General features: G+C 43.7%; 55 protein-coding genes and 1 tRNA gene (2 of these 56 cut by a window edge). 24 read left to right on the top strand and 32 right to left on the bottom strand.

The window, feature by feature from the left end:
• From allE to ACHZCY_RS03115, 4 genes are all read left to right on the top strand, one after another.
• A protein-coding gene (gene allE, locus ACHZCY_RS03130; RefSeq protein ID WP_319547786.1) for a (S)-ureidoglycine aminohydrolase crosses the window boundary here: on the top strand, positions 1 to 377 show its end. It extends 394 nt beyond the left edge of the window; 377 of the gene's 771 nt are visible here — the last part of the coding sequence; its start codon lies beyond the left edge, outside the window; its stop codon occupies positions 375 to 377.
• A 57-nt stretch (positions 378 to 434) separates the two neighbouring features.
• Positions 435 to 1,694, top strand: coding sequence for a Zn-dependent hydrolase (locus ACHZCY_RS03125; protein ID WP_319547785.1), 1,260 nt, complete (start codon positions 435 to 437; stop codon positions 1,692 to 1,694).
• A 64-nt stretch (positions 1,695 to 1,758) separates the two neighbouring features.
• The gene (locus ACHZCY_RS03120; RefSeq protein ID WP_319547784.1) at positions 1,759 to 2,415 is read left to right on the top strand and encodes a GntR family transcriptional regulator; all 657 of its coding nucleotides are present in this window, start codon (positions 1,759 to 1,761) and stop codon (positions 2,413 to 2,415) included.
• A 96-nt stretch (positions 2,416 to 2,511) separates the two neighbouring features.
• Complete coding sequence (locus ACHZCY_RS03115) at positions 2,512 to 2,691, top strand: thermonuclease family protein (protein WP_394713362.1); 180 nt, start codon at positions 2,512 to 2,514, stop codon at positions 2,689 to 2,691.
• Positions 2,692 to 3,066: 375 nt separating this feature from the next.
• Here ACHZCY_RS03115 and ACHZCY_RS03110 read toward each other — a convergent pair.
• The 4 genes from ACHZCY_RS03110 to ACHZCY_RS03095 all read right to left on the bottom strand — a co-directional run bounded on the left by ACHZCY_RS03110 (position 3,067) and on the right by ACHZCY_RS03095 (position 7,371).
• Positions 3,067 to 3,143, bottom strand: a tRNA-Arg gene (locus ACHZCY_RS03110).
• Between the two features lie 188 nt (positions 3,144 to 3,331).
• Positions 3,332 to 3,631 (bottom strand): HNH endonuclease, encoded by a 300-nt coding sequence (locus ACHZCY_RS03105; protein WP_205221405.1) that lies wholly within the window; start codon positions 3,629 to 3,631, stop codon positions 3,332 to 3,334.
• Positions 3,632 to 3,644: 13 nt separating this feature from the next.
• On the bottom strand, positions 3,645 to 4,937 hold the full coding sequence (locus ACHZCY_RS03100) for a bifunctional folylpolyglutamate synthase/dihydrofolate synthase (protein WP_319547783.1): 1,293 nt from the start codon (positions 4,935 to 4,937) through the stop codon (positions 3,645 to 3,647).
• A gap of 226 nt (positions 4,938 to 5,163) precedes the next feature.
• Positions 5,164 to 7,371, bottom strand: a complete 2,208-nt coding sequence (locus tag ACHZCY_RS03095) for an ATP-dependent helicase (RefSeq protein ID WP_319547782.1) — start codon at positions 7,369 to 7,371, stop codon at positions 5,164 to 5,166.
• Positions 7,372 to 7,519: 148 nt separating this feature from the next.
• On the opposite strand from ACHZCY_RS03095, the gene ACHZCY_RS03090 reads away from it, so the two are divergent.
• Positions 7,520 to 7,921, top strand: coding sequence for a pancreas/duodenum homeobox protein 1 (locus ACHZCY_RS03090; protein ID WP_205221403.1), 402 nt, complete (start codon positions 7,520 to 7,522; stop codon positions 7,919 to 7,921).
• 84 nt (positions 7,922 to 8,005) lie between these two features.
• Here ACHZCY_RS03090 and ACHZCY_RS03085 read toward each other — a convergent pair whose 3' ends face one another.
• A complete protein-coding gene (locus ACHZCY_RS03085) occupies positions 8,006 to 9,007 on the bottom strand; it encodes a GGDEF domain-containing protein (RefSeq protein WP_319547781.1) in 1,002 nt (333 codons plus the stop codon).
• Positions 9,008 to 9,269: 262 nt separating this feature from the next.
• On the opposite strand from ACHZCY_RS03085, the gene nagZ reads away from it, so the two are divergent.
• Positions 9,270 to 10,322, top strand: a complete 1,053-nt coding sequence (gene nagZ, locus ACHZCY_RS03080; RefSeq protein WP_205221401.1) for a beta-N-acetylhexosaminidase — start codon at positions 9,270 to 9,272, stop codon at positions 10,320 to 10,322.
• A complete protein-coding gene (locus ACHZCY_RS03075; protein WP_205221400.1) occupies positions 10,292 to 10,723 on the top strand; it encodes an NINE protein in 432 nt (143 codons plus the stop codon). The genes nagZ and ACHZCY_RS03075 overlap by 31 nt, the downstream gene beginning before the upstream one ends.
• Positions 10,724 to 10,866: 143 nt before the next feature.
• Here the strand turns inward: ACHZCY_RS03075 and yaaA are convergent, their stop codons facing one another.
• Positions 10,867 to 11,637 carry a peroxide stress protein YaaA gene (yaaA, locus tag ACHZCY_RS03070; RefSeq protein ID WP_205221399.1) on the bottom strand — a complete coding sequence of 257 codons (771 nt, stop codon included), beginning with the start codon at positions 11,635 to 11,637 and terminating at the stop codon, positions 10,867 to 10,869.
• 201 nt (positions 11,638 to 11,838) lie between these two features.
• Between yaaA and ACHZCY_RS03065 the strand changes: the two genes are divergently transcribed.
• Both ACHZCY_RS03065 and ACHZCY_RS03060 read left to right on the top strand, forming a co-directional pair.
• The gene (locus tag ACHZCY_RS03065) at positions 11,839 to 12,120 is read left to right on the top strand and encodes an HP0495 family protein (protein WP_319547780.1); all 282 of its coding nucleotides are present in this window, start codon (positions 11,839 to 11,841) and stop codon (positions 12,118 to 12,120) included.
• Positions 12,117 to 12,629, top strand: coding sequence for a hypothetical protein (locus ACHZCY_RS03060; RefSeq protein WP_319547779.1), 513 nt, complete (start codon positions 12,117 to 12,119; stop codon positions 12,627 to 12,629). The genes ACHZCY_RS03065 and ACHZCY_RS03060 overlap by 4 nt, the downstream gene beginning before the upstream one ends.
• Here the strand turns inward: ACHZCY_RS03060 and ACHZCY_RS03055 are convergent.
• From ACHZCY_RS03055 to ACHZCY_RS03020, 8 genes are all read right to left on the bottom strand, one after another.
• The gene (locus ACHZCY_RS03055; RefSeq protein WP_205221396.1) at positions 12,595 to 12,915 is read right to left on the bottom strand and encodes a Smr/MutS family protein; all 321 of its coding nucleotides are present in this window, start codon (positions 12,913 to 12,915) and stop codon (positions 12,595 to 12,597) included. The genes ACHZCY_RS03060 and ACHZCY_RS03055 overlap by 35 nt on opposite strands.
• On the bottom strand, positions 12,902 to 14,080 hold the full coding sequence (gene lpxB, locus ACHZCY_RS03050) for a lipid-A-disaccharide synthase (RefSeq protein WP_205221395.1): 1,179 nt from the start codon (positions 14,078 to 14,080) through the stop codon (positions 12,902 to 12,904). Before lpxB ends, ACHZCY_RS03055 begins: the two co-directional genes overlap by 14 nt.
• A 45-nt stretch (positions 14,081 to 14,125) precedes the next feature.
• On the bottom strand, positions 14,126 to 15,109 hold the full coding sequence (locus tag ACHZCY_RS03045) for a Gfo/Idh/MocA family oxidoreductase (protein WP_319547778.1): 984 nt from the start codon (positions 15,107 to 15,109) through the stop codon (positions 14,126 to 14,128).
• 48 nt (positions 15,110 to 15,157) lie between these two features.
• Positions 15,158 to 15,865: an ABC transporter ATP-binding protein gene (locus tag ACHZCY_RS03040; protein WP_205221393.1), complete on the bottom strand. Its 708-nt coding sequence runs from the start codon at positions 15,863 to 15,865 to the stop codon at positions 15,158 to 15,160.
• 1 nt (position 15,866) lies between these two features.
• The gene (locus ACHZCY_RS03035) at positions 15,867 to 16,646 is read right to left on the bottom strand and encodes an ABC transporter ATP-binding protein (RefSeq protein WP_205221392.1); all 780 of its coding nucleotides are present in this window, start codon (positions 16,644 to 16,646) and stop codon (positions 15,867 to 15,869) included.
• Between the two features lie 21 nt (positions 16,647 to 16,667).
• Positions 16,668 to 17,873, bottom strand: coding sequence for an ABC transporter permease subunit (locus tag ACHZCY_RS03030; RefSeq protein WP_319547777.1), 1,206 nt, complete (start codon positions 17,871 to 17,873; stop codon positions 16,668 to 16,670).
• 42 nt (positions 17,874 to 17,915) lie between these two features.
• Positions 17,916 to 18,818 (bottom strand): branched-chain amino acid ABC transporter permease, encoded by a 903-nt coding sequence (locus tag ACHZCY_RS03025; protein ID WP_205221390.1) that lies wholly within the window; start codon positions 18,816 to 18,818, stop codon positions 17,916 to 17,918.
• Positions 18,819 to 18,945: 127 nt separating this feature from the next.
• Entirely contained in the window at positions 18,946 to 20,049 is a 1,104-nt protein-coding gene (locus tag ACHZCY_RS03020) for a branched-chain amino acid ABC transporter substrate-binding protein (protein ID WP_205221417.1), read from the bottom strand.
• 321 nt (positions 20,050 to 20,370) lie between these two features.
• Between ACHZCY_RS03020 and lpxK the strand changes: the two genes are divergently transcribed.
• The 4 genes from lpxK (at position 20,371) to ACHZCY_RS03000 (ending at position 24,624) form a co-directional block, all read left to right on the top strand.
• A complete protein-coding gene (gene lpxK / locus ACHZCY_RS03015; protein ID WP_319547775.1) occupies positions 20,371 to 21,423 on the top strand; it encodes a tetraacyldisaccharide 4'-kinase in 1,053 nt (350 codons plus the stop codon).
• Positions 21,424 to 21,691: 268 nt separating this feature from the next.
• On the top strand, positions 21,692 to 22,690 hold the full coding sequence (gene lpxC, locus ACHZCY_RS03010; protein ID WP_205221388.1) for a UDP-3-O-acyl-N-acetylglucosamine deacetylase: 999 nt from the start codon (positions 21,692 to 21,694) through the stop codon (positions 22,688 to 22,690).
• A gap of 258 nt (positions 22,691 to 22,948) precedes the next feature.
• A complete protein-coding gene (gene proC / locus ACHZCY_RS03005) occupies positions 22,949 to 23,764 on the top strand; it encodes a pyrroline-5-carboxylate reductase (protein ID WP_205221387.1) in 816 nt (271 codons plus the stop codon).
• Positions 23,765 to 23,766: 2 nt separating this feature from the next.
• Positions 23,767 to 24,624 (top strand): NAD(+)/NADH kinase, encoded by an 858-nt coding sequence (locus ACHZCY_RS03000; RefSeq protein ID WP_232370901.1) that lies wholly within the window; start codon positions 23,767 to 23,769, stop codon positions 24,622 to 24,624.
• Between the two features lie 160 nt (positions 24,625 to 24,784).
• Here ACHZCY_RS03000 and ACHZCY_RS02995 read toward each other — a convergent pair whose 3' ends face one another.
• On the bottom strand, positions 24,785 to 26,173 hold the full coding sequence (locus ACHZCY_RS02995; RefSeq protein ID WP_205221385.1) for a sigma-54-dependent transcriptional regulator: 1,389 nt from the start codon (positions 26,171 to 26,173) through the stop codon (positions 24,785 to 24,787).
• Between the two features lie 28 nt (positions 26,174 to 26,201).
• Positions 26,202 to 27,050, bottom strand: a complete 849-nt coding sequence (locus tag ACHZCY_RS02990; protein WP_319547774.1) for a PHP domain-containing protein — start codon at positions 27,048 to 27,050, stop codon at positions 26,202 to 26,204.
• Positions 27,051 to 27,226: 176 nt separating this feature from the next.
• On the opposite strand from ACHZCY_RS02990, the gene ACHZCY_RS02985 reads away from it, so the two are divergent.
• Genes ACHZCY_RS02985 through ACHZCY_RS02975 form a run of 3 tightly spaced genes read left to right on the top strand, consistent with a single transcriptional unit; the run spans position 27,227 to position 31,179 of the window.
• Positions 27,227 to 28,039, top strand: a complete 813-nt coding sequence (locus ACHZCY_RS02985; protein WP_205221383.1) for a CbbQ/NirQ/NorQ/GpvN family protein — start codon at positions 27,227 to 27,229, stop codon at positions 28,037 to 28,039.
• 3 nt (positions 28,040 to 28,042) lie between these two features.
• Entirely contained in the window at positions 28,043 to 30,316 is a 2,274-nt protein-coding gene (locus ACHZCY_RS02980) for a nitric oxide reductase activation protein NorD (RefSeq protein WP_319547773.1), read from the top strand.
• On the top strand, positions 30,313 to 31,179 hold the full coding sequence (locus ACHZCY_RS02975) for a tetratricopeptide repeat protein (protein WP_319547772.1): 867 nt from the start codon (positions 30,313 to 30,315) through the stop codon (positions 31,177 to 31,179). The genes ACHZCY_RS02980 and ACHZCY_RS02975 overlap by 4 nt, the downstream gene beginning before the upstream one ends.
• Positions 31,180 to 31,271: 92 nt before the next feature.
• On the opposite strand, the gene dusB is transcribed toward ACHZCY_RS02975, so the two are convergent.
• The 14 genes from dusB to ACHZCY_RS02905 form a co-directional block, all read right to left on the bottom strand.
• Positions 31,272 to 32,246 carry a tRNA dihydrouridine synthase DusB gene (gene dusB / locus ACHZCY_RS02970; RefSeq protein ID WP_319547771.1) on the bottom strand — a complete coding sequence of 325 codons (975 nt, stop codon included), beginning with the start codon at positions 32,244 to 32,246 and terminating at the stop codon, positions 31,272 to 31,274.
• An 81-nt stretch (positions 32,247 to 32,327) separates the two neighbouring features.
• The gene (lptE, locus tag ACHZCY_RS02965; protein ID WP_205221379.1) at positions 32,328 to 32,876 is read right to left on the bottom strand and encodes an LPS assembly lipoprotein LptE; all 549 of its coding nucleotides are present in this window, start codon (positions 32,874 to 32,876) and stop codon (positions 32,328 to 32,330) included.
• A gap of 54 nt (positions 32,877 to 32,930) precedes the next feature.
• Entirely contained in the window at positions 32,931 to 35,411 is a 2,481-nt protein-coding gene (gene leuS, locus ACHZCY_RS02960) for a leucine--tRNA ligase (RefSeq protein WP_319547770.1), read from the bottom strand.
• Positions 35,412 to 35,493: 82 nt separating this feature from the next.
• A complete protein-coding gene (gene dnaB, locus ACHZCY_RS02955; protein WP_319547769.1) occupies positions 35,494 to 36,873 on the bottom strand; it encodes a replicative DNA helicase in 1,380 nt (459 codons plus the stop codon).
• A 253-nt stretch (positions 36,874 to 37,126) separates the two neighbouring features.
• Positions 37,127 to 37,582, bottom strand: coding sequence for a 50S ribosomal protein L9 (gene rplI / locus ACHZCY_RS02950; protein WP_319547768.1), 456 nt, complete (start codon positions 37,580 to 37,582; stop codon positions 37,127 to 37,129).
• Between the two features lie 74 nt (positions 37,583 to 37,656).
• Entirely contained in the window at positions 37,657 to 38,583 is a 927-nt protein-coding gene (locus tag ACHZCY_RS02945) for a DUF2232 domain-containing protein (protein WP_232370898.1), read from the bottom strand.
• A 69-nt stretch (positions 38,584 to 38,652) separates the two neighbouring features.
• A complete protein-coding gene (gene rpsR / locus ACHZCY_RS02940; protein ID WP_205221375.1) occupies positions 38,653 to 38,892 on the bottom strand; it encodes a 30S ribosomal protein S18 in 240 nt (79 codons plus the stop codon).
• Positions 38,893 to 38,941: 49 nt separating this feature from the next.
• Complete coding sequence (rpsF, locus tag ACHZCY_RS02935) at positions 38,942 to 39,406, bottom strand: 30S ribosomal protein S6 (protein WP_205221374.1); 465 nt, start codon at positions 39,404 to 39,406, stop codon at positions 38,942 to 38,944.
• Between the two features lie 138 nt (positions 39,407 to 39,544).
• Positions 39,545 to 39,943 (bottom strand): MazG nucleotide pyrophosphohydrolase domain-containing protein, encoded by a 399-nt coding sequence (locus ACHZCY_RS02930; RefSeq protein ID WP_232370893.1) that lies wholly within the window; start codon positions 39,941 to 39,943, stop codon positions 39,545 to 39,547.
• Positions 39,944 to 40,014: 71 nt separating this feature from the next.
• The gene (locus tag ACHZCY_RS02925; RefSeq protein WP_205221373.1) at positions 40,015 to 40,851 is read right to left on the bottom strand and encodes a CheR family methyltransferase; all 837 of its coding nucleotides are present in this window, start codon (positions 40,849 to 40,851) and stop codon (positions 40,015 to 40,017) included.
• A gap of 417 nt (positions 40,852 to 41,268) precedes the next feature.
• A complete protein-coding gene (locus tag ACHZCY_RS02920) occupies positions 41,269 to 42,384 on the bottom strand; it encodes a protein-glutamate methylesterase/protein-glutamine glutaminase (protein WP_319547767.1) in 1,116 nt (371 codons plus the stop codon).
• 20 nt (positions 42,385 to 42,404) lie between these two features.
• Positions 42,405 to 42,875, bottom strand: a complete 471-nt coding sequence (locus tag ACHZCY_RS02915) for a chemotaxis protein CheW (RefSeq protein ID WP_205221371.1) — start codon at positions 42,873 to 42,875, stop codon at positions 42,405 to 42,407.
• A gap of 143 nt (positions 42,876 to 43,018) precedes the next feature.
• Complete coding sequence (locus ACHZCY_RS02910; RefSeq protein WP_319547766.1) at positions 43,019 to 45,895, bottom strand: hybrid sensor histidine kinase/response regulator; 2,877 nt, start codon at positions 45,893 to 45,895, stop codon at positions 43,019 to 43,021.
• Between the two features lie 739 nt (positions 45,896 to 46,634).
• Positions 46,635 to 47,075 (bottom strand): FKBP-type peptidyl-prolyl cis-trans isomerase, encoded by a 441-nt coding sequence (locus ACHZCY_RS02905; protein ID WP_205221368.1) that lies wholly within the window; start codon positions 47,073 to 47,075, stop codon positions 46,635 to 46,637.
• 642 nt (positions 47,076 to 47,717) lie between these two features.
• Between ACHZCY_RS02905 and hisI the strand changes: the two genes are divergently transcribed.
• From hisI to yihA, 3 genes are all read left to right on the top strand, one after another.
• On the top strand, positions 47,718 to 48,104 hold the full coding sequence (hisI, locus tag ACHZCY_RS02900) for a phosphoribosyl-AMP cyclohydrolase (protein WP_369125041.1): 387 nt from the start codon (positions 47,718 to 47,720) through the stop codon (positions 48,102 to 48,104).
• Positions 48,105 to 48,253: 149 nt separating this feature from the next.
• Complete coding sequence (hisG, locus tag ACHZCY_RS02895; protein ID WP_205221366.1) at positions 48,254 to 49,126, top strand: ATP phosphoribosyltransferase; 873 nt, start codon at positions 48,254 to 48,256, stop codon at positions 49,124 to 49,126.
• Between the two features lie 12 nt (positions 49,127 to 49,138).
• Positions 49,139 to 49,756, top strand: a complete 618-nt coding sequence (gene yihA / locus ACHZCY_RS02890) for a ribosome biogenesis GTP-binding protein YihA/YsxC (RefSeq protein ID WP_232370892.1) — start codon at positions 49,139 to 49,141, stop codon at positions 49,754 to 49,756.
• 5 nt (positions 49,757 to 49,761) lie between these two features.
• Here yihA and lepA read toward each other — a convergent pair whose 3' ends face one another.
• Positions 49,762 to 51,555, bottom strand: a complete 1,794-nt coding sequence (gene lepA / locus ACHZCY_RS02885) for a translation elongation factor 4 (RefSeq protein ID WP_319547765.1) — start codon at positions 51,553 to 51,555, stop codon at positions 49,762 to 49,764.
• Between the two features lie 291 nt (positions 51,556 to 51,846).
• Here lepA and ACHZCY_RS02880 point away from each other — a divergent pair, with 291 nt between their 5' ends.
• From ACHZCY_RS02880 to greA, 4 genes are all read left to right on the top strand, one after another.
• Complete coding sequence (locus tag ACHZCY_RS02880) at positions 51,847 to 52,833, top strand: sigma-70 family RNA polymerase sigma factor (RefSeq protein ID WP_205221364.1); 987 nt, start codon at positions 51,847 to 51,849, stop codon at positions 52,831 to 52,833.
• A gap of 50 nt (positions 52,834 to 52,883) precedes the next feature.
• On the top strand, positions 52,884 to 54,068 hold the full coding sequence (locus ACHZCY_RS02875; protein ID WP_205221363.1) for a DegT/DnrJ/EryC1/StrS family aminotransferase: 1,185 nt from the start codon (positions 52,884 to 52,886) through the stop codon (positions 54,066 to 54,068).
• A gap of 27 nt (positions 54,069 to 54,095) precedes the next feature.
• Positions 54,096 to 55,418 carry a tetratricopeptide repeat protein gene (locus ACHZCY_RS02870; RefSeq protein WP_205221362.1) on the top strand — a complete coding sequence of 441 codons (1,323 nt, stop codon included), beginning with the start codon at positions 54,096 to 54,098 and terminating at the stop codon, positions 55,416 to 55,418.
• Between the two features lie 661 nt (positions 55,419 to 56,079).
• Positions 56,080 to 56,565, top strand: a complete 486-nt coding sequence (gene greA, locus ACHZCY_RS02865; protein ID WP_205221361.1) for a transcription elongation factor GreA — start codon at positions 56,080 to 56,082, stop codon at positions 56,563 to 56,565.
• A 197-nt stretch (positions 56,566 to 56,762) separates the two neighbouring features.
• Here the strand turns inward: greA and ACHZCY_RS02860 are convergent, their stop codons facing one another.
• Complete coding sequence (locus ACHZCY_RS02860; protein WP_319547764.1) at positions 56,763 to 57,365, bottom strand: TetR/AcrR family transcriptional regulator; 603 nt, start codon at positions 57,363 to 57,365, stop codon at positions 56,763 to 56,765.
• Positions 57,366 to 57,609: 244 nt separating this feature from the next.
• Between ACHZCY_RS02860 and purD the strand changes: the two genes are divergently transcribed.
• Positions 57,610 to 57,671: the 5' portion of a phosphoribosylamine--glycine ligase gene (gene purD / locus ACHZCY_RS02855; protein ID WP_205221358.1), read on the top strand. Its footprint extends 1,711 nt past the window's final position; only the first 62 of its 1,773 coding nucleotides appear in the window; the start codon lies at positions 57,610 to 57,612; its stop codon lies beyond the right edge, outside the window.

The following is a 57,671-nucleotide window of genomic DNA, read 5'->3' as shown; positions in this document are numbered from 1 at the left end:
ATATCCCGTTTGAAGAAAAACGTCCCCATGATGTTGTCGGAAATATTAACGAGATAGATGAACAGATCTATGATGACATGGAAAATGTTTTTGTGCGCGATCTCTTGCCAACAGATCTAAGCTTTGACATGAACATGCATACACTAAGCTTTCTGCCATCGGGCTGTCATCCTTTTGTTGAGACACACGTTCAGGAGCATGGCGCCTATATCTATGAAGGTGAGGGTATTTATCTGCTTGGGGAAGAATGGATACAGGTGGAAAAAGAAGATTTTATTTTTTTCGGGCCGTTTGTTCAGCAGGCTGTTTATGCGACAGGTAGAGGCCGTTTGACCTATATTTACTCTAAAGATTGCAACCGTGACCCTGAAATATAATATGAATTTCATTTAGTTAGGTGCACTTTGAACGTAAACTATATATAATAAAATGTGATGCTGCAGAATATAAGAGTCAATAAAAAACGCTTGCAGGAGCGTCTTGAAATAATGGCAGGCTTTGGAAAAATTGTCGGTCAAGGCATTACCCGCATTGCTTTGAGTCATGAAGATAAGTTGGGACGTGAGCAGTTGATTCGCTGGTTTGGAGAAGAGCAGTGCGAGGTAAAGATTGATGCCATTGGTAATATCTTTGCAATCAGGCCGGGGAAGAGGAGGGAGCTGGCTCCAGTTCTCACAGGGTCACATAATGATACCCAGCCTAACGGGGGCAGGTTTGATGGCACTTTGGGGGTCCTTGCCGGCTTGGAGATACTGAGTGTGTTGAACGAAAATAATATTGAGCTGGAGCGCGATTTTATCGTGGTTAATTGGACCAACGAGGAAGGTACCCGTTTTACTCCCGGTTGCACTGGTTCAGGAGTGTGGTGTGGAAAACTCGAACGGGAAGATATGTATGCATTGCAGGATCAAACTGGCACCAGCCTGAAGCAGGCACTCCAAGAGATCGGGTTTGCAGGTGATGCTGTTGGTCCCTCTTTGCCCCTTCATGCTGCATTTGAGCTACACGTTGAACAGGGGCCGGTGCTTGACAAGGAAAAGATCAGCATTGGCATCCCTGAAGGTATAGTATCGCCCCACTGGTATGATATTGAGATAAAAGGCGAGGCAAATCATGCCGGTTCTACACCGATGAGCGAGCGCAGAGACCCCTTGCAGGCTTTTTGTCGGATGGCAGCAGAAATACGTAGGCTGGCTGTTGAGACAGAGCATCTTGTGGCAACGATTGGCGAGTTGCATGTGAACCCAAATTCAAGAAACGTCATACCTGGCCAAGTCCGCTTTACGGTTGATATAAGAGGGTGGAACCAGGATGCTACCAGCAGGGTTTGCAGAGAGGTGGAGCAGGTCATTACAGAGATTAGCGAAGAGGAAAATTGTCGTGTCAATATTCAACAGATCTGGCAGGAACAGCGGGCTGATTTTAATCCCCGCCTGACCAAAATGGTGGAAGAAAGTGCGGATAAAGTCGGCCTTAGTTCCAAAAGAATGTACAGCGGTGCCTCCCATGACATGCTCTACATTAACCAAGTTGCTCCGGGGGCAATGATTTTTGTGCCCAGTATTGGCGGTAAAAGCCACTCGCCGAGTGAAGATACCTCCTATGACGATTGTGCGGCAGGAGCGGATGTATTACTACATTGTATCGTCAGGACCGCTAACGAGGTTGATGGGCGCCGGGGGACAATTGTCTGAAGAATAAAAAGCAATTTTTGGGGACCCGTTGTCAATTCATTAATTTTACCCTGAGTGAAGCTGAATGAGCGCTGATAAGAAAAGCAGAAGGCCACGTCCCAATTTGGGGGAGATTGCCTATGATGAGATTAAAACCATGATTCTCACTGGTGAGCTCGGGCCGGGAGAAAGAATAGTTCTAGATGACCTGTCCAGCCGACTAAATTTAAGCGTTACCCCCATTCGGGATGCTTTACATAAATTGGCGCAGGATGATTTAATTATCATCACTCCGCGTACCAGTCATTCGGTGGTTCAAATCTCAGCAGAAGATGCTGCAGATATTCTAGATTTACGTTTGCTGCTGGAGACTTATGCCCTACAAACATCGGGCAGCAGACTTGCCACCTTCCCGGTAGCTGAGTTCAGACAAAATTTCGCAGAGATTTCTTCAAGTACTGACTCCAAGGTCTTTATTGCAACCGACAGTAAATTTCATAATGCAATCCTTGCCCTGAGTCCCAACCAACGACTACCTAAACTCTATTCATACCTACAAAATCTTATTCAGGTTATTTCAATCCAGGCCATCCAAAGCGCAGGGAGAATCAACGACGCCAACCAGGAGCATTTGGCGTTGCTAGATGCGATAGAAGAGGAGAATGTTGAACTGGCTATAACATGTATCAGAGCTCATTTTGAAAAAATGAAATCGGTCGCTGTTCATTCCACTGAATATTAAGCTTATCATTGAGCATCTCAATGCGGTGAAGCTAGGCTAATGCAAAAAAGGCGACCAATACGCTTGTACGTACGCGGCAGGTAGAGGTAACAACCAATAACCACAGACAGGTACGGGTGTACTGTTGCGCTGGTTGACGTAAACGGGCAAAGCCTGAATAATTATTTAGTTCAGGAAGGTTATGCTTGGGTGTATAGCAAGTATTGCAAAAAGAGTTTCTGCAGAGATTGGAAAAAAACCGAAGCCCTTGCCAGGTATCAGGAAAAGTGTATGTAGCAAGATCCGGATATTATCCCACCTTGGGGATGGAGTAAGCAGAAACGCACCGCGAAAAATTCTAAAGCTTATAGTGTAGCCGGACCCTCTCGTGGAAATGTTAAGAGCAAGACCTTCCACCGGACATCATGTAAGCATTACAACTGCAAGAACTGCATAGAAGGGTTTAAGATCAAAGAGGCGGCTATTGCTGCCGGGTAACATCCCCCACGCGTAGATTTTTTAGGTTTGTGGGTGGTAACCACCGTTACAGTGTAATGGTATGAGCAGGTGAAGGTAGCGCGTCTTTTGTGGAGTAGGCGGGACAGGAGCGGGACAAGCATGCTTGAATTGAAAAAGCACTTAGCAAGAATATCGCTAAGTGCTTGAAGTTACTGGTGGGCGAGGTGGGATTCGAACCCACGGCCTTCGGCTTCGGAGGCCGACACTCTATCCAGCTGAGCTACCCGCCCAAAGATGATGCAACAGTGTGCTACAGAAGAAAATGTTAGTTGAACTGCACACAATTCAAAGTGAAGTTTATATACACTGGTTGCAATCGCATGTAAACGAAAGAATGTGCAAGTGCCGGTACTTCTTTACAGGCGTTGCTTACTACTGGTGTATGGAAAACAGTATTACATTTTTACCTTGGTGATGATTATTTGTGCAGGTGAGTCATGTACTCGTCCCACTCGACCGGGAGAAGAGATTTTTTCTTATTATTACACTCCTTGCAACATGGAACCAGGTTGTCTTTGGTGCTTCTTCCACCTCTGCCAAGCGGAATTACATGGTCCATGGTCAGGTTTTTAAAGCCGACTTTTTCTCCACAATAGTAGCAGGTTTCAGTGGATGTTTTTTGCTGCCACCAACGGGTACTGCGCAACTGTTTGGCTTTTTTTCGTTCTGCTTTGATAATGGAATCGTCGATCCCACCTAAGCTGTAATAATCTACCATTATATATTTTTGTTTATAAAGTATTCTTTCCCAGAAGCAATTCTCTTGTCTTGCCGACCAGGTACAAGGAACCGGCGATTAAAATAAGATCTTCCGGGGTAGTGTGCGCTGCAGCATATCCGAGTGCGCTGTCTACTTCGGTTTTGCAGCGTACTTTTGAATGATAATGCTTAGGGACCCGTTCTTCAAGCTGTTCTGCGGTTGCAGACCGGGTTGTTTCTGCCTGGGTTAAGACAATAACAGAAACCTTTTCAAGCAGAGCAAGCCAAGCTGGGCCGAGGTCCTTGTCGGCCATGCTGCCCCAGATAAGTATGATTTTTTTGCCGTTAAACGAATCTTGAAGGGTGTAGTTAAGCGCTTGTATGCCGGCTTCGTTATGGGCGCCATCAAGGAGGAAATGACGTTTATCCTGCCCATCACCACTGACAACAGTTTCCATGCGGCCAGGCCAGCTGGTCTTTTGCAGGGCTTCGGCAATTTTTTCCTCGGCCAGATGAAAACCGTTTTGCTGGAGTAGCTCTGCGGTTGCAAGTGCCAGGCAGGTATTAGTCTGTTGATGTTTACCTTGTAGTGCGCTGTGCAGTTCCTTGAACTGGACACCATTAATACCGGTGTAGGTAAAAACAGTTGGTGTTATTGATTGGCAGGTAAAGTCAACACCCAGGGTATAGAGCGGGCTTTGTTTTTGTAGGCAAGTGGCTTTGATGACTTGTTGGGCAGTATGGTCCTGCACGCCAGATAACACCGGAACAGTATTTTTTATAATCCCTGCCTTTTCTCCAGCAATTTGGGTAAGGGTGTTGCCGAGGTACTCCTGATGATCAAGATCTATGGTGGTGATCACCGAAACCAGCGGAGTTATAACATTGGTTGCATCGAGCCTGCCGCCCAGGCCGGTTTCAATAATCGCTATATCCACCCCTTGCTGCTGAAACCAGAGAAAGGCCAAGGCTGTGGTAAATTCGAAGTAGGTTATGTGTTGCGTGCCCAGTGTATCTCTAATGGTGGTAGCAAGTTCGGCAAAGCTATGGCGATCAATAGGCTCTCCATTGATGCAAAAACGTTCCCGGACACTGGACAAATGAGGGGAGGAATAAAAGCCTACCTTATACCCATTATGGCTGAGGAGACTGAGCAGCGTAGCACCAACGGACCCTTTGCCATTGGTCCCGGCAAGGTGAACAGTAGGAAAGGTAGTATGAGGGCTGCCAAGCTTTCGGAGGAGGTTGCTTACAGCCTCCAGGCCGAGTTTGATTTTAAAAAATTGCAGCTCGTTGAGATAGGTGCAGGCTTCAGAATAGTGCATGGATAGCGGCGGGTAAAATAAGCAATCGGCTTTTAGCTGGAAATGAAAGTAAGGTAGAAAATATCGTAACTTTAGTACTGCTCCAGGCGCGTGTGCAATGATCGCGAGCTAATACTGATTAAGTGACTAGGATTACTTTGCTTTTTTTAATATTTTTATCATCCGATTATGCAAGTTTCTTTTCAAATAGTGGCCGGGACCACAGTTGTATTGCTGAAGAGTTCCCCTAATCTATAATTTCTAGTTTTGCGTAATCAAGATGTAAAATTTTGGTTCCGTGGCGGTCAAACATGACTTCCACCCTGCGAGGACCAGGTATGTTGACAACCTTGCCATTTCCAAAATAGGAGTGATTGACAACCATGCCTGTGGTAAACGTTTGCCGGGCAGATTGAGTTTTTTTGAGAGGTCGAGGCACATCCCCGGGATCTGGGAGTGCACTGTTTCCGTAGGCTGGGGTGCCTTGGTCTTTTATATACAGGCCTTGAGGTATTTCGCGAATATACGGAGACATGCCTGTGCGACGGAATTGTCTGTCTGGAGTGACAAGCTCACATGGGTAGGTAAGGAAGAGTTGTTTTTTGGCCCTGGTGGCAGCCACATACAACAGTCGTCTTTCTTCCTCGTACTGGCTGCCAGGGGTCGCATTTTGATGGGGAAACCTGCCTTCGGCAAGTCCCATAACAAAAACCACATCCCATTCCAAGCCTTTGGATGAATGGATGGTGGAAATGATCAGCTGGCTTGTATCTTCCTTGTCTGCTGTGTTGGCAACGTTTTCTGGTGGATCAAGCGCAGTATCATCAACAAACGATTGGAGATCGCCATATCCGCCGATAAGAGCACTTATCTGATCCAGTTCTTTCCGCCGTTTCGGGTAGTCATCGTAATAAATTTTTTCAAAAACAGGCAGATAGTACTCTATAACCCGGTCATAGATGGTAGAAGGAGGGAGATCCGGCTGGTCTATCTCTTGTAAGGTTGCCAGCAATGCTTCAAACCCGTTTTTCCAGGTTTTGCCTGGTTTATACTGCGAGAGCGCAGCTGTCGGCGTGTCGGATGTTTTGATAAAATTAATGATTTTTTGAGCAGTCTTGGGACCTACCTTATCAAGCTGGAGCAATATCCGGTTCCAGGACAGACTGTCCCACGGATTAACCAGAATCCTGAAAAATGAAAGGATGTCTTTTATGTGCGCGGATTCGGTCAATCGCATACCGCCGCGTTTTTCAAAGGGCAGGTAGTGACTGGTCAGCTCCATCTCGAGCTTGTAGGAGTGGAATCCGGAACGAAAAAGGACAGCGATTTCATTGACAGGTGTCCCTTCTTCCCGCAATTTGCGTATTGTCTTGACAATATAGCGTGCTTCTGCTGCTTCATTTTTTGCAGAATACACTGTGGGTCTCACACCGCCTTCGATACTGGAGAACAGGGACTTGGTAAATTTTTCTTCGGCGTTGCGGATAACAGCATTGGTCAGTTCAAGAATAGGCTGGGTGGAGCGATAGTTTTCTTCCAGCTTTATGACATCAGTGCCTGGAAATTGTTCCGAAAAACGCATTATGTTATAAAAATCAGCACCGCGAAAGCTATAAATGGACTGAGCATCGTCGCCAACCACCATCACATTGTCATGGCTGGAGGCAAGCAGACGAATAATACGAGCCTGTATAAGGTTTGTATCCTGGTATTCATCAACCAGCACATATTGGAAGCGATTACAGATGGCTTGTTTTGCCTCCGTGGATTCACTGAGCAATCTTTGCCAGTTAACCAGCAGGTCATCATAGTCCATGAGTCCATGATCCTGCTTAAACTGATTATAATGCTGATGGATTGCGTGAAAATCTTCTAGAAATTCTGATAGGTGGACATGACCTTCATAGACCAGATCTTCTATGCTGCGCGATTTATTAATCGAACCGGAAATAAGGTTGATAATCACCCGTTTACTGGGAAATCGTTTTCCGGCTCCGGAAAGTCCCAGGGAAGACTTGAGAAGATTAACGATCCCTTCGGCATCGCCACGGTCAATGATGGTAAAACGCGGCCCAAAGCCAAGGTAGTGCCCATATTGACGGAGCAGGATATTGGCAGTGGCATGGAAGGTGCCGCCTACAATCCGTTGGGAGGCATGATCGGTTAGTTGACCCGCCCTCCATAGCATTTCCTGCGCCGCCTTTCTGGTAAAGGTGAGCAGCAGGATTGACTCGGGTGGTACCCCCTGGCTGAGCAGATACGCCATTCGGTGGACCAGGGTTCGCGTCTTGCCGCTGCCTGCACCGGCAATCACAAGTACCGGACCATCATCATGGGTGGCGGCAGCATGCTGGGCAGGATTGAGATCTGTGGTAGCAGTCATTCCGGATGCAGAATCTTGGGTTTGCTCTGTATGTTCAAATAAGTGTTGTTGCATGGGGGCAATACGTACCATAGCAAATCACGAGAAGCAATGGCTGTTGACACTATAATAAAGACAGATTAGATATAATTCGCTTTACACTTCTATCATTTTTTAGATCAGGATGGCTTTTTATTAGCTGTTTTATAGGGTTCGCACATAAGGGATATTTATACGAATTATGGATTTATTTACCGAATATTTTACCGCAGAAAAATTAGCCGAATTATTTCCTCCACAGCGAAGTAATGACTTCTTTGAAGCTCTTTTTGGCGACGCGGAAGAGGGTGCTTTTGATATTCGTCTTGCGTATAATCGTTATGATAGCGCAGACGAGACCTTACACTTTACCCTGGATTTACATGAACGTCCAGGCAAGTGTCTGGCATGCAACCTAACCTATGGTTTACCTGATGTTTTTACCCGGCACCCGATTATTAATCTTACCCGGTTGATAAAGGATATCGATGCCCTAATGGGTGACGATTATATGTGCGAGGAGTGGAAACTTGGCGCCACCCAACAGCAACAGAGTGCTTTGCACTCAATACCGTTGGTGATAGCGGTGAAAAAGGTGGAGTAGGGGAGCTTACTGTAGTGCTCCCCTGGCTGCAGGAGGTGACAGGTTTTTTTTAACCTGAGTCACTTCCCGGTGGGTGGAAAAGGATCAGTTGACGGCTATTTTTGCTTTACCTTTTGCTTTGGCTTGGTAAAGGATATCGTCTGCGGCTTCAAACCATTGCTCTTTGCTCATCTCACCATCCCACGTAGAAAGCCCGATGCTGACACCCAGCATACCGGCACTGGTTGAGATATTCAATGCTTTGACAGCAGAACAGAGGCGTGTGGCCAGGTATTCGGCTTCACGCAAGTTCGTATCCGGCAGCACAACCAAAAATTCATCGCCACCCATCCTGACTAATAAATCAGAACCACGAATCTCCTGATTCAGCGCTGCAGCAACCTGTTGCAACACTTTATCACCCTCCAGGTGGCCCATTGTATCATTAACAGCCTTGAAATGGTCAAGATCGAGAGCAGCTAATGTCAGTGGGTGCTTATATCGTTTTGCCTGCTCAATAATAGCATCAATCCTTTCTTCAAAGACAAACCTGTTGGGCAGATTGGTAAGTGTATCTCTGCGGGCTTGATAAAATACTTCTTCAAATTCCAGTGCTCTTTTTATAGGTGCATCAACAATGGCAAACGTTTGTTCAAGAAAGGCTGTTTCAGATTGGGTGAATGCAACACCTTTGCGGATCATCACAAAAGTTCCGCTGGTTGCTTCCAGTTGCGAATGCCAGGTGAATGTGAACAGGTCCTCGACGTGTTGCATTTTAGGAGCATGGGCACTCTGCCTGAGAAGATGCTCTGTTATTTTTACGGCGTGGCGTCTTTCAGGACCATGACTTGAACAATACATATGCATTTTTTCATGACTTGGGTTGTAATACCCTATCAGGTCATGATGAATATGCTCCATCATCCATATGGAGTATGTTTCCAGCATTGTCGGTAAGTCCAGTACGCCGGACAAACGTTGATGGAGAATATTTACCTTTTGCAATGATTCAGACTGTTTCCGATAATGCTCAAGTTCGGAAAGGAGCGTGTCAACGGTTTTAGTCAGCGTTGGGTCTTGCCGGCTTGTTACAACAGCTGCGTTCATGGCCAATGTCCTATTTGGTAAAATTGTATCCGGTTTTCAATGCTTTCACGGTTGCTCTTGCTAAATTGATGCCTATGTTGCATGTAAATTTTACTGTTAAATAACAAGAGGTTATATAAAACAGGGCAACGTTAGAAAATCAAGCCATCGGCAAAGTCATAAATATGACAAAGAAAAGAGCGTTTTTATATATATTAATGACTTATTTTTGACACGCTGAATCAGCAGAAAGAGATATTTTTCAACATATACAGGTGATTCAATGAACATAGGACAAATGTTTCTGGTGGGTTTTCGCGGTAGCGAACTTAAGCCAACAGATTGGATTGTAAAAAGTATACAAGATCGTGATCTTGGCGGTGTTATCCTTTTTGATCGCAATATTTCCGGTGCAATACAAAACTTCGATTCTCCATCAGGATTAACCCGCCTTGTTGACAGCTTGCATTCTTTGGCTGCAACACCACTCTTTATTGCGGTGGACCAGGAAGGCGGAAAAGTGTGCCGGCTAAAGGAAAATAACAATTTCCCACCCATATGCAGTGCCGCGTGTATGGCAAAAGAGGGGCTTGATGCAACCAGACAGCAGGCCGACTTGTTGGCACAGACGCTTCATGCCCATGGGATTAATTTGAACTTTGCACCTGTGGTTGATCTTAACCTGAATCCTAACAATCCTATAATCGGTAAATTTGAGCGCAGTTTTGGCACCAATGTCAGTGAGGTTGTTGCCCATGCCCGGCTTTTTATCGAACAGCACCATAAATACGGAATAGGGTGTTGTATAAAACATTTTCCAGGTCATGGAAGTTCTAAAAATGATTCACATCTCGGTTTTGTAGATATCACAGAAGATTGGCAGGAAATTGAACTGGAGCCATACAGAGAGTTAATCAGCAACGGATACAGTGACGGCGTAATGACCGGACACCTTGTCCATCGTGGTCTTGACCGGCAAGGTAAACCAGCTACCCTCTCGCCATTGATGATCAATAATCTTTTGCGCGAAAATCTGCGTTTTTCAGGCGTCGTATTTAGTGATGACCTGCAGATGACAGCTATCAGTAAACGGTGGTCCTATCGCCAGGCAGTGCAGGAAGCTGTGATGGCAGGTGTTGACATGCTGGTTATCGGCAATAATCTATGTAACCAGGAAAATGCTGTAGAACAAGGGATTGATGCGGTCACTGAATTGTTGAAACAGGGCAGGGTGAGTAAAGAGCGAATAGAGCAATCAATACGAAATATCTGGTATTTAAAACAAAAAATAGGAGGAAAACGTCCGTGGAAGAACAACAACCGACCCACAGTATAGTTATTGGGTACATTATCTGGGTATTTGGTTTTCTTGGTGCGCACCGTTTCTATTATGGTAAGCCAATTTCCGGCACCATTTATTTTTTTACACTGGGCCTTTTTTTCATAGGCTGGTTGGTTGATTTATTCCTGATCCCGAAAATGGAAAGAGAAGCAGATATTCGTTTTCAAGCAGGCCCCATTGACTATACAGTCGCCTGGTTGTTGCTGGTGTTTCTCGGGTTATTCGGCATCCATAGGATGTATATGGGAAAATGGTTTACAGGTATTATCTACCTGCTGACTTTCGGCATCTTCGGACTTGGCTACATTTATGACATGTGGACAATAAATGACCAGATAACCGTGCTTAACCATGAAAAAAGCCAGGGGTCGGGAACAATAGTTTCCCCCAACTGATTATGGGGTATCTTGAATAAGTGAATTTTTGTACAAATTTGAGACATATTTAAAAAATTACCAAAGGCATATAACTACTATTCCGAGGTTAATTTTATAAGTATAATAAAAGGTTGGGCAAAAAGGCAATTATGCAAGATGGCCTATGGTTGTGGACGTGTAAAAACATACCGTTTATCATCGGAAAGATGCGGGGCAAACGCATACTTATCGGTGGTAAACGCTTGTACCCCTTTCCGCGTAGTAACGCGTTGTTTGATCATGTAATCAGCCATAAGACCACGGGCTCGTTTTGCAAACACAGCGATTGTCCGCAACTTGCCCTCTTTTTCTTCCTGAAAGAGGATATCCACCACAGGTATTTTTAGTATTTTTCTGGTTATCACCTTGGAGTATTCGACTGAGGCAAGGTTAAAAAGGATTGGAGAATCGCTGTTTGCCGCACTTGTGTTAATGGCCTCCGCAACTTTGTTACCCCAGAATGTATACAGATTGGGTCCTTTGTCGTTTGCCAGTCTGGTTTTCATCTCCAACCGGTAAGGCTGAATCAAATCCAGGGGGCGCAGACATCCGTATAGTCCGGAGAGAATTCGCATATGTTCCTGGGCAAACTGGAGATCTTCTGCTGAATAACTGTCGCTTGCAATGCCCCGATACACATCACCGGTAAAGGCAAAGATGGCTTGTTTTGCATTGTCTTTGGTAAACGGCTGGCTAAAGGATTGATAACGGTCAACATTCAGCTGTGCTATTTTTTCACTTATTTGCATTAAGTCGCGCAATTCCTCGACTGAATACTCTCTGAGCAAGTCAATCAGTTTCTGGGAGTTATCAAGGAAAACAGGCACAGTGGCAGGCTTTCCTGAAACGGGGGTGTCAAAATCCTGTCCTTTAGACGGTGAGAGAATAAACATTTTTTTATTTTTTTATGCGTTAACAGAGTGTTAAAATCACTTTCAGCTCGGAGGCAAAGGGTGCGGGGGAGTTTCAAACCCTGTGCTCCGTTACGTTGCAATGAGTAAGAAATAGAGTATACCACTGCGGCCATTGGAGTTGGATAATTTTTATTGCCTTTTGCCGTTGTTTTGCTCGAATAGCTACAGTATAAGGCTGACATGAAGAAAAAAACACCGAATATACCCGTTGAAGGCTGTAAACCGGAAATATCGTATCCGTGTTTATGGCAGTATAAGATTATTGGCACTGATCGTGATTCGATCATTGATGCTGTAATGGATCTACTCCCAACTACCGACCATCTGCTGGCAAACTCTCATACCAGCTCAGGCGGACGTTATGTAAGCATGAACCTTGAACTTGTTGTGCAGTCTGAAGAGCAACGACTGTCTCTTTATGACCAACTTGTTAAAAATCCAGTAATTAAAATTGTTTTATGAATAATACAACCCAAGAGTCGCAAGAAAATCCACAAGTAGACAATAAAGTCGTTCCTGCCATGCGTGAGGCAATCACCATGATACAGATGGTTTTGTTCAAGCAACTTCAAGAAGATATCGATTCCAGGACAACGGATTTGGCAGAAGATGACCAGCGCAAGTTAGCAGGGGCAGTGGTAAATAATTTATTCGGGACTGAACCTGCTGACACAGGGATTACCGATTTTGCGGGCAAAAACAGGGAACGCGTAGAAGAAGAGTTACGCAATATCGGCGAGCGTTTCCCAAAGCTCTGTCCTTTTCTTACCGATGGCCTGCGCATGAAAGCCATCTGTGACAATCAGGAAGGAATTCATTCGATTCCCTCTTTGTTAATGGCAAAAGCACTGGGTATCCTCCAGGAAGATCGAGCCTTGCCTATGCCATCAACTTTTATGCTCTCAGTCAGAACCCTGGGGGCTCAACATGGCCTTGTTAAGCCCCTTCAGGCCGCTCCTCCTCCAGAGTAACAAGGGTGGCTCCCCAAGATCCTCCTGTCTCATCGGCAAGGACAAACTTTTTTACAGTGGGCAATCGTTGCAGAATGGCATGGACACTTCGTCGTAGCGCCCCTGTCCCTTTGCCGTGAATGATGCGGACATGATAAATGCCCTGGGCCTGGCATTCTTTGAGGTAATCAGGAATAAGATATTTAATATCCTTGGGACTAAAAGGGTGCAGGTCTAAGGTACCGTCTATGGGAATTGCAACTGGCTCATCAACTTCATTTTCAGGAGAAAAATCATCGGTTTTCACGAATAATCTCCAATGCAATCGATGCCGCTTTGGCAGAGGCTCCTGGTCCGCCTAATAACGACTTGAGTGCTTGCAACCCCTGATGGACCTGCTGGTGCTCTAACGGGTCTGTTAGTAGCTTGTCGAGTTCCGAGGCAAGTCGCGTTGGTGTTACTTCATCCTGAAGTAGCTCTGGAATAATTTGTTTATCGCTGATGAGATTAACCAGCGAAAAAAAACGAATATTGCGGATAAGGATTTTGCCCAGCAAATAGGTTTTAGGCGCTAGTTTATACGCCACAACGGCTGGCGTACCCAGTATCGCAAGCTCCAGGGTTACGGTTCCGGATGCCGTGAGTGCTGCATCGCAGGCTGCCATCAGATCATACCTGTTTTCAGCTATAACCCGTATGTCCAGCTCATGACCAAACTCACCAAGACCGTTCTCTTCCAGTTGGGCATCTGATATGGTAGAGGCTTGTGGCAATAAAAAAGTGCAGGACTGATCGGTTTGCTGCTCATACAGGACCGCTGCTTGTAAAAAGTCTGCAAGCAGGAATTTAATTTCCTTACTTCGGCTTCCCGGAATAATTCCTATGAGCCTGTTTCCTGGCGGTATATCATATTTTTTGAGAAATTCCGCCCTGGACATGGTTGTAGTAACGGTATCCAGGAGAGGGTGGCCAACAAAGTCCACCTCATATCCATAATTTTTATAAAATTGTTGCTCAAAAGGGAGAATAGTCGCTACCCGGCGCGATAGCCGGCCAATTTTTTTTACACGTCCGGACCGCCAAGCCCATACCTGAGGACTTATATAATAAAAAACAGGAATATCTAATTTTTTGGCCTGGGCAGCCAACAGCATATTAAAGTCAGGAAAGTCGATAAGAATCAGCAGCGCCGGTTTTTTCTGCCGCATTTCTTCAATAAGGGTTTGTCGCGCTTTAAAAATATCCTTGAGATGACTGAAAACCTCGACTACGCCTACTACTGCAATCTTTGCGGCGTCAAAGAGAATGTCAACGCCGGCAGCTGCCAGTTCTTTCCCACCCATACCACTGAAAGTAATATCAGGCCGCATTGCCTGCAGAGCTTTGACCAGGTTTGCGCCGTGCATGTCGCCGGATGCTTCTCCTGCAATAATCATGATATGTTCTGATGAAGAGGAGCTGGTTCTAGGCATAATAGTCGCGGATTATTTAACAAATAGAAGAAGAGGTAATTCGCACTACAAACAAATGTTGTTTTCCGGGGTAAGCAAATGTTGAACTTGTTCCTGGTTGACTGAAATCTGTTCAACCACCTGCAAGGCAATATCCAACGCTCTACGTCCTTCTATCCCTGAAACCATAGGTTTACTTCTTTGCCTGACATTAGTAACAAAGTCGGTCAATTCCAGTTCCAAGGCATCTTGTTCACGGAATCCATATTTCTTTACATCTGGTAAAGGAAAGGGAGCACTCTCTTCTTTTTTGAGTTGAATAGACATGACTTCTTTTTTACCGAAATCAACAGATAAATATCGCCCCGGCTGAAAAATACGCATGCGGCGCATGTTATCCATGGAGATACGGCTCACCGTGACGTTGGCGGTACAACCATTTTCAAAGATAAGACGCGCATTGGCAATGTCAGTCAACTGGGTCATGACAGGCGTGCCAACGGTATGTATGGTTTTCAGCGGAGAATCTACGATAGAAAAAATGATATCAATATCATGGATCATCAGGTCGAGGACAACGTCTACATCTGTCCCCCTGTCCTTAAACACTGATATTCTATGGGCCTCGATGAACAACGGGTGATTAAGTAGCGGCTGCATAGCAAGCACAGCAGGATTAAATCTTTCCAAATGGCCGACCTGTAAAACAGCCTTTTTTTTACTGGCCAGTTCTATCAGTTCGTCGGCTTGCTCAAGAGTAGTAGTAAAAGGTTTTTCAACCATTACGTCCACTGATTGATTGAGACAGTCCTTGGTGACCTGATGATGAAGACTGGTGGGTACGACGACTGAAACAGCGTCGACAAGAGGCAGCAGTTGTTTGTAATCAATAAATGGCCTGCAACTGCATTCTTCTCCAACTTTATGTGCTTGTTCGCTGTCTGTATCTGCAACGCCGACGAGTTCGACGTTTTTCATGGCAGCATATTTTTGGGCATGGAAGCGACCAAGATACCCAACACCTAATACACCTACTTTAATGGTTTTCACTGTAAAAATTAATTATATTGGAATTAAAAAAGAACGGCTGAAATAACATCAAATACCGAGGTATGCCTTTTGCACATCTTTATTTACCAGGAGTTTGTCAGCCTGATCGTGCATAATGATTTTGCCATTTTCAAGTACATACCCCCTATCTGCAATTTTCAGCGCTAAGTTGGCATTTTGTTCAACCAGGAAAATGGTCGTGTTTTGTTCTTTGTTTATTTTTTCTATAATTTCAAAAATTTGTTTAATGATTAACGGAGCAAGTCCCATGGAGGGTTCATCCAGCAGCAAGAGCTGAGGATGTGCCATTAAAGCCCGGGACATGGCTAGCATCTGTTGTTCTCCACCGGAGAGGTTTCCTCCCGGCTGGTTCCGACGTTGTTTTAAGATAGGAAAAAGGTCGTAGAGATATTCACGGTCATCTTCGATACCTTTTTTATCTTTTCTTAAAAAGGCTCCCATGTCTAGATTTTCCGAAACCGTCAGTTCGGGAAAAATATGTCTTCCTTCAGGAACCTGGCAAATGCCAAGGGTCACTATTTTATCTGGAGATAATTCGTGAATGGGTTTTCCCTTGAAAAGGACCTCGCCGTACCTGGGTGGGGTAATACCGCTTATGGACATCAGGGTAGTGGATTTGCCGGCCCCATTGGCACCGATCAAGCTTATGATCTCACCTTCTTCGATCTTAAGATCAATTTCATGCAGGGCCTGAATATTCCCGTAAAAGGTATCAATTTGACGGAGTTCAAGCATGTTAAATATCCTCTCCAAGATAGGCTTTGATGACGTCAGGATTTTTACCGATTTCTTCCGGGCTACCCTCTGCGATTTTTTTACCGTAATCAACCACAAATATATGGTCGGATATGTTCATGACCAGTTTCATGTCATGTTCGATAAGCAAAATGGCAAGCCCCTCATCACGAATCTTGGTTATTAATTCATCGAGCTCCTGGGTCTCTTGAGGATTCATTCCGGCAGCAGGTTCATCAAGCAGCAAGACGATTGGTTCCGTAGCCAGGGCTCTGGCTATTTCAAGTCGACGCTGCGCACCGTAAGGAAGATTCTTGGCGTACTCATCCGCCATCTTATCAAGATTAATTTTTTTTAGAATCTCAAGGCTCTGTTCCACGATCTCTTTTTCTTCTTTTTTGGTACGTGGGTCTCTGAAAATGGCGCCGAAAATTTTGGACTTGGTTCTGCAATGGCGCCCAATCATGACATTTTCGAGCACTGTCATGTTAGGAAACAGCCGAATATTTTGAAATGTTCTGGCTAGCCCCTGTTCTGTTACTTTGTTGGGCTTAAGTCCATTGAGCTTTTTTGTTTTTTTCCCTGGCGGGTTTAAAAGCAGATCACCTTTGGTGGGTTTATAAATCCCGGTGATACAATTAAAAAAGGTGGTTTTACCGGCACCATTGGGACCAATGAGGGCAACTATTTCACCTGGTTTAATCTGCAAGCTCAGGTGATCAAGTGCACGAATCCCACCAAAATCCATGGTGAGGTTTTTAACATCGAGAATAGGTTCCATACTTAAATTCGAACAGGTTGTTTAATCTTTAAGAGAATAGGTGCGTCGAACAGTGGAAATAAGCCCCTGAGGCCTGAAAATCATCATAATGACTAAGATCGCGCCAAACACAAGCATACGGTAATCAGAAAAGGCGCGTAGATATTCAGGTAGGAGGATAAGCACCAGGGCGCCTACGATAACACCTGGAATGGATCCCATCCCGCCGAGCACGACTATGCAGAGAATGATTGCAGATTCTAGAAATGTAAAACTGGCTGGATTAACAAAGGTTGTCTTGGCAGCAAACATAACTCCCGCCATACCTGCCCAGGTGGCTCCAAGTGCAAAGGCGGTCAGCTTGGTTTTCATTTTGTCGATACCCATGGCTTGACAAGCTATTTCGTCTTCACGCAGCGCAAACCAAGCTCGCCCGATTCGCGAATCCTGTAATCGGTTAACTACAAAAATAGTAAAGATAACCATGAGAATGGTCAAATAATACATAAAGTTGATCGACATCTCTAACGAGAGATCAATGCCGAACAAGCCAGGGCGTGCAATATTGGAAATTCCACTGGGTCCCTGGGAAAACTCTCCCCAGTTTTCAAGAATAAGCCTGATGATTTCGCCAAAACCAAGCGTGACGATTGCCAGGTAATCCCCGCGCAAGCGCAACACGGGAAAGCCTAATAAAATGCCGAACAATGCTCCAAGAAGGCCGCCTATTGGAAGTACTGTCCAAAAACCGAGTCCGAAATGCATGTTCAATAGGGCGTAGGCGTAGGCACCAACTGCATAAAAAGCAACATACCCAAGATCAAGCAGCCCTGCTACACCGACCACTATATTCAACCCAAGCCCAAGCACAACGTACATGAGGGCGGTAATCATGATATTTACCTGATAGGTCGAAAACAGGGTAGGAAAAGCTAAAGCAAAAAGACAACCAGCAACGGCTATCGGTATGTAAAATTTAGGCTCGGAAAAAAGCTTGGCACTCCAAGCTACCTTGTCTTCTACAATGCCTGTTTTAATTTTTTGTTGCTGTTCTTTTTTCCTGGCTAGATAGAGACGTGAGAGTACATAGAACACAAAAGTGCCGCAAGCGACATACAGCATATTATGCCATCGCCAAACAACACTTTTTTCAATGGGGTTGATTTTGATCACCAGCAAAGGAAAGGTAAGAAAGACAAACCAGAGGGTGACCATTAATCCATTTCTAAAATCCTTAAAAGAGAGCATGGGCCTGAAATTGATAGGGATTTATTGATGTAAAAATGACGATTAAACCTTTTCTACGGTTGCCTTGCCGAGAAGACCGGCTGGTTTAAAAATCAGAATTAATACGAGCAGGCTGAAAGCAAACACGTCTTCATAGTCACTGGAAACGTACCCAGTGGCAAAAGCTTCCGTGAGCCCGAGAATAAAACTTCCCAGAACTGCTCCGGGTATTGAGCCGATTCCACCTAATACAGCTGCGGTAAAGGCTTTAATACCGGCTATGAAACCGATATAAAAATTTATTTGGCCAATATGGGATGCGATAAGAAGTCCGCCAATAGCGGCCAAAGCGGAACCGGTAATAAAGGTAATGGAAATAACATTATCAACATTAATACCGACCAGCATTGCCATTTTTCTATCCTGAGCCGTTGCTCTCATTGCCTTGCCGGTGCGAGTAAATTTGATCATGAAGGTCAAAAGAATCATGACAATTGCTGACACAACAAGAATAGCCAGATCAGAGGAACCGACTATATGGGCATACGGTTCCATAAAATCAAATTCAGGAATTAAGGCAGGGAAGGGTTGGAAATCCGAGGTCTGGGCAAGCAAAACGTAGTTTTGAAGAAAAATTGACATGCCGATAGCTGAAATCAATGGAGAAAGACGAGGTGCACTTCGCAATGGCCTATATGCAAGACGTTCGATGGTATACCCGTATGATGCAGCCCAGATAACAGCAGCCAATGCTGTAAGGACGATCACTGCCAGAAGGGGAAAACCATAAATGGTCAGGACGGTGGAGACAATAAGAGCGGTGAAAGCTCCTATCATATAAATCTCACCATGAGCAAAATTTATAAGCCCAATGATACCATAAACCATTGTATAACCAAGGGCAATTAAAGCATATATAGAGCCCCGTGTCAGACCACTGAAAAAGAGTTCAATAAAATAGTCCATAAGAGAATGCGCAGCAGTAGATGCGGTGTCTGGCTTGGTTGTGTGGTGATAGTTAAAGAAACCTTAACGCAACAATGCCTGGAACTGTTATTACAGTTCCAGGCATGAAAATCAGTGTCGGAAAACTTTACTGAACTGTGACGAATTTGCCGTCTTTAACCTGGTAAACAACAAATCCAATGCCGATAGGCTCACCGGTTTCGTCAAACTTTACTGCCCCAAAAGGTGTGTCGGCAGTTTCAGTGTGCAGCACTTTTGCGATTGCAGCGGAATCAGTCCCTGCTTTAGCAATGGCATTGGTGAGGGCAAGAGCTGCGGTTACGCCATTGTCAAAAAAAGCACCGGGCTCAGCACCTTCGGTGGCCATGAATTTATCACGAAACTTTTTGGTCAATGGGTTCTTGGAAACATCAGCAGGTCCGGAAGCGTAGACGCCCTCTGCATTTTTCCCGGTAACGTTGATAAACGTATCATCTTTTACGCCATCAGGTGCAAGAAACATGGTCTTCATTCTTTTTTTGCGCATCTGGCTGACTATTTTGGAAGCCTCTGGGTGGTAACCGCCATAAATAACAGCGTCAGCTCCACTGCGTCGAATCTTTTGAACAACGGCTGAATAATCTACAGCACCAGGTGTCACGCCTTCAAACAAGACGACTTCAGCTTTGCCGTCTTTTTCGAGAAAACTTTTGACAAACTCAGCCAATCCCTTTCCGTAGTCGCCTTTATCATGAATAACTGCGATTTTACCAACCTTTAAGGTATCCGTAGCGAAATCGACCAATGTTCTAGCCTGAGCATCATCAGAGGCAATAGTACGATAAAAATTGGGGTAATCACCACTTTGGGTAAGATCAGGGTTGGTGGCGGAAGGAGACATAACAATGATGTTAGCATCACGGTATATCGGCAGCGCAGCCTTGGTGGCTCCAGAACAGATATGACCGATAACCACGTTTACATTTTCGGAAACCAACTTGGTGGCGGTGTTGGTAGCTACTTCAGGCTTACAGACGTCATCTTCAGCTAAAACCTCAACTTTCACACCATTGATGCCTCCTTGCTCATTAAGATCTTGAGCAACAAGCAGGGCTGCCTTCATGGTTGGGATCCCGTAAGATGCCAAGTCTCCACTGTGAGCGCCGGCAACACCAATTTTGATGGTCTCTGCTGCAGATGCATTTGAAGCGATGCCTGCTGCCAGGGCAAATGCTGCAAGAATGGATAGCATTCGTTTTGAAAAAATCACGTGATGTCCCTCCTTAATGTATTTTTTAAAAAATTCTAGAAACAATAACGCTCACTCATACCCCATTCAAAAAGAAAATTACACTAAAAATGACTTGCACGAGTAAATGAAATTGCCGGCAAGAACAATAATGCTATTCACACATTGTAGGGCTTGAAGGTTTGTGTATTTATTTTTTAATTAAACTTAACCTTTTATACAGGGCAGGATAAGCGCAAAAAGCTTGTAGCGAGTTGTATAATAAGGTTTTATTGTAGCCCTTTATCACCTTTTCAATTCGTTTTTTTTTGATTATTTTTTGCTATGAATTCAAAACAATTTTATTTCTCTTTAGGGCGGCCGTTTTCACCTTTGTACAGCTTGGCCATGCATTTCAGGGCGTTATTGTACAAAAAAAACTATTTCAAAACCCATCGCGTCTCCGTACCAGTCATCAGTGTTGGTAATTTGACATTAGGTGGAACCGGCAAAACACCCGTCGTGCAATATCTCGCCAGATTGTTGCAGCAAAATGGATATAAACCTGCAGTTATTTCAAGGGGATATGGAGGAGAATCACGTAAACCTGTTAATATAGTTTCTAACGGGTTTGAACTTCTCCTTGATGCAAAGGAAGCAGGTGACGAGTCTTGTTTTCTAGCTGATACCCTTCCTGGAATTCCCATTCTAACCGGTGTTGTGAGAAAATTACCAGCAGAACAGGCTATAGTTATGGGGGCTAACGTCCTCTTGCTTGATGATGGTTTTCAACATATGCAACTCGCCAGAGACATTAACCTGGTCCTTTTTAAAACAGATGTATTAGCTGGAAATTCACGCGTTTTTCCAGGGGGCGATCTTCGCGAACCTGTTACGGCGCTTAAGAGAGCTACCACATTTGTCATGACGGATGTACATCAGGAAAACCATGATCGCGCTGATCAATTTGCTTCTCTTCTTCACGCGAAATTCCCTGAAATAAAAACAGAATTTGCAAGGTATGAAAAGAAACGCTTAGTTCAACTGGACAGTAACGACACTCTTAGTCCATCTGAACTTACAGATTTGAATCAGGTGCCGACTTATGGTTTTTGTGGAATTGCGCATCCACAAGCCTTTCAACAAACCTTAAAAAAACAACAGCTAAATATCGTCGGCTTCAGTAGCCTTCCCGACCATGTAGAGTATACGGATCAACGCGTGGCAACCCTTCTTCATAAAGCTGATAAAGTTGGCGCCGAAGCACTGTTGACAACGGAAAAGGACCTTGTAAAATTTAAAGAGAAAACATTGCCTTTGCCACTGTATGCTCTGAGAATGGAGACAAAATTTGATCCAACTTTCGACCAATATATTTTGAAGGAGATACAGCGGTAACATATTGTTTTCGTTTCATCTCCATTAGATGTGTCGAAATTTCAACATTTGTAGATTATTTACTGATGTGTGTTTTATTTGACACAGGTGTCCATATGGCCGCATTCTGGCAAACAATTAAAATTACCCGCCTAATTATTTGATATTTAGACCTTTTTAAAGTGCTATCTATTTCAAAAGAAATGATGTCTGTTTTTGGCTCACTTGTTGCATGAGATGAAACCATACATACAGGCAATTTACTTTTTTAATATATATAGGACTAAATATGGCATCACTTATTGAGCCTCATCAATACACTTTAAAACGATCCGTAAGTTGTTGCGGGGTAGGGTTGCATACCGGTCGAACCGTCAATTTGACAATACGACCAGCCGCAGCCAACAGCGGTATTCGTTTTTTGCGATCAGACCTTCTTGGTACACCTGAAATAGCAGCGCGGGCTGAAAATGTTGTTGACACGAACTTGGCAACAACTATTGGCCAGGGAGCAAACCGCATCTCTACAACAGAGCATTTGATGGCAGCGCTTCGCGGTTCTGGTATTGATAATGCCGAAGTCGATATTGATTCACATGAAGTGCCCATTATGGATGGTAGCGCCAAGCCTTTTATCCATTTGCTTAAGCGAGGTGGGAAAGCAAAACAAAGGGCATTGCGTAAGATTCTGCGTATTACAAAACCTCTGCGATACTCTGATGGAGAAAAATCCATTCAAATAGTTCCTTACGATGGTTTCAAGATTACTGGTCGCATTCACTTTGATAATGAACTCATTAATGAGCAGACCTACAGTCTCGACGTAAACCAGGAACGATTCTGCAAAGAAATTGCCTCAGCTCGAACTTTCGGTTTCGTAGAGCAGGTTGAATATCTATGGCAAAATGGCCTTGCTCTTGGTGGCAATCTCGCAAATACTATTGCTATTCATTGGGACCGTCGTTCCATACTCAATGAAGATGGGCTTAGGTTTGACGACGAATTTATTCGTCACAAAGTTCTTGATCTCATTGGCGACCTTGCACTGCTTGGAACGCCTGTTCTTGGACACGTTACAGCTGATCGTTCCGGTCACGGCCTGCACCTTGGACTAATGAAAACCATTGCCGAGAACCCTGACTCCTGGGAATATGTAAAATTTCAGAAAAAAGGTGACGCCCTGCTGCGTCAGGTTGTAAATACCACAAAAACAGCAGGTGATTGCCTAACGCCCTTTTTCATTCCAGGCACAGAGTCCAGAGTTCAACAATCTGTTTGCGCAGCCTGATAGTATTAAATACTTGATTGCTCGGTATGTAAGTCCACAAATGATGTGGTAATAAATTAAAGACTTCGCTATATTATCCTACTAAACCGCCGGTTTTACCGGCGGTTTTTTTTTACAACACTAACGTAACGGTCCAGCACCACCCCCAGCTGCACGCAGTCAGATAGAAAAAAATAATATTAGTATTGTTTCCTGATGGTTTGCGCACACCTGTAATACGGCTGAACAGTTCACAATAACACCTTTTGAAAGACTGATATGTTGCAACCAAACGAATGTATAGGGTTTATAGGCGGCGGCCAGATGGCAGAGGCGTTAATCCGTGGCCTGCTTGCTGCCAATGTGACCCAAAAAGAACAGCTGGTAGTCATAGATCCAGACCCTGATAGAAAAAAATATTTGCATGATGTTTATGGCATACCAACATGCGATACAGCAGAGGAGTTGTGCGCGCAATGCACGGTCCTCATTCTTGCAGTAAAGCCCCAGGTCTGCCACCAGGTACTCGACCAATATGTAATGTTTTTGACTTCTAATCACCTGCTTATTTCGATTCTTGCAGGAGTCACCATTGGAGAACTCGAATCTATATTACCTGACAACTCCCGTATTGTCCGGGTAATGCCTAACACTCCTGCTCTTGTTTTGGCCGGTGCTTCCGCCATAAGTTTGAATACAAACGCAACCGAAGCAGATCGCACACTCTCGCTTTCTATTTTTTCTGCCATTGGTCTTTGTATAGAAGTCCAGGAAACTCAACTTGATGCCGTAACAGGTCTCAGCGGCAGCGGGCCTGGCTATCTTTTCACCATTATTGACGGTCTTGTTGATGGCGGGGTACTGGCCGGCCTGCCACGAAACACAGCTGAACAGCTAGTCTTGCAGACTATATATGGTACTGCCAAACTTGCCATGGAAAGCGATAAAAACGCAGCCGCTCTGAAAGCCCAGGTCACATCTCCAGGCGGCACAACAATTAAAGGTATTCAACTGTTGGAACAACGTGGAATACGCTCTGCGCTGATGGATGCGGTTTTGGCTGCCGCCAACCGATCAAAGGAGTTGGGCGCGTGAGGATGAAAGCTGTTGGGATTGTCACACGGCTGGACAGTCCGGATGTTGAAAAAATCGGGAAGCAACTGGTTACCTGGTTTAAAGATCGAGGGATTGACGCCAGCTTAAACCAACCACTCACCCCCGGCCTGGACATGCTGGTTGTGCTTGGTGGAGACGGCACGCTTCTTCATGTGGCAAAACAGGCCAGCAATTCAGACATCCCCATACTAGGCGTTAATCTAGGCAATCTTGGCTTTCTTACTGAAGTTTCAGCCGACGAAATGTACTACTCGTTGGAGACAGTACTTGCAGGCGATTATAGGGTAGAAGAAAGAATTATGCTCGCAGCGGCGGTCATCCATGGTAAAGACGGTGCCAAAAGCGCTCCTGTGTACGCCCTCAATGAAGTGGTTATCGTTAAGGACAGCACAGAACATATGGTACGGCTACGCTGTTGGGCTGATAAAGAATATATAGCCACCTACAGGGCAGATGGGCTTATTCTTTCCACTCCAACAGGCTCAACCGCTTACAATCTGTCGGCAGGTGGCCCTATAGCCCATGCCGAACTGGATACTATTCTGGTCACCCCAATATGTCCTTTTATGCTGGAATCCAGACCAGTGCTGCTTGCCCCGCAAACGAAAATAACGAGCCAGTTGCTTGCTCCCGCCGGAGATGTCAAGGTTATCATTGATGGGTCTCTACAGTGGAAAATAACCGATGATGATTACCTCCTGGTGCAAAAAGCATCCAAGCCGCTTTTACTTATCAGCTCGCCTTTAAAAAGTTATTTTACCATCTTGAGAAATAAACTGAACTGGGGCGGCTCAAGCATTGATTTACCTTTACCCGAATTAGTTTGCCGACACTGTTAAATCTTTGTAACTGTTCAGCAGTAGCCCAGTTCCCACTATCTGTCCGCCCAGCATTTCGATGTGTCGAAGTCGAGACTTATCTGCTAAATCGGTCAGCTTGTGAACATTCAGAGCACTGCTAAATAGTACATTTTCAGCACAGTATAGTTGCTGGGCTGCGTTATTTTTTCTTTCGTTTAATTTTATACTTTTTCATTTTATATTGAAGCAGGCTTTTGGTAATGCCCAATTGTTCTGCAGCTCTTGCCTGCACATTGGCAGCATCTTCAAGGGCCTGGCGAACCAACTTCTCCTCAATCCCATTAAGTATCTCTGCAAGGCTGAGGTTCTCAGGGATAAACTGGCTGAGCTCCAAGCCCGTACTCCATTCCTGCGCATCATGGAGCTGAGAAGAGTCCGGCTGCACATCTTCCGGTTCAATTTTATCACCACTGCACAAAATCGCAGCCCGCTCAATGGTATTCTCCAATTCTCGTACATTTCCTTCCCAGGGAAGTGTAACCAACAAACGAAGAGCATCAGGGGAAATATCTAATTCTTTCCCTAGTGTTTTACTATTTTTTTCTATAAAATGAGTGACAAGGGCCGGTATGTCATCGACTCTTTCACGAAGCGGCACGAGGTGAATGTGAATGACATTCAATCGGTAATAAAGGTCCTCGCGAAAGCTCCCTTTTTCAATCTCATCTTTAAGGTCTTTGTTGGTTGCCGCTAGGATCCGGACGTCCACATTCTGGGTTGAACTACCGCCCACCCGCTCAAAGGTCTTTTCCTGCAAAACACGCAGTAATTTCGCCTGTAACTGGGGTGGCATTTCACCTATTTCATCCAAAAAAAGTGTCCCTTTGTCGGCCAGTTCAAAACGCCCTTTACGCATGCTGACTGCATCGGTAAAAGCGCCTTTTTCATGGCCGAAAAGTTCACTTTCCAAAAGATGCTCTGATAAGGCGGCACAGTTGACCGAAATAAAAGGAGCATTTTTACGTGGCGACAAGTTGTGTATGGCACGTGCAACGAGTTCTTTTCCAGTGCCGGACTCACCGGTAATAAGCACGGAAGATGGAGCGGGAGCAACTTTTTCAATGAGCTGATACACGGCACGCATGGAAGGATTTTTCCCTATCATTCCGCCAAAACCGGAACGTGGGGTAGCTTCGTCGCGCAACCTTCGAATTTCACGAATAAGGTTATAGTGTTCAATGGCTTTGCCGACGCCGGCAAGCAACTGCTCATTGGAAAAAGGTTTGGCTAGGTAGGTAAAAGCACCCAGTCGCATGGCTTCAACAGCCATTTCAACCTCCGCAAAGGCTGTAAGAAGGATAACAGGTAGTTCGCGGTTATATTCTTTGATTTTAGCAAGGAACTCAATACCATCCATTCCCGGCATTTTCATATCAGAAATAACGAGATCAAGATCGGCTTCATGTACGATAGGCAAACCTGTTAAACCACTGTCTGCGGTAAAAACTTCATATCCCTCATCACGAAGTAATTCGGACAGGACTATTTGATAATTCGGTTCGTCATCGACTACAAGGATCGTATACATGGCATTATCATTGAAAAATGGATTATAGCTATTTGTATTGGTTAATTTTTTCTACAATGGGTGCAAGCAATTCCACTGGTGGACAAAACGTCCCCCCACTACAAGCCGGCATGTTAGCAGGACGAGTTGCTCCGTGGTAATCACTGCCCCCGGTGACAAGGAGATTATTTTCGGCAGCGAGTGCAAAAAGCTTTTTTTTCATCTTTTTTGAATGGGACGGATAATAAATTTCAATACCGTCCAATCCATACAAGGCTAGTTCGCGAATAAGGGCGGGCTGACGTTTCATACTGGAATCTATCTGGCCTGGGTGGGCAAGAACTGCGATGCCGCCGGCACGATGGATGGCACTAATTGTTTCAATCGCAGAGTAGCAGAATCGACAATGCCAGGCTTTTTTACCTCTCCCTAAATACGATCGAAAAGCTTCGTCAAAGGAACGGACAATACCTTTTTTTATCAGTATATTAGCAATATGAGGCCTGCCTGCTAGTCCAGTGCCAGACATTTGCTGTAGATCTCTGTCGGTTATTTCAAATCCTAGTTCCTGCAATGAGGCAAGAATTTTATGATTACGTTCCGTTCGCCCACCTTGCAGCAGAGCAAGCCACTGCGTAAATGTACTGTTGGTCGTCTCTATACCATATCCAAGAAGATGGATACTCTGTTTATTGTACATGGCACTGATTTCTACGCCGCTTAGAATTGTTAGGTCGTACTCCTCCCCTAACTGCATCATTTCCTCAACACCATCCATAGTGTCATGATCGGTCAGCGCTAATGCTGTAATCCCCTGTTTGATGGCTAGTTCGACAAGCTCTAAAGGGGTGGAACTGCCGTCCGAGTAAATAGAGTGAGTGTGTAAATCGATGCACATTGAAAAAAATGAGTAATGGTGAGCTGGAGCATTTGTGGTTCATTTGGATTTGTTTTCCAGCTTAATCACGCATGTCCTTTTCTGCAACAGGCAAATAAAAACCATTTATAACTATAGGTTGTCATTCTTATCCAAATCATTACATTACAATCATTCAAACAAAAAGGAGAACATTGATGGCTGATAAAAACACAAAAATAGAAGAACATATCATTGTCGATGAGCCGTATTACCTGCAAACAGCCGAGGAGGTAAATGTAGCCATGGCTGCCTATACCATTGGCGCGCCTCTACTTCTCAAAGGACCAACAGGATGCGGAAAAACCCGCTTTATGCAATACCTTGCCTGGAAATTACAACGTCCTCTGATAACGGTGTCCTGTCACGATGACTTATCAACCAGTGACTTGGTAGGCAGGTACCTTATCCGCGGTGGAGAAGCTGTTTGGAACGATGGCCCGCTCACCCTTGCAGTGAGGAAAGGGGCGATTTGCTACCTGGATGAAATAGTAGAAGCGCGAAAAGATACAACCGTCGTTATCCACCCTCTTGCTGATGATAGAAGAGAACTGCCTGTTGAAAAAAAGGGTGAGCTGATTATGGCGCCGCCTGAATTCATGCTTGCAGTTTCTTATAACCCTGGATACCAGAGTGTCTTAAAAGACCTAAAGACATCAACAAGGCAGCGATTTATCGCTCTTTCTTTTGATTACCCATCAATTGAACAAGAAGTTAAAATTGTTCAAAAAGAAGGAAACGTTGACATTGAACTGGCCGGTTCTTTAGTGAAACTTGCCCATATGACACGCGGGCTGAAAGACTCAGGACTTGTCGAAGGTGCAAGTACCCGATTGTTGATTCAGGCTGGTCAGCTTGTGGCTCAAGGTATACCAATCCATTTGGCCTGTCGGGTCGCGATTGTCGAACCGTTGACAGATGACCACGAACTGATGAGCGCCCTGGATGAGATGGTGAGTTCTCTTTGGTGATCAATGCAGATAACAACACTGATCAAACAATTCTTTGCTCTAGTAGAGCCAAGTTTGCCAAATGAATGGGAAGTTGAAGACTCTCTGTTGCCGCTTGCCAATCAGCAAGAGCGCATCCAAAATATTATACTAGCTCAAGTCCCCGTCATTTGGCCTGTCTCCAATGCGCTTTGTTTTACTTTCCTTACACGATTTGAGGAAATACTCCCTCTTGTGAAGAGCGGTTTTTTAGCCGAATGGGTCAAGGAGTTGCTTGATCATTACGAGAAAGGAGGCTTGCAGGCTGCACAGTCATGCATAAGCAGGATACCTTATTTCATTTCTCACCTGCAGGGAAAACGTGGACTCAACTTTGAAGAAGCAAAGGGAAGATTACAACCTTATATTAACGGCTTGGCTGGAAGAGAGATCTTGCTGTTTCCTGCGGAAAATCTTTATACCAACACTTCTGCTATTTTTGTTCCACAAGAATTACGTCTGTGTGCAGATAGAGAACAGTGTTTTTTATTGTACAAGTTCATGGTCTCCTTTCAGTGGGCATCTATAAAACTCAAAACCCTTGCCATCAAAGAATCCAGTGACCTTGCTTTTGCCACTCACCCTTTAGATACTTTTTTTGCGTCTTTTAGGGACAACATTCTGGGAAGCAGACTCTATCATTTTTGTGAAACTATTCGGATTACCCACTTTTTGGATCAGGAATTGCCGGGCCTTATGCGACAGGTCAAAACGCTTTTACCTGCTTTTTTACCTGATTTGAACACCCGAGCCGAGTGTTCCACTGTAACTGAGCTCCTGCAAAACATGTTTTTTGTTCGCCTTGAACACAACGTATCCTCCAAGACAATAGCATTGGTCAAGCAGTGGCTGAGTACCTGTAAAGAAAATACTGCCGACTTTACTGTCAGCAAAAAAGCGGCAAAAGCTATCTACCCACTTTTTAAGGAAGAAACTCTTTACCAACTATTGGGAATGCCTCTTTTTTTTCAAGGTGAATTACGGCTGGATGCCGTCGTTGCTGCAGTCCTAGAGAAAAGGAAACAGGATAAAAAACATTTCCTTGATGCTTTTTCCACGTTGTTGCTACAATTACCAGACACTGTTACCTTTTCGTCGGAAAACGCATCTGATGAACCTCAATCACCGCCTTCGCATTCCGCAGATCAGGCAAGAATCGTCATTGGCAATAAAAATAACGAAGACCAGCCCCATTTATCTGAACCTGTATACATTCAAATAAACAACCAAGAGATTAAACTGACAGATGAACTTGCATCCCTAGCACAGGATATCATAGATGACCTGGGCTATCTGCCCGAACATTACGTTAGCAGTGCTGCCGGTCAGGCAGGTCAGAGTAGGGGTGCTCCAGATCTTTATCCTGCTGCACAAGGTGCAGGTATTATAGCACCTGTGGTCTATGATGAATGGGATTACCGTCGAAAGGGGTTCAGGAAAAATTGGTGTGTAGTGGTTGAAAAACAGATTGAACCTGTACAATCGACTTTTATTGCAGATACACTCAAAAAATATCGTGGCCAGATTGCTCGATTACGATACCAGTTTGAAGTCATGCAGACCAGTGAACATTTTATTCGCCGGCAACGTGATGGAGATGACATTGATTTTGATGCTCTGGTCGAGTCCCTTGCCGATGCCCTTGCAGGCTATCCGCCTTCAGATAGATTGTTTATTCGGCTCCTGCGAGATCAACGAGACATTGCCGTTCTTTTTCTGGTAGATATGTCAAACTCCACAGCAGGATGGGTGGGGAAATCGATAAAAGAAGCATTGGTTCTGTTAAGTGAAGCGATGGAAATGCTTGATGATCGATACGGCATATACGGCTTTTCCGGCATGCGTCGCCTTCGCTGCGAAATATATCCAATTAAAACCATTGAAGAGCAATATGATACGACCGTCCAACAAAAAATAACAGGTATCGGCCCCAGAGAATACACACGCATGGCACCTGCCATCCGCCATATGAATGCTCTTTTTGCAGATATCGAGGCAAAACTGAAGTTGCTCATCATTTTATCAGATGGTAAACCGGAAGATTATGATGACTATAAAGGGAAATATGCCATTGAAGACACCAGACAAGCTTTATTGGAGGCAAAATCGCAAGGGGTTCACCCATTCTGCATAACAATAGATAGACACGCTCAAACATATATGGCACATATGTACGGACCAGCTAATTATATTTTTGTTAACGATGTTGTGCGGTTGCCTTCATTAGTTCCGGAAATTTACAAAGTATTAACAACATGAAAAAAAATGGCAAACACGACATTTTTTTTGCATCTACGATTTTACCTGCATTACATCTCCTGAAACTGCTTCTTGGAATTGTTGCGGCATTTTACTTGTTATTGTCTACCGTTCATGGCTCTAATGTCTATGCTGCAGAAGAAATAGATGAACAAATCCAACTCTTTAAAGTTCAAGCATATAAATATTATAACGGCATAGGAAAACCTCAGAACTATGCAAAAGCTTTAAACTTGTACAAGGTGGCAGCACAAAGAGGTGACGCTGAAGCACAGTTTGTGGTAGGTGGAATGTTCTTTAAAGGGATGGGAACTGATCCGGACTTAAAGGAAGCCTTTAAATGGCTGCTGAAGGCTGCAAAACAAAATAAGCGTACCCCTGAGTCTATGCAGATAATAGGCAGCATGTACCTTCGCGGAAGCGGTGTTCCGCAAAGCTACAAAGAAGCCAAAAAATGGCTCATCCCTGCAGCGCAGGCTAACAATCTGGCGGCAATTACCGATCTTGCTTTTATTTATTATCATGGCCTTGATGGTCAAAGTGATCTGTCCAGGGCCCTGGAGCTATACACCCAAGCAGCCTTGCAGGGCGATAGTTTAGCTCAGTCCAATGTGGGTATGATGCATGCGACAGGAACGGGCACAGCAAGAGACCTTGCCCTGGGGTATGCATGGTATTCGATAGCCGCCAGCCAGGGAAACACCACAGCCAGAATTAGCCGAAACAGTCTTATGGCTGACATGAGTTGGGAAGAACTTAACCGCGCCCAGGCCATTTCGGTGAGCTTATATCAGCAAATAGAACGTTTTAATCTACAAACTCAACCAAGGGTGCCTACAGCCAAAAACAAAACCAACGATTAGGCTGTCCAGCATTTTTTCACCCAATCTCTCGGATCCAGCGCCCACCTTTCTATGCGAAGAAAAATCCAATTAAACAATAAACAAGATGATTATTAGTCTTCATCTATTGGCCCATTATAGTTTGCCTCTGTTGTAAAAAGCTGCAGCAATTCAATCATATTTTCGCAATCATAAATTTTTTTTCGCATACGGGCAGCGCCAGGAATTTCCGCGCAATACCGACCCGCGTGATTCTTAATTCTAAAAAGCATTCTTTGATTCGGCAAATACTTATCAGAAAGCTCCATATGTCGCTGTAACTGAACAAGTCTTCCGGAAAGAGTTGCAGGCCGCCCCTGTGGGGAGAAAACCCAAGGATTGCCTAGCGCCCCTCTGCCAACCATGATACCGTCGCATCCGGTTTCCTGTATTCGCCGTACCCCTTGTTCATAAGAAAGTACGTCGCCATTGCCGATAACCGGAATAGAAACAGCCTGTTTAACTTGGCGGATAATATCCCAATCTGCAAGCCCTCCAAACCCTTGAGACCATGTTCGGGCATGAACGGTGAGTGCTGCGGCACCTGCATTCTCAACCATGTGAGCAAAGCTGACGGCGGTAATACTCTCGTGAGTCCACCCACTACGAAATTTAACGGTCACCGGGAGCGAAGTATTGGCACAGACCGCTTTGATTATGGCTTCGGCAAGTTCAGGGATTTTCATAAGTGCGGAACCGGCACCTTTTTTAATAACTTTTCTTACAGGGCAACCCATGTTGATATCAATTACATCAACGGGATAAGTAGAAACGATAGCAGCTGCTTTACCCATCGCAATTGGATCACTTCCAAATAACTGAATACCAAAAGGTCGTTCTTCACTCACGGTATCCAACAAGACCAGAGTATTCTTCTGACCATATACCAAGCCATGGCAACTGATCATTTCAGAAAAACAAAGAGAAGCACCCATTTCTCGGCACAAAAGGCGAAAGGCAAGATCTGTATAACCTGCTAGTGGGGCGAGAAGAAAAGGATTGGGTAAAACGAGATTCCCGATTTGAAGGGGTTTAAGCGGTGGGTTCATTTGGTTCAATTAAAATCACAATAAAAAAAGGCGCTTCAGAAACCAACTTCTGAAGCGCCTTGCAGGGAATGATTGCTTCGTTTATTTGGTAACTGTTTCTGTGGGTGGCATGTTTTTTTGTCGCAATCTTTTTAATGTACCGAGATAAATAGACTCAGAGAGATCATCGACAATAGTTTCAAGTGCCTCTGCTTCGATGGTGGCATTGACTGTTTCTGCAGGATAGTCTTCTGTCCAAAGTTGTTCAGGCACTTCCCAGAGTATTTTGCCGGATTTCAGATCTTTGAGTACATAGCGAACACCAAGTCTGACCTTAATATCAGTGGCATTTGATTGACCATCCCACGAGATACTAGGTAAACTTATGGAAACAATTTCACCGGCAAGAACAAGGTCAGCTTTAGTTTGGTCTTTGGTCAAGGTAATGGATTCTGATTTCAAAAACCACCGAGATAAAGTTTGATAGATCTGTGAATCCAAACCAAGCTTGCTGGTCCGGTTTTTCCATGTAGGAGCATAAATAACCTGGCTTGGCCCTTCATAAATATGAGGGAAATAATATGCACTACAACTGCAGAGGCAGAAAGTAATGAACACAATAGCGGCCAGTCCCTGGGTCTTTATTTTCACTGTCTATCTCCTTTCAGTCTATAATAATTATTGTTATTTCGTAACTGTAGTAAATTATAATACAATATTAACAAGTTTCTTTTTAACTACAATAACTTTCTTGGGTGTACTGTCCTGCATGAACTTGAGAACTTTTTCATTGGCAAGCGCAATAGCTTGAATATCATCATCACTAATATCTGAAGCAACCTGAAGTTTGGCACGAACCTTGCCGTTTATTTGGACGACAATGGTGAGTTCTTCCTCTTTAGCGGCTTCAGCATCAAACTCTGGCCATGAAGCCTGGTCAAGGGTTTGAGGGTGATTGGTAGCCTGCCATAATTCTTCACAAAAATGAGGCACCATAGGAAAAAGCAGCACTATAATGGTCTCAAGTGCCTGCTTGAGTACAGGTTGATCAACCTCCTGTTTTCCTCCGAGTACTCCCGTTGTAGTGTTAACTAGCTCCATCACTCCGGAAATCGCAGTATTAAAATGAAAATTCGATTCAATACTTTCCGTAACCCTGCGAATGGTCTGGTGTGTTTTCCGATGCAACTCTCTTGACGCCTCATTGAGTTTGCCGGAAGAAATGGTGCTATCATCGTTAAAAGCGCCCACATTCTGCTGTATCAACCGGTACACTCGATTAAGAAATCGTGAGGAGCCCTCTACACCCTGGGCATTCCATTCAAGGTCTCTCTCCGGAGGTGCTGCAAACAGAGAAAAGAGACGGACAGTATCTGCACCAAATTTTTCAATAAGATCATTGGGATCAACTACATTCCCTTTGGATTTGGACATCTTTGCACCATCTTTAATAACCATCCCCTGCGTTAAAAGGTTGGTAAATGGTTCATCGATGGTAACGTAGCCAAGGTCTCGGAGTACTTTCGTGAAAAAACGAGAATAAAGCAGATGGAGGATGGCGTGTTCAACTCCACCGATGTACTGATCAACCGCCATCCAGTACTTGGCAGCATCAGGGTCAATGGGTCCGTCAAGATAGCCGGGATTTGTGTACCTGATAAAATACCATGATGACTCAACAAAGGTATCCATGGTATCTGTTTCCCTTTGTGCAGCTTTGCCGCACTTGGGACACTTGGTTGTATAAAATGCTTCCTGCTGGTGCAACGGAGTGTGCTCGCCACCTGCTTTGTCAGCGCCGGGCAAAACAACAGGTAAGTCTTCTTTAGAAACTGGAACAACTCCGCACTGGTCACAATGAATAACTGGAATCGGTGCTCCCCAGTATCGTTGCCTGGAAATCCCCCAATCTCGAAGACGATAGGTTATGTGCGGCTGACCAAACTGATTATTAACCGCGTGATCAATAATTGCTTTTCTCGCCGCAGATGAATCGAGTCCGGTAAATTCGCCGGAATCAACGAGATGCCCTGGTTGGTCATAAGCAGCTTCAAGGCTGTCACCGGAAAGGGATTCGTTTTCAGGTTGAATGACAACCCTTATGGGCAAGTCATATTTTTGGGCAAATTCAAAATCCCTCTGATCATGGGCAGGTACGGCCATGACGGCACCAGTACCGTATTCCATCAAAACAAAGTTGGCCACGTAAATGGGGATGCGATCACCATTAAAAGGGTTAATACAGTATTTCCCTGTAAAAACACCTTTCTTTTCAGGCTCCTGATCTGCACTTGCCCGTTGTTTTTCAATAAGAGTTGATTCTATAAATTCTTTTACAGCGTCTTGCTGCTGTTCTCCGGAGATGAGTTCTTCGATTAAGGGGTGCTCAACAGCCAAAGACATAAAGGTGACTCCGTAAATCGTGTCTGGCCGCGTAGTAAATATAGAAACAACAGCATCTACTCCATCCACCTGAAAATCGCAGGCAAGACCTGTACTTTTGCCAATCCAGTTACGCTGCATGGTTGCAACTTTATCAGGCCACCCGGTCAGTGAATCAAGGTCTTCTAGGAGTTCATCAGCATACTCGGTAATTTTAAAAAACCACCCATACATTGTTTTAGGCAATACAGGCTGATCGCAGCGCCAGCAAAGTCCATCAATAACTTGTTCCCGTGCAAGGACGGTCTGACAATCATTACACCAGTTTACCGTGGTTTCTTTTCGGTACACCAGACCTTTCTCAAGCATTTCAAGAAACAATTGTTGTTCCCATCGATAATACTTGGGATTGCATGTGGCAAGTTCCCGATCCCAATCGTAACTGAGTCCAAGGGCTTTAAGTTGCTCACGCATGTAATCAATATTTTCGTAAGTCCAGGCAGCAGGGTGCACACCTCTTTTCATGGCAGCATTTTCAGCGGGCAGTCCAAAAGCGTCCCACCCCATGGGATGAATAACGTTATATCCCTGAAGCCTTTTGTACCTGGCGATAACATCGCCTATTGTGTAGTTGCGTACATGCCCCATATGAATACGACCAGAAGGGTAGGGAAACATTTCCAATACATAATATTTTTTCTGGTTACTTTCATGAGTAACCTTGTATGGCGCAAGTTTATCCCATTGCTGTTGCCACCTGCTCTCGATGGCTTGAAAATCATATTTTTCGTTTGTCTGCTGCATAATCAGTTGCCGGTAATGAATTGAATATTCTGGTTACGAAAACCTATATGTTTCCCTATTCGAACCAACTCTTGAAAAGCTATTATGTAAGAGGTGGAGCAAGGGTAGTGTAATTTTCAAATGTAGTAAACTCTCCAAGGAAGGTAAGTTTAATAATTCCGGTTGGGCCATTTCTCTGTTTACCGACTATAACCTCAGCCAAACCTCTGTTGGGATTATCTTCAGCCTTATTATAGACCTCGTCACGGTAGATAAACATGATAACATCAGCATCCTGTTCGATGGCTCCGGATTCACGTAAATCTGAGAGTTGTGGTCTTTTATCGGTACGGCTTTCCAAGCTCCGGTTCAACTGCGAGAGAGCAACCACAGGGACATCAAGTTCTTTGGCCATCCCCTTTAACGACCTTGAAATATCAGATATCTCCTGGGCTCTGTTTTCAATACCACTTTTCCCTTGCATGAGTTGGAGATAATCTACAACTACCATTCCGATATTATCTTCTGATTTTAGTCGCCTCGCTTTGGCTCGCATTTCAAGTACGGTGAGCCCTGCAGTATCATCTATATAGATGGGAGCGTCGGCTAGCATACCAGTAGCACGGGTCAACTTGGGCCAATCTGTCTCTAGGAGTTTGCCTGTCCTCATTCTTTGCGAGTCAATGCGCCCTAAAGAACACAACATTCGTAAGGCTAGGGACTCCATAGACATTTCAAGACTGAAAACAGCTACAGGTACTTTTTCAATAAGTGCAGCATGCTGAACAATGTTCATTGCCAGGGCTGTTTTACCCATGGAAGGACGAGCAGCAAGAACTATCATGTCAGATGACTGAAATCCTGCAGTCATTTTGTCCAGTTCATCATAGCCGGTGGCAACTCCGGTGATGAGTTCTTGACGGTCATAAAGCTTGGTAATTCTGTCAAAGGCTTTTGGAACAATGTTGGCCATTGGCTGAAATCCCTGTCCTTTTTTGGACTGGGCAATTTCAAAAATAGTCTTTTCAGCTTCGTCTACCAGCGTTTCAATATCATCCTGCGCATCATAGCAACGTGCAGCCACCTCGGAAGTCGTCTGAATGAGTCGCCGTAATACAGATTTTTTTCTGATAATATTGGCGTGATGAACAAGAGTACCGGTAAAGGGGATGATATCGGTTAAAGAAGCTATGTAGCCGGCGCCACCAGCCTTTTCAAGTTTATTTTGATCGTTGAGCAGCCCCGTAACGGTTATAAGATCGTGTGGTTCGCTCTTTTCGAAAAGTGATACCATTGCTGCATAAATAATTTTATGCGCATTTTTATAAAAATCTTCAGGGTCGATAATTTCTGCGACCTGAAGTAATGATTTATCTTGAATGAGAATAGTACCAAGAACAGCCTGTTCAGCTTCAATGTTCTGCGGAGGAAGCATTTTAGGAAGTATGGTGAGGGGCGGAGCTGTTGCTTGTTGCATTTCCATGCCTTGAAACAGATGCTATGGGATAATACGAAGACGTTAGCAACAACTATACTGTCATTGCATATTTATGCACGCCCAAATTACAAGTGCCTTTTCTGGTATCAGAAAAGGCACTGTGGTGACCTATAATATTTATTTTTTACAAAAAAAACTATAAAAATAAATAAACTATTTATTCAACGAAAAAGAGGAGCTCTACCCAATTAAGAGCTACTCAAAAACGCGAAACAGCTGAGAGTGAGATAAAAAAGGATTATTCCGCAAGGGTTTCCGGAATAACCTGAACAGCAATCTCAGCAATGGCCTGAAAACCGACTTTTACAGGGATTTTGTACTCTCCCAGTTGTTTAATGGGTTCTTTGAGGACAATGCTTTTTTTATCCACGCTTACTCCCATTCCTTCAAGTCCAGCAACAATATCGCTATTGGTTACTGAGCCGAAAAGGCGATCTTCGTCACCAACACGCTTGGTGATGGTAATTACCTTGTCAGCAAGTTGTGCCGTCATTTTTTCAGCATCTTTTTGTTGCTGAGCAAGTCGTGCTTCAATTGCCTGTTTTTCTTTCTCTAACAGTGCGAGCGCAGTTTTATTAACAATTACTGCTTTTTTCTGCGGAATCAGGTAATTTCTGGCATATCCATCTTTTACCTTAACTATTTCGCCTTCCTGACCAAGGGTATCTATTGTTTCTTTAAGTATGATTTCCATGAGTGAACCCTCTACATGTATTTTGGTTCGTTTATCAACGATATATTGCCTTTTGGCGATAATGATAACTTTGTTTATTTATCTGTGTGATCGGTAACACTACCCGGAAGTTTTCTAAAATTAAGCCACACATCAGCAAAGCCTAATATAGCAAGAAAAATCAGACCATAACTCTGTATAATAAGTATAAAGTATAGAGCAAGCCTGAAAAAGCCGGGAACGTTCCATTTGTCCAGCAGGTGGATAAAAACGGCCAACCCTTGAAAAAAATAGAGCAAAACGCTCACCAGCAGGAGACATATAGCTGTATCCTTTATTGCTCCGCTTCCTACAAGCATGGCAACGACTACAGATATGGGCAACCAAACTAGCTGCTCCGGTAAAGACCATGCTGTATATTTGCCCCATCCTTTCTCGGTGAGCTGCATTTTTTTAGCTAGAATGTTGCTAATAACCAGATTAAACCAAACTGTAGCAATCACCATACAACCTAATATACCAGGAAGTATACGAGGAATGACCCTGCGCACTTCTTCAATGGCTATTTGCAGGGCGTAAAGCACCTCAGCCGAAATATCGGGCTGCTTGCTGTATACCACGTATGCTTGCGCAAAGCCGGCATCGAGCATGGTGACCAACTGCGTGTACAAATTTTCCGAGGTTATCAAACTACAGATAATCCAGAAGATTATCCAGCTACCACCTTGTGTTACGATTCCTTTAACGCCTGTAACTACAGCGTTTTCCTCTGCGATCATGCCTTGGTAGAGCGTGTACCCCAGTGGAATAAATGTGAGTGAAAAAAGAAATATCTCAATGCGTTGAGCAATGATCAAGCCCGCTCCAGCGAGGAGCAGGCTATTTCTCAAAAATTTCAAGCCGTTTTTAGGACCCAAAAAGCAAAAAATCAGAAATACCGGAATGCTCAATACACCTTGTGACCACCCAAGTAAAAGAGGGAAGAAAGATGGCAAAAAAAATACAGCTGCCGTCAGCAGCATGTATTTTAAAATTGAGGCACGTCTAAATGGTCCTTCCTCCTTTATCACTTTTTTGCAAGCCTAAAACGCTTAAAATTGAGTTGAACCAGTATACGGCAGAAGTGCGAGTTGTCTTGCCCGCTTAACAGCCTCGGTCAATTGACGCTGATGACTGGCGCAAGTACCGTAAATACGTCGAGGTATAATTTTACCGCGTTCGGTTACGAAATTTCGCAGAGTTTTTGGGTCGCGATAATCTATAATGATTTCTTTATCTGTGCAAAATCTGCATACACGACGACGAGAAAAGACTTTTCTAGGTGGGGCCATGGGGATAATCTCCTCTATGTGAATCCTTTAACTGGATAAATAAATTTTCTTATGCTTCTTCTGTCGGTTCTTCTGCTGTTGTTGCGGCTTTTTCTTCTACAACATCTGCAGTTTTAGTCTCGACAGGGGCAGATTCTTCTTCGCTTTCTTCAGCTTCGGCAGCTTCTAGAGCTGCAGCCTGCGCAGCTATTTTTTCTTTTTCAAGAGTAATAGCAGCCTCATCCATTGATTCATTGAGCTTGATCGTTAGGAAACGAAGTAAACGATCATCAATCCTAAAAATACGTTCAAGCTCTTCAATTGTGTGCCCAGGAGCCGCATAGTTCACATAAACATAATACCCCTGAACTTCCTTTTTGATTTCATAGGCGAGTTTTTTCATGCCCCAACGATCTACGGAAATAATTGTTCCGCCATCATTAGTGATAAGGGCATTTGTTCTGTCAATAATTTCAGTGAATTGTTCTTCACCGATATTAGGGCGCAGAATATAGGTGGTTTCGTAATGACGCATGATTCCTCCTCGTGGTCATAGTGGCCCTCGCTTCTATCTGGATGATGAGAGCGAGAAGGTTAGTGTGATGAACGGGACAATCTACAAAAAAAAAGAGACGCAGTCAAGAGAGAATCCAGCTAGTCATATTCTCTGTCTTTATCCTGTTTTTTCCTGTTTTTTTATTTTCTCCCACTGAAGTCGTAATTGCTCGTCATCTTTGCATTCACCGCCCGCAAAAACATGAGGATGCCGACGAATCATTTTCTGATTAATAGCAAGAAGGGGAGCTAAGACCGAAAATTTTTTCTTTTCTGCATACATCGCGGATAACATGGTAATAACAAAATACATGTCACCAATTTCTTCGCTGACATTATCGGTGTCATCAGCTTCGATTGCGTCGATGAGCTCTTTGCATTCCTCTATTAAATATTTTTTAAATGACAATGGTGTTTGCCGCTTGTCCCAAGGGCATCCATTATCACCTCTTAAAGTTGCTATAATTTCGACGAGACGGGAAAGTTCTTTGCCAATATCTGTATTTTCGACATTCAAGGGATTTTACCTAAAAGAAGTAGGTTAAAATAAGAAAAAAACAAGGAAGAGTGAACTACGCTGAGTCCGAATTATTTCAGCTCATAAAAAATGGATCGCATATGCCTTTTGGGGATGAAACGCGGGCTGATTCCGGTGAGAGATTCGGTGGAACCAATGATAAGGTACCCGTCGGGCTCTAAATTTTGGGCAAGTTTATTGAAAAGCTTTTTCCTGTCTTCAGGGGTAAAATAGATAGCCACATTGCGACATAAAATTATATCAAATTTACCCATGCCCGTAAAAGGCTGCATCAGATTAATTTTTCGAAAATTAGCCATTGCTCGAATCTCATCTTTTATTTTCCAACTACCTCCTGCAGGAGAAAAATATCGGTTGAGCTTATCTTTGGCTAAGCCCCTCTCTATTTCAAATTTATTATATCTACCAGCGCTTGCTTGAGCAATCGCGGCGTCGGAAATATCTGTTCCTAAAAGTTTTACGGAGTACCTGGACAGATCACCTAACAATTCCTGCATCACAATCGCAACAGAATAAATTTCCTGGCCAGTAGAACAAGCTGCACTCCATATTCGAAGTGGTGTTTTTATTCTGGGATTTTTCTGCGACCGCTTGTCTACTAATTCCGGCAAAATTTTATGCCGCAACAGCTCAAACGGGCTGTTATCTCTGAAAAACAGAGTCTCATTAGTTGAAATCGCATCAATAATTTTTTTTTCAATAAGTTTAGCAGGCTCGCTTTTTGATTTATTATAAAGTTCGTGATAATTGGAACAACGAAATTCTTCAGCGATAGCATTTAGGCGGGTTTCAAGAAGATATTTTTTAGACTCATCAAGGTGGATGCCTGAAATGTCCTTAATATATTGTGAAAATAATTTTGTTTCTGCTGTTGTAATTTTTAGCATTCGGCCTAACAGTTTTAATTTATACAGCTTTTTCTCAGGCTTAGGACAAGCCAGAGACACCACCTAAAAAGATATTCTAACTTAAATTTTCCTTACGGCACGAATTTCAAGCATTTACCTTTACTGCGCTCATTACTTCTATACATCTTTTTCGTGATCATTCAGCGAAGATCAAAACGCTATCACTCGACCCCAAATTATAACTATTCAGCAGTGCTCCAAATGTTCACAAGCCGACTGATCAACCATTCGTCGATATGTTGAACGGGCAGATCCTAAAGCGTTGGATTGCTGCTGAACAGTTACTCTTTTTTTCAATAAAGGCGTACAAAGATAATCGCCATAGCCGTCAAAGAATTTGTAACTAAATTGAGCTAAGATCCCTCACGCCCTCTTCGTGATGGATCAACCTCACGTTTATTTAAGTGAGTTAAGAATCTCACCTGCAATTTTATCAAGCGGTACCACACTGTCTAACAGACCAAGTTCAGCAGGGGCTTTGGGCATACCGTAAACAACACACGACATTTCATTCTGGCCGATTATATAGGCATTCTTTTGGTTGAGCACCTGTAGGCCCTTAGTACCGTCTGACCCCATTCCTGTCATGATTACAGCCGTTGCCCTACCAACATAAAAATCTCCAACAGAACGAAACAGATAGTCCACGGATGGTTTACATGAGTTTTCGGGCGGATCATCTGTTATCTTCACCAGGCGATTAACACCATCAGCCGCAGCTACTAATTTCATTTGCTTGCCGCCTGGAGCAATATAGGCCACATTTGCAGCAAGTGCTTCTCCATTTTCAGCTTCCTTAACTGTTATCCGGCATTTCTTATTTAAACTGGCAGCAAGTGATTTGGTAAAAACAGGGGGCATATGCTGTACTATAACAATAGGTACCCCTATGTTTGCCGGTAGCATCGGCATCATCCGTGCGAGTGCATTAGGGCCACCCGTTGATATACCAATAGCAATTATTTCTGAACTATTATGCGGTACACGTTGACCAGGTCTTCCAGGTACGGTACTTTTGTTTTTTGTCTGTACAGCAGGTTTTGCTTTAAGCGATTGTTTTTTTACTAAGCGGTTCGTCCCCATTTGACCAATAGCTGTGCGCCCGGTGACAAAGGCCTTTATTAAAGGGGCGAGGTTTTCCTTTAAATATTTTTTACTTTCTGCGATATTTGAGGTGTTTGGCTTAAGAATAAAATCATAGGCACCAAGCTCAAGAGCCTTCATCGTCATGTTGCCACCTTCGCTGGTCAACGTTGAAACCATGATTGCAGAAATATCAGGAGCATGTTTTTGTAAATATTGAAGAACCTCCAGCCCGTTCATCTCCGGCATTTCTATATCAAGCGTTAACAAGTCAGGCTTGAGACTCTTTATCTTAGAGACAGCTATTTTTCCATTGTGTGCGACGCCTACCACTTCAACTCCAGGTATTTCTTTAAGGACATCACTCACAGCCTTACGATATACTATGGTGTCGTCAACAACCAGGACCTTGGTTTTTCTTGTTAACATTTTTGTTTTTAGCAAATTAATTACACACGATTAATGTTTTCTGTATCCATACGAAGTACTTCTTTGATATCAAGCACCCCAATAAGCTTATTTTCGGTTTTGTAAACGCCTGTAAAAAAACTGCCTTGTATTCCACTCATGTTGGCTGGCGCCGGCTCTATCTTGTCAGGCTCTGCCGCCACCACATCACTTAGTTTGTTTACTAACAGCCCTACGTATTCTCCAGGAGCATTGACTATGATATTTCGAGGATCGCTACCCAAATCAGTTTGACCAAGCCCAAGTTTTTTCCCAAGATCAATAATCGTGACGATCTGACCTCGAAGATTCAAGATACCCTGCACATAGTCAGGGGATTGCGGAACTATGGTCATCTCCATGATTTTATTTATTTCCTGAACTTTCAGGATATCCATTCCACATAAGGCGTCACCCACATGAAAAGTGGCAAGTTCTATCATAGTTTTGTTGGATTGAGATGATGGTTTCATTATTTAAAATCTCCAAAGAGGTAAATGATCTTTTGATGCGAATCCCATTGACCTTGTCAACAATGTGCCGGAAATAATGGTCCACAAAGAGCCAGGTGCCCAGTAAAGAGCATAAAAAACGCATATGCCATTATTTTAGCCTATCAATGAGTAGCCTTTTTCGGCTGGGCATATTTATGGACACTTTCCATAAGCCGTTCTTTATCGAGTTTTATATGGTATTCATTGACGCCAACAGCCTCACCTCGCTCGACATCTTCTTGAGCAGCCAGTGTGGTAAGCGCAATAACAGGCAACACACTGTATTCCGGATGCTGCTTTATTTTTTCAGTAAGTTCAAAACCATCCATATTCGGCATTTCTATATCTGTAACAACCAATGTAATTTCGTCATGTTGCTCTTCGATGATATGCCACCCCTCAACACCATCTTCACCTTCAAGTACATTAAAGCCGGCTTCTTCGAGATACCCCTTTACCTGGTTTCTGAAAAAATTGGAGTCTTCAACTATCAGGATTGTGGGCGCTTCGATTTCTGTACCAAAACGATCTTCCAGGGTAATATCCTCAAACCATTGGGGATTGATAGTTTGCACTATTTCAAAAATATCAATCAACATGGTGGTATTACCATCGATAATAGCAGATCCCATTATCCCTGTCTGTTTGAGGGTGACATCATCAATATCTGACGATATTTCGACGGCATCGATTGGGCCGGTAGCTAAAAGCCCAATGTCTTTTCCTGCCAAATGAAAGACAATGACCAGATAGTTGTCCTGGACATCCAGCGGCTGTACCATGGCCACTTCATCTATACTTATGAGAGGCAAGCTGCCTCCACGATACTGCATGACCCTGCGGCCTCCGACATCTTCGACGTCGGTTGATTTGATTTTTTCAACCCGTTCAACCTGATTCAATGGGACACCAAAATTTTCCTGCGGCGAACTGGAAAAAGTGAGTAAGGCTTGCCGGTCTTTTGACTTGGTAATAGCCTCTTTGTTAGCCTCAGAAAGTTGGCGAGCTCTTTCCGATCCTTCAAGAGAAGTCAACCCTGCCATTGATGCGATACTATTTACATCTAAAATCAGAGCGATTCTACCATCACCCATTATAGTTGCACCTGCATACCCTTTACATTGCTGAAGATGCCTACCTAAAGGTTTAATGACAATTTCTTCTGAGTCATGAAGGCGATCAACAATAAGTCCATATTTCATCGCTCCAGTAGAGACAACAACAATATTCAGCGCACTTGCAGGGCCTTGGCGCCGGTCGGTTGTCCTTTTCTCTTTCAAGTCGTTGCTGTCGTCTTCTGATGTATTTTTTTCAATATCATGAGCATGTTCAGCTAACAACCTCCCTGTTCTTCGGTCAGCTAAGTTCTTTCTTCGATCTGTAACTGTGACTTCTTTAACAGGATCAAAGTAAGTACGTTCTATGTCGAACACATCCGACATGCGGATAAGGGGCAAAAGATTCCCTCGCAGACGTACAACTTCCGCATTACCAACCTTTTCTATACGCTCTGCAATCTTTGATGCCGGAATACGGAGCAACTCCTCCAGATTTACCTGGGGAATGGCATAGCGTTCACCACCTGTCATAATAATCTGGCAAGGGATTATCGCCAAAGTGAGGGGGAGCTTAATGCTAATGGTGGAACCCTTGCCAACGTCTGATTCAATCTCTATTGAACCACCAAGTTGATCTAGATTGGTTTTTACTACATCCATCCCCACGCCACGGCCAGAGACGTCGGTTACCTTTTCAGCTGTGGAAAATCCAGGAAGGAGAATCAGGTTAATACGCTCCTTTTCGGACATCACATTGGTTTGTTCCTGGGTAACCAGTCCTTTCTTAATAGCCGTTTCAGCAAGAACATCTCCATCAATTCCTTTGCCATCATCACTGATTTCTATAACCACCTGACCGGCGGCATGATAAGCTTTCAGGACTATTAAGCCTCTAGCATCCTTTCCTTTAGAAAGTCGTTCTTGAGGAGATTCAATCCCGTGATCAACTGAGTTACGAACAAGGTGTGTTAATGGGTCATTAATAGCTTCAATGATTGTTTTATCAAGCTCAACATCTTTACCGACGATGGTCAGGTCAATCTGTTTATTCAACTTTCCTGACAAGTCCCTGACAACCCGAGGGAATTTATTGAAAACATTCCCAATGGGCTGCATTCGGGTAAGCATTATAGCTTCTTGGAGTTCTGAGGTGACCAGGTCGATGCGTTGGCCAACAGTTTCTGCACTTCTGACATCCCCGGAGGTGATGGTCTGGAGAAGTTGGTTTCTGGAGAGCACGAGCTCGCCGGCAAGGTTCATAAGTTGGTCAAGAAGACTGACAGTCACCCTGATTGAGGTGTCGGTTTTGGTCGCGGTTTTTGATTGTGCTTTATTACAGGCAGGCTGGACTACAGTCGAGGGTATTACCTCTGCTTCGACATTCGGTTCAGGTATGGCTGGTTCTTCCTCTTTAAATACAGTTTCGTCACTTACAGCACCAATGGGTGCGTCTGCAATTTCTTCTTCGACATGTTTTTGAGTAATGGGTACCTCTTCTTGTGATTGCTCCTCTACAGCAGGTGAAGATTCAGCGGCCGCTGTTTTTGGTGCTTCGCCTTGCTCATAGATTATATTCAGGGCATCTACATTAGGGGAAATGTCAGCTTTGTTACTGTTACCCACATCCTCAATAAGCTGTTGTAGTTGGTCGGAAGACATCAGTAAAATATTGACTATTTCAGGGGTCGGGACAAGCTTCTCACTGCGGATTAACCCTAATACATTTTCTGCTGCATGTGCTAAATCCTGGATCGCGGTCAGGCCCATAAACCCTGCGCCACCTTTAATAGAGTGAGCAGCTCGGAAAACTTTATTGACCAAATCAACATCTATATCCGCTCCCCCCTCTTCAATGGCGAGAAGGTCGTTTTCTATGTCAGCTAAATGCTCAAGAGATTCCTCGATAAAACCTTGTAATATTTCGTCATCTTCAAAAGTCATAAACAATTCTCCTGCAAGACTAAAGCATGCTTACGGCCTGGTTTGTCAGGCAAAGGGGCAAATCAGTTGAACATACGGTTTTGAGTGTTCACTGTTGGTAAAGTATAGTTGTATTGTACGTATCGGTAAGGGGTTGTACAGTTTTTTTTTACTGGTACAAAAATAACGAAAAGAAAAAAGCAGGTCGACCTCGCTCAACAAACCACACCTGTTAAACACTTCTGAGCTATGTTGAAAAATCGCGCGTTAGTCGGCTCTCTCAGGTCCATCCAAAGTTTTCATCTCGCCAGGATTTCTTATCAATAAAGTTTTTTGCAGGGCAAGGCACAAGCGGCGCAGCAGGTAGCGAAGACTTCGGTAGTAAACCACCGCAAGTGGTTTGCAACGCAGAAGCTGCGGAAAAATCTATTAACTCGAAGGAAGAACTTTTTGCTTGAGAGCAAAACGGATTGTTAATTTTGTAATCGCTCTTTAAGCAGTAATACCAATTGGGTTGGAAAAATGACTAACAGTAATGGCGATAATGAAGATAACTTGAAAGAGGCATTGGGGTGATGAAGGTGAGTAGCGACACTATGGAATTTTGAAAAACTCACCCAGTTCAAAAAAAACAGGCAAAAAAGGAGTGCTCGCCACCCATTCAAGGAGAAAAACCGGCCTGCAAAATTGGTAACTGCAATGGAGAAAGCATCCTCGGACTTCAGAAGACGTATTTCACAGGCCAGGAAGACTGCAAAAATTAATGACCAATCGCGTGGAGCTTAACCTCATAGGTTATGGTTTTGCCCGCAAGCGGATGGTTGTAATCAATGGTTACAGATTCATTGCTAATGCCGAGAACGGTTGCCGGCACTTGCTGCTCCTGCCCATCTTTTTCTATGGAAAGAGAAAGTATCATTCCGGGACGTGGCTGTATTTTATCGCTAAAAGTTGCAAGAGGGACTTCATGAACAAGGGCTTTATGGTAAAGACCGTACGCATCTTCAGGAAATATTTTCACAGTCCTTGTTTCGTTGGGTTCCATTCCAAGTAAGGATGCTTCCACAGCCTGTAAAATTCTACCCGAACCGATAGAAACGGGAATGGGCTTTGATTCCGGTACACTTTCAACAACCTCACCACTGTCTAACGAGGCAGTATAACTGACTAAAACGCTATCTGTAAATTGAACGGGACACATTGTTTTTGATTCCTTATATTAAATGGGTTTAAAATTTGTGTTGTATCATAAACATCCTGCATAGGTTTGACAATAGTGGTAGTTCTTCAAGTCAAGGGTTGACAAAGTCGACAGGAGGGCATAGATATCCTGTGCCGAGCTCTTTAACCCTGATTTCTCATGAACATTTTTTATCATTTCATGAAAAAATATTAACTTCATACCCACGCAATTATAGTTAATGAGATATACAATCAACAAAATGTCTACCAAAGGTCAGTCCATGCGGTAACATCTTCTTCAGTATTTTAGCAGTAAATAGGTAAGCGTAGACTCCTATAGCCTACTATCGGATTCTACGCTTACCTATTTACTACCGAAATTTTTGAACCTGCCACTGACTGAACTGATGGGCAACCGTGAGTGTGGTACGTATCAGGAGTTTTTTTCCCAAAAGAGTAAATGAACACTCATTTGTTCTCCCTTGACCTTTCATTCAACATACTGTTACCAATAGGCCAAGGTTTCGTGCCTTATAGTCGTCGACGCCTGGCAGTCTTATTTTGCCGGGGGTGTAGATACTTGCTCCTGATGTATTTGTTTTAAAAACCAAACGCAGGGTCGAATAACAATGACTACAAACCACTGCATCATGAAAAAAAGATTATGATAGAGTTAGATTTTTCCAAAGATAAAAACGGATTACTTCCTGCAATCGTACAAGACCACGAAACTGGTCAAGTATTGATGCTTGCATATATTAATCAACTGGCCTGGCAAAAAACGCTTGAAACGGGCAAGGCGCACTATTGGAGTCGCAGCAGGGATAAACTATGGCTCAAAGGGGAATCTTCTGGTCACGTACAGATCATTAAAGCCGTACGGGTAGACTGCGACCAGGACACAGTTGTTTTTCAAGTCGAACAACTCGGGGGAGCTGCCTGCCATAAAGGATATCGAAGCTGTTTTTACAGAACAGTTGATAAAGAACAGCTCGTCATCACTGAAGAAAAAGTGTTTGATCCTGAAAAAGTATACGGCAAAAAGTAAAAGCATATTGCATAAGAATTTCCTTTGCCGGAATTCAAGCCATACTGAAAAAAAGCAATGCTGACGTTCGCAAATTATTGATATGCATGAGTAATCATCCGGAATGTACCTTACATTCTGGTTCGCAATATAAGTAAACGAGGAACTACATGAGTTTGTTAAAATTAGGTATACCCAAAGGAAGCCTTGAGAAGGCAACAATAGAACTTTTCGCAAAATCCGGATGGCAGATCAAGTTGATGTCCCGAAATTATTTTCCGGAAATAGATGACGATGAGTTGTCATGCTCAATCTGTCGCCCCCAAGAGATGTCGAGATACGTTGAATCAGGAATGCTTGATGCCGGCATAACTGGAAAAGACTGGACATTAGAGAACGACTCTGATGTGGAGGTGGTTGCTAATTTAGTCTATTCAAAGGTCAGCAAAAAACCAACACGGTGGGTTATCGCAGTTCCCGGTAACTCGGATATCACCAGCGTGGAACAACTGGACGGCAAAAGGATATCCACCGAACTTGTCAACGTCACCCGCCGATTTTTTGATCAACAAGGGCTTAATGTAGATATTTCCTTTTCCTGGGGGGCAACTGAGGCAAAGGCGGTATCAGGGCTTGCAGATGCTATTGTTGAGGTAACTGAAACAGAATCAACAATCAGAGCACACGGCCTTCGAGTTATCCATGAGCTCATGGAATCGAACGTACAATTGATCGCTAACAAAAGCGCGCTCGCAGATCCGTGGAAACGTGACAAAATTGACAGCATGGTCATGTTGCTCCAGGGGGCACTTAACGCAGACCGGATTGTTGGCCTTAAAATGAACGTCGCCGCTGATAAGCTTGACACGGTCATAAGCCTCTTGCCCAGCCTGAACGCACCTACGATTGCACAACTTTACAAGCAGGAATGGTTTTCTGTGGAAACAGTCATTTCTGAGCACCAGGTAAGAGATTTGGTGCCGCAGTTAAAAAAATCAGGGGCAGAGGGTATAATTGAGTACACCCTTAATAAAGTTATCTAAAAATAGTGGCAAATGCCAACCAGACAAGACATGATACAACAGGTTAATTTTAACAAGGTTGCTTTTCTTATTTCCGCGTTCGCGCTTAAGCAGTTGCCGGATACTGGTTATCCTGAAATAGCCTTTGCCGGGAGATCCAATGTAGGGAAATCCAGTTTGATCAACCGTCTGGTTGGCAGAACAAGTTTGGTGAAAACAAGCTCTAAGCCGGGAAAAACCCAGAGCTTGAATTATTTTACTATTGACGACCAGCTTTACTTGGTCGACCTTCCCGGTTATGGGTTTGCCAAGGTATCCAAACAAGTACAAAATCAGTGGCTGGCGCTGATTAACGGTTACCTTGAAAACAGAGAACCGCTAAAAGTGGTTGTGGTTATTATTGATATTCGTCATGAGCTCAAGCAACTCGACAGAGATCTTGTTGACTGGTTGCGATACCATGATATTGCCTGCCAGCTCGTATACACTAAGGCCGACAAGCTACCCAAAAACAGACAGATAAAAAATGCAGCAGCATTGGATGCGGGATTGTCGATTACTGCGAATGACAGAATTGTTTTTTCTGCAAAAACAGGACAGGGGCTTGACGCGCTCAAACAGGAGCTTACCGAGCGCGCCAAAATTGGATAGGAATATTACTGCTCAGATTTGAGCACTGCCAAAAAGGCGCTTTGTGGAATTTCTACGTTACCAACGGTTTTCATGCGCTTTTTTCCTGCCTTCTGCTTTTCTAGCAATTTCCTTTTTCTCGATATATCGCCGCCATAGCACTTTGCAGTAACATCTTTTCTCAGTGCTGAGATATTCTTCCGTGCGACAATGTTGCCACCAATAGCAGCTTGGATTGCAATTTTGAACATCTGGCGAGGAATTTCATCTTGCAGCCTGTCACAGGCATTTAAACCACGTTCACGTGCTTTGATCCGGTGAGTTAACTGAGAGAGGGCGTCTACCTGTTCACCATTGACAAGAATGTCCAACTTCACCAGATCACTAATACGGTAATCAAGCAACTCATAATCAAAAGAGCCGTATCCTTGCGTAACTGATTTCAGTTTATCATAAAAATCATATATAACCTCAGCCAGCGGTAGTTCACATGTAAACTCAATCCGCCCAGGCATTGGGTAATGATAATTGGTATTTTCACCGCGCCGATCCATACAAAGGCTCATGACAGCCCCCATATAACGCTCGGGTATATGGATAGTGGCCTTAATAAAAGGTTCTTCAATTTTGGAAATTGAACCTGGATCAGGGAAGTAGGCCGGGTTATCCACATTGACAACGGAACCATCCTGAAGGTAAAAAATATATTTCACAGTGGGCACCGTGAGAATCAGCGAAATGTCAAATTCACGTTCAAGCCTCTCCTGAACCACCTCCAGGTGCAACAGCCCAAGAAAACCGCAACGAAAACCAAACCCTAGAGCGGCAGAAGAATCCTTTTGATAGGTCAATGCGGCATCATTGAGTTTGAGTTTTTCAAGCGCATTGGCCAAGTCTTCGTAATCCTCTGTGGAAATAGGATAGATAGAGGAAAAGACAACCTGCTGTACTTCGCGAAATCCAGGTAGAGCAGTAGCGCACGGTTCATTTGTCAGGGTAATAGTATCACCTGGGCGCGTATCGGAAACAGTTTTTACCCCAGCGATAATATATCCAATTTGCCCGGCGCTCAGCGTTTTTTGCGGAACTCGCTTAAGGCCGAAGATACCGATTTCCTCTACTCTGTATTCCGCCTCATTGGACATGAAAAGGATGTGGTCACCTGGTTTGAGGGTACCATTAACGATACGGACGGAAATGATCGTACCACGATAAGGGTCGTAATTTGCATCAAAAACCAAGGCCTGCAGTGGTGCATCTACTTTACCCTCTGGGGGCGGTAAAATACGGCCAATGGATTCAAGCAGCTCTTGTACTCCTTCTCCTGTCTTAGCTGAACAGAGCTGGATACTGTCCCCATCCAAGCCTAAATCATCCTCTATCTGTTTTGCTACTTTCTCAGGCTCTGCTGCGGGTAGATCTATCTTGTTAATCACGGGGATAATTTCAAGATCATTCTCCATGGCAAGGTACAGGTTGGCAAGGGTCTGGGCTTCAATACCTTGTGCTGCGTCGATCAGCAGCAATGCTCCTTCACAAGAAGAAAGAGCTCTGGAAACCTCGTAACTGAAATCAACATGCCCGGGAGTGTCGACAAGGTTGTAGGTGTATTCTGTGCCGTCACTTGCGGTAAAAGGAAGGCATATTGTTTGCGACTTGATGGTAATTCCACGCTCACGCTCGATGTCCATGTTGTCGAGTAACTGATCTTTAAACTCGCGATCCGTTACCATCTTACAATATTGGATTATCCTATCAGCAAGAGTGGACTTGCCATGATCTATATGAGCTATTATGCTGAAATTTCTTATATTATCCATCTGCCATCTGTTAGGTTAGGGATTACTTGAAAAAGAAGCGGCTATAAATAGCATAGTTTACGATAAAAAAAAACTCTTCTGCGAATTCTCACTATATTAAAGTGAAAAAAATTAATTAATATAGTACAGTTGTTATAAAGAAATATTCACAGCATATTGCACTAATTGTCATTATCTTCATTCTCCACAACGTAACAGAGTAATTATAAGAATACTTTTTACGAAGTGCCGCCTAAAAGGCAAGTACATGATAGGTTGCGCAATACCAAGCCCTTACCGCTTTTATTATATATGACTAAATCACGAGAGAAAGCTTCACTAGATCCCAATAACGCACAGCATCATCCACTGGTGGTAAGCTCCAACGAAGAGAACCTGCCGGCATTGAGCAATCCTGCATTACACAGGTACCTCCAGGAGATTAGTCAGTATGAGTTGTTAAGTCGCGAGGAAACAGAGGACCTGGCTACTCGTTTTCAAGAAACTGGTGACCCGGACGCCGCGTATAGACTAGTGTCTGCAAACTTACGACTCGTCGTCAAAGTTGCCATGGATTTCCAAAAATACTGGATGCAAAACTTCATGGATCTTATCCAGGAAGGCAATGTAGGGTTGGTACAGGCAACCAAAAAATTTGATCCTTATAGAGGAGTAAAATTCTCATACTATGCCGCCTATTGGATCAGAGCTTACATTCTTAAATTTATTATGGACAACTGGCGCCTGGTAAAAATCGGCACAACACAGGCGCAACGCAAGTTATTTTTCAGTTTAAACAAAGAAAAAAAACTTCTAGAAGCTCAGGGGTTTAAACCAGAGGTTAAACTGCTCGCCGAAAGGCTCAATGTCAAAGAAAGCGAAGTCATTGAAATGGGGCAGCGAATGGATAATTGGGATGTATCTCTTGAAGCACCAGTACGAAGTGACTCTGAAGATGAACAAAAGAGTTTCCTGCCGCAAGATGGTCCCGGTATTGAGGAAATTGTTGCCAGTCAGGAAATGCGTGAGCGTTTAATGGAAATTCTGGCAGGCCTTAACGACAAATTAAACGAAAAAGAACAGGTTATTCTCCGTACTCGCCTTCTAAGCGACGAGCCAAAGACATTGCAGACCATTGCCGACGAATTCCATATTTCACGGGAAAGGGTTCGCCAGATTGAAGCAAATCTTCTTAAAAAGCTGCGTAAACAGCTGGAAAAAGAGATGCCCGACATCCATGATTTTTTTACCGGTGAAAGCATGATTCTCGCCAGTAAGCCCATCAAAGAAACGACCTAATTCTGTCCTTCTTTTCTATTATTTTTTAATTTCTTATAGACTTATATTTTATGAACGTACCATTACTTGATTTGAAGCCTCAACTTGAGGTACTTCGAGCCGAGATTCTTGATGCCGTTACAGGCGTGATTGATTCTACCGGTTATATTTTAGGACCTGTTGTCGAGCGCTTCGAAAATGAAGTTGCTGAGTATACCGGCACAAAATTCGGAGTTGGCGTTTCAAGCGGGACAGACGCTCTGTTGGCCGCATTGATGTCGCTGGATATTGGTGAAGGTGATCGTGTTTTAACGACCCCGTATACTTTTTTCGCCACGATGGGGACGATTCTCCGCACAGGCGCTACTCCAGTTTTTGTGGACATAGAAAAAGATAGTTTTAACGTTGACCCGCGCCTGGCGGCAGAAACGCTTGAAGAAGCTGTCGGCAGCTCAAATCCCATTAAAGCTATTTTACCTGTACACCTTTATGGTCAGTGTGCAGATATGCAACCATTATTAGACCTGAGTAAGCAATATTCGATTCCAATCATTGAGGATGCGGCCCAAGCCATTGGCGCTGAATATCCATTAGAAAAAGATGGCTCCATTGAATGGCACAGGGCAGGGAGCATGGGGATTGCAGGCTGCTTTTCTTTTTTCCCAAGCAAAAACCTAGGTGGAATAGGCGATGGTGGTATGGTTACGACCTCTGACAAGGAATATGCAGCCATATTGCGCTATAACCGTAATCATGGGGCAGAGCCCAAATACTATCATGCCAGGGTTGGAGGAAATTTTCGGCTCGATACTATCCAGGCGGCTGTACTATCCGTAAAACTCAAGCACCTCCAAAAATGGCATCAGGCAAGGCGTAAAAATGCGGCCACCTATAGTTCTTTGTTTACAGATGCAGGTTTAGTAAATGAACCGGTAGAGCTACCACACACTGTATATGGTAAATATGCTGACCATGAGCAGCATAATCACCATATATACAACCAATTTGTCATAAAGGTTCCCAAAAGGGATGCATTACGGGAACACCTAGCAAACAATTCCATAGGTAGTGAAATCTACTACCCATTATGTTTGCACCAGCAGGAATGTGTTTCTGGGATGCCGGGCATTGCTAAGCAACATTTTCCAATTGCCGAAGAAGCGGCCATGACATCTCTTGCGTTGCCGATTTACCCAGAACTTTCTGGAGAACAGTTGGAATATGTTGTTCGCACAATAAAGAATTTTTATCAATAAATCCCCTCCTATATCGGGGAAATTTCCATGATAAACAAAACATTCTGGAAAAGTGCAGTTTTACTTCCGGTTGCCGCAGCCCTGCTGACAGGAAACAACCTGTCAGCAAAGGCTATGACCAGCGGCAATAAAATTAATAATTTGGTACCTGCACGGGACATTTCATATGCTTCAGAAGAAGTTCCAGTGTGGAAGCTCACTTGGGACAAGGCGCGTGAAATGTCCCGCAATGGGAACTATCAGAAGGCACTTGCTAATTTCGCCGTTTTACTGAACAACAAACCAAACCTCGACGAAGCTAGGTGGGAGTATATATCAGTATTGCTTCATCTGGAAAAGTGGTACCAAGCGGAAAAGCAATTGAATCTTTTATTGGCTAAAGGGCAAAAAAATACGCAATATCTTTTTGCCCAAGCAAAAATTGCCCTCCATACCGACAACCAACAAAAGGCGGAACAGCTGTATAGACGACTTCTGACTTTGTTCCCAGCAGGACAAAATAATATTAAAGCGCTCGACGGTTTAAGTAGAGCACTTATCGAACAAGGAAAGCATCAATCAGCTTTGCCGGTCGTTGAAAAGTTAATGGCCAAAAGGCCAGATAACCAGGTATATATTCGCCGTGCAGCTCTTTTATACGTTCAAGTAAAAAGCTATGACAAGGCAGACAAACTATTGTCCCTGGTATATGAAGCTTATCCCACTGATGCAGAAGTGATAAAAGGATGCGCACAAGTTGCAGGGCAACAAGGTGATGAAGAAAAAGCAGCACGTTTTTGGCAGGAACTCATAGCTGTAAAGCCCTATGACAACGCAGCCAATTCTGCCTTGGTCAGTTATTATCAACTCCAGGGTAATCTTTCCATGGAGTTAATCCATCTGGAAAGATTACTACAGACCAGTGACCAGGATATTTCGCTCTCTAAGCGAAAAGCTGAAATATTTCTCAAAAAAGGTCGGGCCGACAGGGCGCTCGAAATATGTGATTCGCTTACAGCTACATATCCAGATGATCAATCGTTGCTCCGCCTGCGAAGATCCTCTTTAGTTGCCTTAGCCACGGACCTGCTTGCACTTGTCGAAAACAGTGGTTCAAAACTCCTGTGGGAAGACCTGCTAAAGGTTACCTATTACAGAGTGGAAGTCTATAAAATTATGGCAGACTTCCTACGAGAAAAGGGAGAACTCAACGAACTGGCAGACATTTTACTCCTTATTGCCAAAGAGGTACCAGAGAGTGATCCCGTGTGGCAGGAACTTGAAGGACTGCTTAAAACTCAGGGCAGGGGCAAAGAATTCGCAGCTTTGCATAAAAAACTTCAGCAAAGTGGTGGCCAGAGTTTCAATTAACAGTTGCAACTATTCACCAGTACCCAAAATCTCCTCGAACTGTCCGCTCAACACTGCGATGTATCGAGGTCGGGGATTATCTGCTAAATCGGTCTGCTTGTGAATATTTGGAGCACTGTTGAACAATCACAGTTTCGGGCAGATTTACAGCTTTTAGATTTTCGTTGAATTACCTACTACTATTTGATGATAATAGCAGGGTTAGCCCGAATTTCTCATCAATAACGTTTTTCACGGAACAAGCTACAAGCGGCGCACCAGGTAACGAAGACTCGGTCAGCAAACTACTGCAAGTGTTTTGTGAATGTAGATCCCGCGGAAAAATATATTGCCCCCAAGGGAGAACTTTTTGATTGAAAACGAAAAACAGGCTGTTAATTGCATAATTACTCTTTAAGCAATAATATCAATTGATTGAATTTAAAATCAAAAAGTTCATGAGAAATTTGGGTTAGGCCACATCCATTAACACGAATATTTCATGAGCATTTTGTCATTTTCAGTAAAGATTAAATCCGGCACTGCCCGAACTGAAGAGAAATCAAGGTTAGACACAGTACCCCTGAAAAAAACAGGAAAGTTTCCGCACTGATTTTTTCCATGGATTGCTTAATGAAAATGTACCTTCAAACACAACAATTTATAGTTAGAGGAAGAAGTAATGGTTGAACGTATACCTATGTCCCTTACAGGAAACAAACAACTTCGTAACGAACTCGATCAACTTGAGAGAGTGGAGCGTCACGAAATAGTTAAGGCTATAGAGGTCGCGAGGGAACATGGAGATCTTAAAGAAAACGCCGAATATCATGCTGCAAAAGAACGACAGGGCATGATTGAAGGCCGAATAATGGAGCTAAAAGATAAACTCGGAAGAGCTGAGGTTATTGACTGCTCTCAAGTGCCCATAGAAAGGGCCATTTTCGGCACCGTTATTACGCTTATGGACATGGAGACCGATGAAGAAATGACCTACCAGCTCTTGGGACCGGAAGAAGCGGATGTAAAAAAAGGATCTATTTCTGTTTTATCGCCACTTGGCAGGTCCATGCTTGGTAAAGAAGTAGGAGATGAAGTAATAGCCAAGACACCTGGCGGAGTTCGTGAATTTGAGGTGGTCGATATAGCTGTTGGCACAATCCAATAAGAGCCTAACCTACACTAACCTACATAATGTTTTGATGTCTTGTGATCAACAGCTCTAGAGAGGGGGTCCTCAGAGCTGTTGTCCACTTAAGCCAGCGAAGAGTGCTGTCAATACTTTGTCTAGTTTAAATCGAGTTGTTTAACTCGATAGACGTTTGCAGAATGCGTGAAATGTTTGTTTTTTACTAAACAGAAGAATTACGACTCATGGTCGGTTTCCAAAACCCCTTGCTGAAAAATAGCTGTTAATTGTTCGGTTACGTCTTCAACAGAGAAGTCCATTCCCATTTCATTACCCGAGCCCCAGATACGGGAAATCTCATCCAATGCGCCAAAGAGTATTTGTTTCGCAATATCTGGTTGAATATCCTGACGGAAAATATTTTTCTGTTTGCCTTCCTCAATAATGGAAGAGACAATGTTTAAGTAATTACTAAAACTATTTTTCCTATAGTCGCGGACAAGTTTATTGGTTTGCCGAAGTTCAATGTGAATAACCTCAGCAAGATTTTTATTTTTTTTCATCTCTTGAAGATGTTTAGCAATAAAAATCTCCAACTTGACCTTGGGGTCGTTTTCTTTATTTATAAGTTCGGTGATTTGCTCGATGAGCTTGCCTATTTCCTGTTCAAAAACAGAAATAAGAATATCAAACTTATTTTTAAAGTAGAGATATATAGTACCGTCTGCAACCTTGGCCTCTTTTGCAATGTCAGAAATTCGGGCATTAAAAAACCCCTTTTTTGCAAAGACCTTGGTCGCAGCACGAATAATTTTTCGATGCTTGTCAGCTGATTTCATTTATATGTTTAACGGGAATTGACCTTAAAATGAATGAGCCCTCATTCTTGAGCGTAACAACAGTGACACTGAGTGTCAAGAGAAATGCCTTCTTTAATTCATAGAATTTAGTACACAATTTATTATTTAAACAAGCATTTCCAGTGCAACCAACCTGTTTTTTACTGGACGAATGCTATATCTTTTTATTAGGTATGCAGGAAAATAATCAACAGCCTAAAATTTTGGCTTAGGAGATTGGATAATGAAAATTTTGGTAATCGGTAGTGGCGGTCGCGAACACGCTCTAGTTTGGAAACTCAAACA

The sequence above is a fragment of the Desulfogranum marinum genome (assembly GCF_963675105.2).
GTDB lineage: Bacteria > Desulfobacterota > Desulfobulbia > Desulfobulbales > Desulfobulbaceae > Desulfogranum > Desulfogranum marinum.
This window is presented reverse-complemented; position numbering and strand designations above follow the sequence as displayed.

Excerpts from the sequence above, each read along its gene's own strand:
- ACHZCY_RS03125 (WP_319547785.1), top strand. The coding sequence starts at position 435 with ATGCTGCAGAATATAAGAGTCAATAAAAAACGCTTGCAGGAGCGTCTT.
- ACHZCY_RS03120 (WP_319547784.1), top strand. The coding sequence starts at position 1,759 with ATGAGCGCTGATAAGAAAAGCAGAAGGCCACGTCCCAATTTGGGGGAG.
- ACHZCY_RS03105 (WP_205221405.1), bottom strand. The coding sequence starts at position 3,631 with ATGGTAGATTATTACAGCTTAGGTGGGATCGACGATTCCATTATCAAA.
- ACHZCY_RS03100 (WP_319547783.1), bottom strand. The coding sequence starts at position 4,937 with ATGCACTATTCTGAAGCCTGCACCTATCTCAACGAGCTGCAATTTTTT.
- ACHZCY_RS03095 (WP_319547782.1), bottom strand. The coding sequence starts at position 7,371 with ATGGTACGTATTGCCCCCATGCAACAACACTTATTTGAACATACAGAG.
- ACHZCY_RS03090 (WP_205221403.1), top strand. The coding sequence starts at position 7,520 with ATGGATTTATTTACCGAATATTTTACCGCAGAAAAATTAGCCGAATTA.
- ACHZCY_RS03085 (WP_319547781.1), bottom strand. The coding sequence starts at position 9,007 with ATGAACGCAGCTGTTGTAACAAGCCGGCAAGACCCAACGCTGACTAAA.
- nagZ (WP_205221401.1), top strand. The coding sequence starts at position 9,270 with ATGAACATAGGACAAATGTTTCTGGTGGGTTTTCGCGGTAGCGAACTT.
- yaaA (WP_205221399.1), bottom strand. The coding sequence starts at position 11,637 with ATGTTTATTCTCTCACCGTCTAAAGGACAGGATTTTGACACCCCCGTT.
- ACHZCY_RS03065 (WP_319547780.1), top strand. The coding sequence starts at position 11,839 with ATGAAGAAAAAAACACCGAATATACCCGTTGAAGGCTGTAAACCGGAA.
- ACHZCY_RS03060 (WP_319547779.1), top strand. The coding sequence starts at position 12,117 with ATGAATAATACAACCCAAGAGTCGCAAGAAAATCCACAAGTAGACAAT.
- lpxB (WP_205221395.1), bottom strand. The coding sequence starts at position 14,080 with ATGCCTAGAACCAGCTCCTCTTCATCAGAACATATCATGATTATTGCA.
- ACHZCY_RS03040 (WP_205221393.1), bottom strand. The coding sequence starts at position 15,865 with ATGCTTGAACTCCGTCAAATTGATACCTTTTACGGGAATATTCAGGCC.
- ACHZCY_RS03035 (WP_205221392.1), bottom strand. The coding sequence starts at position 16,646 with ATGGAACCTATTCTCGATGTTAAAAACCTCACCATGGATTTTGGTGGG.
- ACHZCY_RS03030 (WP_319547777.1), bottom strand. The coding sequence starts at position 17,873 with ATGCTCTCTTTTAAGGATTTTAGAAATGGATTAATGGTCACCCTCTGG.
- ACHZCY_RS03025 (WP_205221390.1), bottom strand. The coding sequence starts at position 18,818 with ATGGACTATTTTATTGAACTCTTTTTCAGTGGTCTGACACGGGGCTCT.
- ACHZCY_RS03020 (WP_205221417.1), bottom strand. The coding sequence starts at position 20,049 with ATGCTATCCATTCTTGCAGCATTTGCCCTGGCAGCAGGCATCGCTTCA.
- lpxK (WP_319547775.1), top strand. The coding sequence starts at position 20,371 with ATGAATTCAAAACAATTTTATTTCTCTTTAGGGCGGCCGTTTTCACCT.
- lpxC (WP_205221388.1), top strand. The coding sequence starts at position 21,692 with ATGGCATCACTTATTGAGCCTCATCAATACACTTTAAAACGATCCGTA.
- proC (WP_205221387.1), top strand. The coding sequence starts at position 22,949 with ATGTTGCAACCAAACGAATGTATAGGGTTTATAGGCGGCGGCCAGATG.
- ACHZCY_RS03000 (WP_232370901.1), top strand. The coding sequence starts at position 23,767 with ATGAAAGCTGTTGGGATTGTCACACGGCTGGACAGTCCGGATGTTGAA.
- ACHZCY_RS02995 (WP_205221385.1), bottom strand. The coding sequence starts at position 26,173 with ATGTATACGATCCTTGTAGTCGATGACGAACCGAATTATCAAATAGTC.
- ACHZCY_RS02990 (WP_319547774.1), bottom strand. The coding sequence starts at position 27,050 with ATGTGCATCGATTTACACACTCACTCTATTTACTCGGACGGCAGTTCC.
- ACHZCY_RS02985 (WP_205221383.1), top strand. The coding sequence starts at position 27,227 with ATGGCTGATAAAAACACAAAAATAGAAGAACATATCATTGTCGATGAG.
- ACHZCY_RS02980 (WP_319547773.1), top strand. The coding sequence starts at position 28,043 with ATGCAGATAACAACACTGATCAAACAATTCTTTGCTCTAGTAGAGCCA.
- ACHZCY_RS02975 (WP_319547772.1), top strand. The coding sequence starts at position 30,313 with ATGAAAAAAAATGGCAAACACGACATTTTTTTTGCATCTACGATTTTA.
- dusB (WP_319547771.1), bottom strand. The coding sequence starts at position 32,246 with ATGAACCCACCGCTTAAACCCCTTCAAATCGGGAATCTCGTTTTACCC.
- leuS (WP_319547770.1), bottom strand. The coding sequence starts at position 35,411 with ATGCAGCAGACAAACGAAAAATATGATTTTCAAGCCATCGAGAGCAGG.
- dnaB (WP_319547769.1), bottom strand. The coding sequence starts at position 36,873 with ATGGAAATGCAACAAGCAACAGCTCCGCCCCTCACCATACTTCCTAAA.
- rplI (WP_319547768.1), bottom strand. The coding sequence starts at position 37,582 with ATGGAAATCATACTTAAAGAAACAATAGATACCCTTGGTCAGGAAGGC.
- ACHZCY_RS02945 (WP_232370898.1), bottom strand. The coding sequence starts at position 38,583 with ATGCTGCTGACGGCAGCTGTATTTTTTTTGCCATCTTTCTTCCCTCTT.
- rpsR (WP_205221375.1), bottom strand. The coding sequence starts at position 38,892 with ATGGCCCCACCTAGAAAAGTCTTTTCTCGTCGTCGTGTATGCAGATTT.
- rpsF (WP_205221374.1), bottom strand. The coding sequence starts at position 39,406 with ATGCGTCATTACGAAACCACCTATATTCTGCGCCCTAATATCGGTGAA.
- ACHZCY_RS02925 (WP_205221373.1), bottom strand. The coding sequence starts at position 40,851 with ATGCTAAAAATTACAACAGCAGAAACAAAATTATTTTCACAATATATT.
- ACHZCY_RS02920 (WP_319547767.1), bottom strand. The coding sequence starts at position 42,384 with ATGTTAACAAGAAAAACCAAGGTCCTGGTTGTTGACGACACCATAGTA.
- ACHZCY_RS02915 (WP_205221371.1), bottom strand. The coding sequence starts at position 42,875 with ATGAAACCATCATCTCAATCCAACAAAACTATGATAGAACTTGCCACT.
- ACHZCY_RS02910 (WP_319547766.1), bottom strand. The coding sequence starts at position 45,895 with ATGACTTTTGAAGATGACGAAATATTACAAGGTTTTATCGAGGAATCT.
- ACHZCY_RS02905 (WP_205221368.1), bottom strand. The coding sequence starts at position 47,075 with ATGTGTCCCGTTCAATTTACAGATAGCGTTTTAGTCAGTTATACTGCC.
- hisG (WP_205221366.1), top strand. The coding sequence starts at position 48,254 with ATGAGTTTGTTAAAATTAGGTATACCCAAAGGAAGCCTTGAGAAGGCA.
- yihA (WP_232370892.1), top strand. The coding sequence starts at position 49,139 with ATGCCAACCAGACAAGACATGATACAACAGGTTAATTTTAACAAGGTT.
- lepA (WP_319547765.1), bottom strand. The coding sequence starts at position 51,555 with ATGGATAATATAAGAAATTTCAGCATAATAGCTCATATAGATCATGGC.
- ACHZCY_RS02880 (WP_205221364.1), top strand. The coding sequence starts at position 51,847 with ATGACTAAATCACGAGAGAAAGCTTCACTAGATCCCAATAACGCACAG.
- ACHZCY_RS02875 (WP_205221363.1), top strand. The coding sequence starts at position 52,884 with ATGAACGTACCATTACTTGATTTGAAGCCTCAACTTGAGGTACTTCGA.
- ACHZCY_RS02870 (WP_205221362.1), top strand. The coding sequence starts at position 54,096 with ATGATAAACAAAACATTCTGGAAAAGTGCAGTTTTACTTCCGGTTGCC.
- greA (WP_205221361.1), top strand. The coding sequence starts at position 56,080 with ATGGTTGAACGTATACCTATGTCCCTTACAGGAAACAAACAACTTCGT.
- ACHZCY_RS02860 (WP_319547764.1), bottom strand. The coding sequence starts at position 57,365 with ATGAAATCAGCTGACAAGCATCGAAAAATTATTCGTGCTGCGACCAAG.